The sequence below is a fragment of the Pseudomonas gingeri genome (assembly GCF_013386165.1).
Lineage (GTDB): Bacteria > Pseudomonadota > Gammaproteobacteria > Pseudomonadales > Pseudomonadaceae > Aquipseudomonas > Aquipseudomonas gingeri_C.
This window is the reverse complement of record NZ_JACAOS010000012.1, coordinates 223092-280074: the sequence shown is the minus strand read 5'-3', so window position 1 is coordinate 280074 and position 56983 is coordinate 223092. Positions and strand designations below refer to the sequence as shown.

The 56983-nt window shown below is 58.7% G+C and carries 54 protein-coding genes and 6 pseudogenes (1 of these 60 running past the window's edge); 31 read left to right on the top strand and 29 right to left on the bottom strand.

Going from position 1 to position 56983, the window contains the following annotated elements:
- Positions 1 to 789: 789 nt before the first annotated feature.
- The 5 genes and pseudogenes from HX866_RS12015 to HX866_RS34775 all read left to right on the top strand — a co-directional run.
- Positions 790 to 1173, top strand: coding sequence for a type II toxin-antitoxin system RelE/ParE family toxin (locus HX866_RS12015; protein WP_177139759.1), 384 nt, complete (start codon positions 790 to 792; stop codon positions 1171 to 1173).
- Positions 1154 to 1459: a helix-turn-helix domain-containing protein gene (locus HX866_RS12010; RefSeq protein ID WP_177139757.1), complete on the top strand. Its 306-nt coding sequence runs from the start codon at positions 1154 to 1156 to the stop codon at positions 1457 to 1459. The genes HX866_RS12015 and HX866_RS12010 overlap by 20 nt, the downstream gene beginning before the upstream one ends.
- Positions 1460 to 1496: 37 nt before the next feature.
- Positions 1497 to 1727, top strand: a complete 231-nt coding sequence (locus HX866_RS12005) for a ribbon-helix-helix domain-containing protein (protein WP_177093743.1) — start codon at positions 1497 to 1499, stop codon at positions 1725 to 1727.
- Positions 1724 to 2053 (top strand): annotated as a pseudogene (locus HX866_RS34315) (type II toxin-antitoxin system RelE/ParE family toxin). Before HX866_RS12005 ends, HX866_RS34315 begins: the two are co-directional and overlap by 4 nt.
- Positions 2054 to 2275: 222 nt before the next feature.
- A pseudogene (locus tag HX866_RS34775) lies at positions 2276 to 2389 on the top strand (IS481 family transposase); the annotation flags it as partial.
- Here the strand turns inward: HX866_RS34775 and HX866_RS12000 are convergent.
- Entirely contained in the window at positions 2386 to 3900 is a 1515-nt protein-coding gene (locus HX866_RS12000) for a hypothetical protein (protein ID WP_177139755.1), read from the bottom strand. The pseudogene HX866_RS34775 and the gene HX866_RS12000 sit on opposite strands and share 4 nt — an antisense overlap.
- 183 nt (positions 3901 to 4083) lie before the next feature.
- On the opposite strand from HX866_RS12000, the gene HX866_RS11995 reads away from it, so the two are divergent.
- The 8 genes from HX866_RS11995 to HX866_RS11960 all read left to right on the top strand — a co-directional run bounded on the left by HX866_RS11995 (position 4084) and on the right by HX866_RS11960 (position 13801).
- A complete protein-coding gene (locus HX866_RS11995; protein ID WP_177139753.1) occupies positions 4084 to 7323 on the top strand; it encodes a DEAD/DEAH box helicase in 3240 nt (1079 codons plus the stop codon).
- 84 nt (positions 7324 to 7407) lie between these two features.
- Positions 7408 to 7842: a DUF6678 family protein gene (locus HX866_RS11990; protein ID WP_177124604.1), complete on the top strand. Its 435-nt coding sequence runs from the start codon at positions 7408 to 7410 to the stop codon at positions 7840 to 7842.
- 160 nt (positions 7843 to 8002) lie between these two features.
- Positions 8003 to 8575 (top strand): fimbrial protein, encoded by a 573-nt coding sequence (locus HX866_RS11985; protein ID WP_177124603.1) that lies wholly within the window; start codon positions 8003 to 8005, stop codon positions 8573 to 8575.
- Positions 8576 to 8641: 66 nt separating this feature from the next.
- Positions 8642 to 9340 (top strand): fimbrial biogenesis chaperone, encoded by a 699-nt coding sequence (locus tag HX866_RS11980; protein ID WP_177093677.1) that lies wholly within the window; start codon positions 8642 to 8644, stop codon positions 9338 to 9340.
- 41 nt (positions 9341 to 9381) lie between these two features.
- Positions 9382 to 11958 (top strand): fimbria/pilus outer membrane usher protein, encoded by a 2577-nt coding sequence (locus HX866_RS11975; protein WP_177139751.1) that lies wholly within the window; start codon positions 9382 to 9384, stop codon positions 11956 to 11958.
- A 4-nt stretch (positions 11959 to 11962) separates the two neighbouring features.
- Entirely contained in the window at positions 11963 to 12841 is an 879-nt protein-coding gene (locus HX866_RS11970) for a fimbrial protein (RefSeq protein ID WP_218179676.1), read from the top strand.
- A 7-nt stretch (positions 12842 to 12848) separates the two neighbouring features.
- Positions 12849 to 13316, top strand: a complete 468-nt coding sequence (locus HX866_RS11965) for a fimbrial protein (RefSeq protein WP_177124600.1) — start codon at positions 12849 to 12851, stop codon at positions 13314 to 13316.
- Positions 13313 to 13801 (top strand): fimbrial protein, encoded by a 489-nt coding sequence (locus tag HX866_RS11960; protein ID WP_177139749.1) that lies wholly within the window; start codon positions 13313 to 13315, stop codon positions 13799 to 13801. Before HX866_RS11965 ends, HX866_RS11960 begins: the two co-directional genes overlap by 4 nt.
- Here HX866_RS11960 and HX866_RS11955 read toward each other — a convergent pair whose 3' ends face one another.
- The 5 genes from HX866_RS11955 to HX866_RS11935 all read right to left on the bottom strand — a co-directional run bounded on the left by HX866_RS11955 (position 13802) and on the right by HX866_RS11935 (position 22574).
- Positions 13802 to 14449, bottom strand: a complete 648-nt coding sequence (locus HX866_RS11955) for a response regulator (RefSeq protein WP_177093741.1) — start codon at positions 14447 to 14449, stop codon at positions 13802 to 13804.
- Between the two features lie 32 nt (positions 14450 to 14481).
- Positions 14482 to 17382, bottom strand: coding sequence for an ATP-binding protein (locus tag HX866_RS11950; RefSeq protein WP_177093673.1), 2901 nt, complete (start codon positions 17380 to 17382; stop codon positions 14482 to 14484).
- A 124-nt stretch (positions 17383 to 17506) separates the two neighbouring features.
- Positions 17507 to 18703: an EAL domain-containing response regulator gene (locus HX866_RS11945; RefSeq protein WP_177139747.1), complete on the bottom strand. Its 1197-nt coding sequence runs from the start codon at positions 18701 to 18703 to the stop codon at positions 17507 to 17509.
- The gene (locus HX866_RS11940) at positions 18700 to 21507 is read right to left on the bottom strand and encodes an ATP-binding protein (protein WP_177139745.1); all 2808 of its coding nucleotides are present in this window, start codon (positions 21505 to 21507) and stop codon (positions 18700 to 18702) included. The genes HX866_RS11945 and HX866_RS11940 overlap by 4 nt, the downstream gene beginning before the upstream one ends.
- A 149-nt stretch (positions 21508 to 21656) precedes the next feature.
- A complete protein-coding gene (locus tag HX866_RS11935) occupies positions 21657 to 22574 on the bottom strand; it encodes a LysR family transcriptional regulator (protein WP_177139743.1) in 918 nt (305 codons plus the stop codon).
- 137 nt (positions 22575 to 22711) lie between these two features.
- Here HX866_RS11935 and HX866_RS11930 point away from each other — a divergent pair, with 137 nt between their 5' ends.
- Positions 22712 to 23722, top strand: coding sequence for a zinc-binding alcohol dehydrogenase family protein (locus HX866_RS11930; RefSeq protein WP_177139741.1), 1011 nt, complete (start codon positions 22712 to 22714; stop codon positions 23720 to 23722).
- Positions 23723 to 23758: 36 nt separating this feature from the next.
- Positions 23759 to 24184, top strand: a complete 426-nt coding sequence (locus tag HX866_RS11925; RefSeq protein ID WP_177124594.1) for a GlcG/HbpS family heme-binding protein — start codon at positions 23759 to 23761, stop codon at positions 24182 to 24184.
- 88 nt (positions 24185 to 24272) lie between these two features.
- Here HX866_RS11925 and HX866_RS11920 read toward each other — a convergent pair whose 3' ends face one another.
- Positions 24273 to 25166, bottom strand: coding sequence for an AraC family transcriptional regulator (locus HX866_RS11920; protein WP_177139739.1), 894 nt, complete (start codon positions 25164 to 25166; stop codon positions 24273 to 24275).
- 138 nt (positions 25167 to 25304) lie between these two features.
- Here HX866_RS11920 and HX866_RS11915 point away from each other — a divergent pair, with 138 nt between their 5' ends.
- Complete coding sequence (locus HX866_RS11915) at positions 25305 to 26048, top strand: SDR family NAD(P)-dependent oxidoreductase (RefSeq protein ID WP_177093666.1); 744 nt, start codon at positions 25305 to 25307, stop codon at positions 26046 to 26048.
- Positions 26049 to 26203: 155 nt separating this feature from the next.
- Here the strand turns inward: HX866_RS11915 and HX866_RS11910 are convergent, their stop codons facing one another.
- The 3 genes from HX866_RS11910 to HX866_RS34770 form a co-directional block, all read right to left on the bottom strand.
- On the bottom strand, positions 26204 to 26755 hold the full coding sequence (locus HX866_RS11910; protein WP_177139737.1) for a DinB family protein: 552 nt from the start codon (positions 26753 to 26755) through the stop codon (positions 26204 to 26206).
- Positions 26756 to 26853: 98 nt separating this feature from the next.
- Positions 26854 to 27051: a hypothetical protein gene (locus HX866_RS11905; RefSeq protein WP_177139735.1), complete on the bottom strand. Its 198-nt coding sequence runs from the start codon at positions 27049 to 27051 to the stop codon at positions 26854 to 26856.
- 129 nt (positions 27052 to 27180) lie between these two features.
- Complete coding sequence (locus HX866_RS34770; protein WP_177139733.1) at positions 27181 to 27336, bottom strand: hypothetical protein; 156 nt, start codon at positions 27334 to 27336, stop codon at positions 27181 to 27183.
- A 278-nt stretch (positions 27337 to 27614) separates the two neighbouring features.
- Between HX866_RS34770 and HX866_RS11895 the strand changes: the two genes are divergently transcribed.
- Positions 27615 to 28580, top strand: coding sequence for a DUF3298 domain-containing protein (locus HX866_RS11895; protein ID WP_177139731.1), 966 nt, complete (start codon positions 27615 to 27617; stop codon positions 28578 to 28580).
- Between the two features lie 217 nt (positions 28581 to 28797).
- On the opposite strand, the gene mobH is transcribed toward HX866_RS11895, so the two are convergent.
- The gene (gene mobH, locus HX866_RS11890) at positions 28798 to 30738 is read right to left on the bottom strand and encodes a MobH family relaxase (protein ID WP_177139729.1); all 1941 of its coding nucleotides are present in this window, start codon (positions 30736 to 30738) and stop codon (positions 28798 to 28800) included.
- A 509-nt stretch (positions 30739 to 31247) separates the two neighbouring features.
- On the opposite strand from mobH, the gene HX866_RS11885 reads away from it, so the two are divergent.
- Both HX866_RS11885 and HX866_RS11880 read left to right on the top strand, forming a co-directional pair.
- On the top strand, positions 31248 to 31790 hold the full coding sequence (locus HX866_RS11885; protein WP_177139721.1) for a DUF3577 domain-containing protein: 543 nt from the start codon (positions 31248 to 31250) through the stop codon (positions 31788 to 31790).
- A 458-nt stretch (positions 31791 to 32248) separates the two neighbouring features.
- Complete coding sequence (locus HX866_RS11880; RefSeq protein ID WP_177124585.1) at positions 32249 to 32734, top strand: DUF1640 domain-containing protein; 486 nt, start codon at positions 32249 to 32251, stop codon at positions 32732 to 32734.
- Between the two features lie 249 nt (positions 32735 to 32983).
- On the opposite strand, the gene HX866_RS11875 is transcribed toward HX866_RS11880, so the two are convergent.
- A complete protein-coding gene (locus HX866_RS11875) occupies positions 32984 to 33328 on the bottom strand; it encodes a hypothetical protein (RefSeq protein ID WP_177139719.1) in 345 nt (114 codons plus the stop codon).
- 71 nt (positions 33329 to 33399) lie between these two features.
- On the opposite strand from HX866_RS11875, the gene HX866_RS11870 reads away from it, so the two are divergent.
- The 4 genes from HX866_RS11870 to HX866_RS11855 all read left to right on the top strand — a co-directional run bounded on the left by HX866_RS11870 (position 33400) and on the right by HX866_RS11855 (position 38281).
- Positions 33400 to 34104 carry a hypothetical protein gene (locus HX866_RS11870; protein ID WP_177139717.1) on the top strand — a complete coding sequence of 235 codons (705 nt, stop codon included), beginning with the start codon at positions 33400 to 33402 and terminating at the stop codon, positions 34102 to 34104.
- Between the two features lie 61 nt (positions 34105 to 34165).
- Entirely contained in the window at positions 34166 to 34396 is a 231-nt protein-coding gene (locus tag HX866_RS11865) for a DUF6124 family protein (protein WP_177139715.1), read from the top strand.
- 241 nt (positions 34397 to 34637) lie between these two features.
- Positions 34638 to 36836 carry a type IV conjugative transfer system coupling protein TraD gene (gene traD / locus HX866_RS11860; RefSeq protein WP_177139713.1) on the top strand — a complete coding sequence of 733 codons (2199 nt, stop codon included), beginning with the start codon at positions 34638 to 34640 and terminating at the stop codon, positions 36834 to 36836.
- Between the two features lie 410 nt (positions 36837 to 37246).
- Positions 37247 to 38281, top strand: coding sequence for a hypothetical protein (locus HX866_RS11855; protein WP_177139711.1), 1035 nt, complete (start codon positions 37247 to 37249; stop codon positions 38279 to 38281).
- A gap of 47 nt (positions 38282 to 38328) precedes the next feature.
- Here HX866_RS11855 and HX866_RS11850 read toward each other — a convergent pair whose 3' ends face one another.
- Complete coding sequence (locus HX866_RS11850) at positions 38329 to 39528, bottom strand: lysozyme inhibitor LprI family protein (RefSeq protein ID WP_177139709.1); 1200 nt, start codon at positions 39526 to 39528, stop codon at positions 38329 to 38331.
- Positions 39529 to 39736: 208 nt separating this feature from the next.
- On the opposite strand from HX866_RS11850, the gene HX866_RS34310 reads away from it, so the two are divergent.
- Positions 39737 to 39907, top strand: a complete 171-nt coding sequence (locus HX866_RS34310; protein ID WP_256344916.1) for a CrpP family ICE-associated protein — start codon at positions 39737 to 39739, stop codon at positions 39905 to 39907.
- Positions 39908 to 40074: 167 nt separating this feature from the next.
- On the opposite strand, the pseudogene HX866_RS11840 reads toward HX866_RS34310, so the two are convergent.
- Positions 40075 to 40319, bottom strand: a pseudogene (locus HX866_RS11840) (transposase); the annotation flags it as partial.
- 751 nt (positions 40320 to 41070) lie between these two features.
- Entirely contained in the window at positions 41071 to 41580 is a 510-nt protein-coding gene (locus HX866_RS11835; RefSeq protein ID WP_177093657.1) for an SRPBCC domain-containing protein, read from the bottom strand.
- 106 nt (positions 41581 to 41686) lie between these two features.
- On the opposite strand from HX866_RS11835, the gene HX866_RS11830 reads away from it, so the two are divergent.
- Positions 41687 to 42592: a LysR family transcriptional regulator gene (locus tag HX866_RS11830; protein ID WP_256344908.1), complete on the top strand. Its 906-nt coding sequence runs from the start codon at positions 41687 to 41689 to the stop codon at positions 42590 to 42592.
- On the opposite strand, the gene HX866_RS11825 is transcribed toward HX866_RS11830, so the two are convergent.
- From HX866_RS11825 to HX866_RS11810, 4 genes are read right to left on the bottom strand one after another with little or no spacing between them, the layout of a single operon-like run.
- On the bottom strand, positions 42571 to 43275 hold the full coding sequence (locus tag HX866_RS11825; protein WP_177093655.1) for a type 1 glutamine amidotransferase domain-containing protein: 705 nt from the start codon (positions 43273 to 43275) through the stop codon (positions 42571 to 42573). The genes HX866_RS11830 and HX866_RS11825 overlap by 22 nt on opposite strands.
- Positions 43276 to 43287: 12 nt before the next feature.
- Positions 43288 to 44388, bottom strand: a complete 1101-nt coding sequence (locus HX866_RS11820; RefSeq protein WP_177139705.1) for an NADH:flavin oxidoreductase/NADH oxidase — start codon at positions 44386 to 44388, stop codon at positions 43288 to 43290.
- Positions 44381 to 45385, bottom strand: coding sequence for an alcohol dehydrogenase catalytic domain-containing protein (locus tag HX866_RS11815; RefSeq protein ID WP_177093653.1), 1005 nt, complete (start codon positions 45383 to 45385; stop codon positions 44381 to 44383). Before HX866_RS11815 ends, HX866_RS11820 begins: the two co-directional genes overlap by 8 nt.
- A complete protein-coding gene (locus tag HX866_RS11810; protein ID WP_177093652.1) occupies positions 45382 to 45882 on the bottom strand; it encodes a lactoylglutathione lyase family protein in 501 nt (166 codons plus the stop codon). The genes HX866_RS11815 and HX866_RS11810 overlap by 4 nt, the downstream gene beginning before the upstream one ends.
- Positions 45883 to 45974: 92 nt before the next feature.
- Between HX866_RS11810 and HX866_RS11805 the strand changes: the two genes are divergently transcribed.
- Positions 45975 to 46853 (top strand): LysR family transcriptional regulator, encoded by an 879-nt coding sequence (locus HX866_RS11805; protein WP_177124573.1) that lies wholly within the window; start codon positions 45975 to 45977, stop codon positions 46851 to 46853.
- Positions 46854 to 47315: 462 nt separating this feature from the next.
- Here the strand turns inward: HX866_RS11805 and HX866_RS11800 are convergent, their stop codons facing one another.
- Positions 47316 to 48698 carry a flavin-containing monooxygenase gene (locus HX866_RS11800; protein ID WP_177139703.1) on the bottom strand — a complete coding sequence of 461 codons (1383 nt, stop codon included), beginning with the start codon at positions 48696 to 48698 and terminating at the stop codon, positions 47316 to 47318.
- Positions 48699 to 48712: 14 nt separating this feature from the next.
- Positions 48713 to 49171, bottom strand: coding sequence for a tautomerase (locus HX866_RS11795; protein ID WP_177139701.1), 459 nt, complete (start codon positions 49169 to 49171; stop codon positions 48713 to 48715).
- Between the two features lie 95 nt (positions 49172 to 49266).
- Between HX866_RS11795 and HX866_RS11790 the strand changes: the two genes are divergently transcribed.
- From HX866_RS11790 to HX866_RS11775, 4 genes are all read left to right on the top strand, one after another.
- Complete coding sequence (locus HX866_RS11790; RefSeq protein WP_177139699.1) at positions 49267 to 50250, top strand: GlxA family transcriptional regulator; 984 nt, start codon at positions 49267 to 49269, stop codon at positions 50248 to 50250.
- Positions 50251 to 50949: 699 nt separating this feature from the next.
- Positions 50950 to 51213 carry a hypothetical protein gene (locus tag HX866_RS11785; RefSeq protein ID WP_177093647.1) on the top strand — a complete coding sequence of 88 codons (264 nt, stop codon included), beginning with the start codon at positions 50950 to 50952 and terminating at the stop codon, positions 51211 to 51213.
- Between the two features lie 96 nt (positions 51214 to 51309).
- Complete coding sequence (locus tag HX866_RS11780; RefSeq protein WP_256344907.1) at positions 51310 to 51939, top strand: hypothetical protein; 630 nt, start codon at positions 51310 to 51312, stop codon at positions 51937 to 51939.
- Positions 51940 to 52478: 539 nt separating this feature from the next.
- Positions 52479 to 52622, top strand: a complete 144-nt coding sequence (locus tag HX866_RS11775) for a hypothetical protein (protein WP_177093646.1) — start codon at positions 52479 to 52481, stop codon at positions 52620 to 52622.
- A gap of 11 nt (positions 52623 to 52633) precedes the next feature.
- Here the strand turns inward: HX866_RS11775 and HX866_RS11770 are convergent, their stop codons facing one another.
- Both HX866_RS11770 and HX866_RS11765 read right to left on the bottom strand, forming a co-directional pair.
- A complete protein-coding gene (locus HX866_RS11770; RefSeq protein ID WP_177093645.1) occupies positions 52634 to 52828 on the bottom strand; it encodes a DUF7740 domain-containing protein in 195 nt (64 codons plus the stop codon).
- 195 nt (positions 52829 to 53023) lie between these two features.
- Complete coding sequence (locus tag HX866_RS11765) at positions 53024 to 53308, bottom strand: hypothetical protein (RefSeq protein ID WP_177105157.1); 285 nt, start codon at positions 53306 to 53308, stop codon at positions 53024 to 53026.
- On the opposite strand from HX866_RS11765, the pseudogene HX866_RS11760 reads away from it, so the two are divergent.
- A pseudogene (locus HX866_RS11760) lies at positions 53309 to 53545 on the top strand (DUF2254 family protein); the annotation flags it as partial.
- 28 nt (positions 53546 to 53573) lie between these two features.
- Here the strand turns inward: HX866_RS11760 and HX866_RS34765 are convergent.
- The 6 genes and pseudogenes from HX866_RS34765 to HX866_RS11730 form a co-directional block, all read right to left on the bottom strand.
- Positions 53574 to 53714, bottom strand: a pseudogene (locus HX866_RS34765) (prepilin peptidase); the annotation flags it as partial.
- 1230 nt (positions 53715 to 54944) lie between these two features.
- The gene (locus tag HX866_RS11750) at positions 54945 to 55304 is read right to left on the bottom strand and encodes a hypothetical protein (protein WP_177105158.1); all 360 of its coding nucleotides are present in this window, start codon (positions 55302 to 55304) and stop codon (positions 54945 to 54947) included.
- 186 nt (positions 55305 to 55490) lie between these two features.
- Complete coding sequence (locus tag HX866_RS11745; protein WP_177105159.1) at positions 55491 to 55667, bottom strand: hypothetical protein; 177 nt, start codon at positions 55665 to 55667, stop codon at positions 55491 to 55493.
- Positions 55668 to 55918: 251 nt separating this feature from the next.
- Entirely contained in the window at positions 55919 to 56245 is a 327-nt protein-coding gene (locus HX866_RS11740; RefSeq protein WP_177139698.1) for a hypothetical protein, read from the bottom strand.
- 27 nt (positions 56246 to 56272) lie between these two features.
- On the bottom strand, positions 56273 to 56539 hold the full coding sequence (locus HX866_RS11735; protein WP_177105161.1) for a hypothetical protein: 267 nt from the start codon (positions 56537 to 56539) through the stop codon (positions 56273 to 56275).
- 229 nt (positions 56540 to 56768) lie between these two features.
- Positions 56769 to 56983: pseudogene (locus HX866_RS11730) on the bottom strand (transposase) (its annotated part continues 40 nt past the right edge of the window); the annotation flags it as partial.

Genomic DNA, 56983 nt, shown 5'->3' with positions numbered 1-56983 from the left:
TGACTGATGGGTGCGCCGTCAAGACGGCGTGATGCCGATATCTCGGCAAAGGCATCCGCCGCATCGCTATCGAACCCTAGCAACCGACCAGCAAAGTCGATATTGAAGATGTCCAAAGCCACACCCCACAGCCGGTCACGCCGCTGCCCTTCTGGCATAAGGCGCAAGCCCTTCAAAGTGATCTGTGAGGCCTGGACTCAAAATCCAGACCGTTTCACAATTAATCCGCACCATCTCATTCCGGGACCGAACAGCTAGGAAACGGTCATGAGTTCGCCATGGAAGTTTTGGCCGCCATCAGAGCGCAGCGCGAGAACATCTTCGTGACGATGGAGGGAAGTCAACCTAGCATTTTGACGACCCGCTATCGGGGCCTTTTAAGATCCGCCTCATGATTCGGGCCCGGCCAGGGGCAGGCCAAGCCCCAGTCAACCGTACCTCGGGGTAATGCTTACTGCGGGAGCAGGCGGCCATAAAGATGTTGAGACTACCAGTCTGTGCTTGATCAAGGCGGTTGCGCCGCGCTTTGAAAGTGGAACTTTCCTATGGATCCCAAAAAATCTGGACCACATCAAAATCCGGAAAAGACCACGGACAAAGGGGAAAGCATGATGTTTGATCGCCTCTGAATACCCAATAACCTATCGAATCTGCTTACCCCCCACTTTTTGAAGCCTTTCCGGAATGTTTCGAAGGACTGCTCCTTTTAGCGAAGGTCTCCCGTCCGGTCAAAGGACCTGAACTGGAAATCCATACCCGTTACGGGTATATTTTATAGGTCGAGTCGATATGAACGTTCTCAAGCGCAAAGACTTTTCGCGCTGGCAAGCGGGCGAGAAACTACCCGACGCCAGCTTGTGCAAAGCCGCCAGGGAGATGGAGGCCGGCCTGATTGATGCAGATCTGGGCGGCTTCCTTTACAAGAAACGGGTAGCCCGCCCAGGCGGCGGCAAAAGCGGTGGCTACCGTACGTTCTTGTCGGCCAGGATCGGCAGTCGTTATGTATTCCTGCATGGGTTCTCGAAAAGCGATATCGCGAATATCACGCAGGATGAGAGAAAGGCTCTGCAATATGTTGGCAAGGTGTTTCTGGAGCTATCTCCCGAAGACTTGGTGAAGGCATTGCAGACAGGAGTATTACTGGAGGTGTGTTGTGACGAGCAAGATCATTGAGTCCCTGCGCGGCGACCTCGCCGCCTTGCATGATGCTGGCGTAATCGACAAGGTGACGATGCGCGAGTTCGACGCGATCTGCCCACCTCCCGTACGGGAGTTCAGTGCTACCGATATCAAGTGCCTGCGTGAGGCATTGCGGTTCAGCCAGCCCGTATTCGCGCTTCACCTGCACACCACGGCATCGACCGTGCGCAAGTGGGAACAGGGCGACACACGCCCTGGCGGGCCTGCTCTCAAACTGCTCAATGTCATTGCTGACAAAGGATTGCAGGCGATCCTCTGATCCATAAGGGCAAACTTTGTCAAAAACCGACAAAACCATAAGTCCCATGAATATCTCCCTACCCAATGCTCTCAAGACCTTTATTGATGATCAGGTCAGCCAGAGGGGCTATAGCACCAGTAGCGAATATGTCCGGGAGCTGATTCGCAAGGATCAGGATCGACAGAACCTCCGCGGCCTGTTGCTCGCGGGTGCTGAATCGGCACCCGGCACACCTGTCGACGGTGACTACTTCAAGTCTCTGCGTGCCAGGGTACTGAAGGAATGAAGGCAAAGTCCGTCATTCCGAGGGCGTTAGCCAACCAGGATGTAGAAACTGCGATCAGCTACTACTTGCATCACAGGCAGAACAGGCGGCTTTAGGGTTCATCGATGACCTGGAAGCCGCTTATGCGCATATTTCCCGGCACCCCGCGTCACGCCTCCCCCGCTACGCCCATGAGTTCAATTTACGAGGGTTTCTTTTATTGGCCCCTGAGTCGTTATCCCCATCTGGTGTTCTACGTTGAACGCGAAGACCACATTGACGTGCGGCGCATCCTACATGGAATGCGGGACATTCCAGCTTGGCTGACTGAAAGTCCCACACTTTAATCGAGATGCGGGCGAAGAAAGGGGAAAGCATGAAGCCTTTCCAGAATGTTTCGAACGGTTGTTTTGAGCGCCGCATCAGCCAATCGTCATCCAGCCCGGCGTCAACAGACCGAACTATTTAGCTGCGTAGCTTTTGCAAAGGTCCTTGTTTTTGCGCCAGGTTATCCAAGCCTTTCCGTACCAAATCCATATCGTCCTGACTGACAACGGCGCTACCAACCGCTTCGGGGGTTGCGATGGTGTACTCCCTTTAAAGTGATCTGCGAGGCCTGGGCTCAAAATCCAGACCGCTTCACAATTAATCCGCACCCTCTCATTCTGGGACCGAACACCTAAGCCAACGCCGTTTCCACACTGCTAACGATCATTGTCACATCGCTGGCCTTGTATCCCCGGGCCACCCCGCTCTTGTCCAACGTACCTTCGGCATGCGCCGCCTTGTTGAACGTGCCGTTTCCCATCATCCGCGCCCGGCGGGTCGACAGCTCCGACACGGCGATACGCTGGTAAAGCGCGTTGTCGTTGCTGCCACCCGTCCACTTGGTGGTACGCGCAATCTGCTGGTTGCCAGCGTTCTCGATGAAGCGCGTGCGCATACCCAACAGTGCCGCCGCGTCCATCGCCCCGCTACGCATGCCCAGGTGCACCAGCTTGCAGCCCCAGGCATCCTGGGTCATGCGCAGGAAAATCGCATACTCGGCCGCACGGCTCGGCCCGATGATCTTGCGGTTGGGCCCACCGTCTTCCTGTTTCCAATACTCGCCCCACACCTGCAACTTGGCCCGCGCCACCGCACCGTCCTTCGTGTCCAGCGCAGTCAGGTGCTCAGTCAGCTTGGTGTTCAGGTCTCGATCATTGCGCGGCTTGCCGACCACGATCACATTCAGGTCCTTTTTCAGCAGCGCGTGGCACACCTGTCCCAGCCCGGTCCAGCTGTCGTCCAGCTCGGCATGCGCACCACCGTCCTTGCCGCTGAAGCGGGTCCAGACGATCACGTACTTCTGCGTCTTGGCGATGTTCTTGGCGCTCAGGAACTTGTCGACCCGGTAGCGCCAGTAGCTGTTGCCGTTGGGGTCGATGTTGTCCCACTTGGCCACGTTGCCACGGCCGTCGCCACTCATGATCGACGCCGCCACATCGGTGGTCGCCCCGCCCACCGGGCACAGCTTGGTGCCGCCGATGGTGGGCATGCCGCCCAGGAAGGTCAACGCGGGAAGGGCGATGGCGGGCGGTACCTTACTGACCCGTGCATCGACCACACCACTGCAAGCGAGGCACGCGGCCTTGGTATCGGCCACCTTGACCAGCAGCAAGCGCGCCGCAGTCAGCCCACAGGACGTGCCATAAAAACCGACTAGGCGCTTGGCTGCGTTTTCTTCGGCATCGCTGTACAGCAGGATCAACCGGGAGGTCGGTTCGAGCTTCAGGGCCGCCCCCACCGCGAACTGATCGCCGGCCATGTACGCCCCCTGGTAGTAGTAAGTGCAACACTGGGTCACGAAGGTCGCCGGGGTATTGGTCTGGGCAGTGGTGAACAGCGTGGCGCCGTCGGTTTGGGCTTTGGTGAGCATCGCTTCGTAGCTTTGCCTCGCCAGTGCGTGCAAGCAGCGGTTAATGCTCTTGCGCACGGGCTGCGCTGGGGCCACACCCAGCGCCCACTCCATGTCCACATCGGTGTCGGGCTCGACCATCGCTGCCACGGCAGCATCCAGGGTGGCGAAGCGCAGCGTGGCTTCAGTGCCTAAAAATCGTTTGACCACGGCTTCATGAGGCTTCAGCACTTTATGCGCCGCAAGCAGAGTCCAAGCGGTGACAACGCCTGGTGGCGCGGCGATCGCAAACGGCATACCGGTCTTCCTGAACGTGATGGGGAGGGTGGAGAGAACGTTAGACGTGGCCAGTTGCTATAGCAAGCCGTCGGGTGAAATGGCGTCTGACTAGTTGTTCTGCCCTCGGCACCATGAAGCGATGCACCATGCCTGATATTCTCCCCGATCAGGAATCCAAGCCCAGCGCTTTCAAGGACGTAGATGAATCCTCAAAATATCGTGCGTTACTGGCACGCCGTCGAGCTGCTGCAACCCCAGGCAGTCCCCAAGCTGAAGAAGCGCGACAGCGACTATCAACCCTTTTTCCAAGATATCCCCGCCTCAGCCCAGATCCTGCCATGGATGCCAGCCAACCCACTGAGCCGGCAGCGCCTGCCGAACAAACGCGTATGGAGTCACACGCTCTACGCACACCATTACAACAACCGGGATGTCTCTCGCCAGTTAGAGGCGCTCTATGGCGCCGACCAAGGCTACAAGGAACCACAACATCGGCTTTCAGCCTTGTATGCGCTCAAATTCAACGACCAAGGCATGATGCTGGTCGATAGCCTGGTTCTCTCCAGCGAGGCGTGGTTCGTGGGCTGTGCCATCAACCAAAAGGATTGGACACGCGGTTTCGACGAGACCCAGGATTTCCTCCGTGGACAGGCCAAAACCCTGCTCGGTGGCGTGGTCCAAGCTGCCGACCTGGCGCGCCTGACCCACTACATCCGTCAGGCCCTGGGACTCGAAGAGTTTTTCGGGGACCAGCCGCGCGAACATCGCTTCCGCTCCGCGCCAATCAACCCGAATAAACCCGAACCGGAGGACGATCCGCTCAACAGCTTCCTGCTCAGCGATTTGGCCGACATGGCCGATGCTTTGGGCCGTGGCGAAACCAGTGAGCCGCTGGCCCGCTACCTGAGTCATCACGATTCCAGCCAGCGCCTGCACCTCGACCAATCGAACGCAGATCTGGCACTGATCGATCGCCTCGCGCCCTCGCGCTACGCTGCCGGCTGCTGGCCTGCCGAACGGCATCTGGGGCTGGTGCACTCTCAGCAACTGGCAGTCAACAGCTTGCTGAACAACCTCGGCAACGATACCGGCGTGATGGGCGTCAATGGCCCCCCGGGCACCGGGAAGACCACTCTCCTGCGCGACCTGATCGCCGCCGTGGTGACACAGCGCGCTGACGTACTGGCTTCGCTGAGCAGGGCGTCGGAGGCCTTCATTCAGGATGGGCGCGAATCCGCCAACGATGGCGGGCGCGAGCGCCTTGCCTATCAACTCGACCCACGCCTGTTCGGCTTCGAGATGGTGGTAGCCTCCTCCAACAATGGAGCCGTGGAAAACGTAACGCTCGAGCTTCCCCAGCAGGATAAGGTTGACCCATCCTGGCTGCCCGATGCCGAGTACTTCAGCGAACTGGGCGAGCTCACCAGCGGCAAGCCAGCCTGGGCAATGATCTCCGCGGCATTAGGCAGCAAAGCCAAACGTACCCAGTTCGTCGATCGCTTCTTCTATGGCAAGCGTGCGCCCAAAGCGACGAAGATCAAAGACGAATCCTCATCCTCCCAACCAGAGGCCCTCGACAACGGCGACTTGGATGAAGAGCTATACGACGGCGATCCAACGCCCGACGCGTCTGTAGCGAACAGCACGGACGACAAGCCAGCCCCCAAGGGCATGCGCGAATGGCTGATCGAGCAAGCGCCGCAAATGAAGTTGCTCTCGTCCACCGAAAAAACCAGCCTCTGGCGCGCCGCCGTCAAGCAATACCAGGACGCCAAGAACGCCGAACAGGCACTACGTGCTCAAGTCAGCGACATTCTGGAACGGGTTCAGGCAGTGATCAGCGCCAAGACCCGAGTCCATCAGAAGGAACAAGAGCGCCAAGTCCACCTGACCCAACGCAGCCGTCTCGATGATGAACAAGCTACGCTGGAAACACGGCAACTCACGCCTGCCCGCGAGCAACTGCAACGAGAACTTCAGGCCCTTGAAGCACACCTGGCAAAAAAGCCGGGGTTTCTCGCCAACCTATTCAGCCTCTGGGGTGCTCATCGCACGTGGACAGCCCGGCAACGTCTGCTCGATAGCGCCCACGCCTTGGCCAGGGACGCCTTCGACAGTATCCAACGCCAAGTGCAACGGCTCATCGGACAGCTCACCGAAATCAATCGACAATTGGTTACGGACGAACAAGAGATCAACGAAGCCGTGCGCCACGCCACCCTGCAGATCGACAAGGCTCGCAGCATTGCCCAGCTTGGCCAGGCCAAGCACCTGCAGGTCTGGCTCGAACAAGGCCGGATCGGCAGAGGTAGCGAGATCGAGCTGCTCGAACCCTGGATCGTCGAAGGCTGGCGCCAGGCCCGGGCGAAGGTGTTCATCGAAGCGCTCAAGCTGCACCGCGCCTTCTTCCAGATCGAAGCCTCGCGCTTGCGCGCCAACCTGGAGTTCATCACCAGCACGCTGACCGGCAGTCGTTATCGCGGCGTGTCCCAGGCCGTGGTGCGTTCGGCATGGGCCTCACTGTTCATGGTAGTGCCGGTGCTCAGCAGCACCTTCGCCTCGTTCGCCCGCTCCTTCGGTAGCCTTGGCTGCGGCGAGATTGGCTGGCTGTTGGTGGACGAAGCTGGCCAGGCTACCCCGCAGGCGGCTGTGGGTGCCTTGTGGCGTGCTCGCCGGGCTGTGCTGGTCGGTGATCCGCTGCAATTGGAGCCAATCGTCACCGTATCCGATGCCGTGCTCGAACACATGCGTACCCGCTATCAAATCGACGCTCACTGGCTGCCCAATCGCCAGTCCGCTCAGACCCTGGCCGACCAGGCCACCGCCTGGGGCCGCATGGCGGGCCCTAAAGACCAGAAATGCTGGGTCGGCCTGCCGCTGGTGGTGCACCGTCGTTGCGACAAGCCGATGTTCGAGCTGGCTAATCGCATCGCCTACGACGGCGCCATGGTCTATGGCACCATCGCACCCTCACTCGCTAAAGAAACTCCGGCCCGTCTGCTCACCGGCTGGGTGCATGCGAGTGGCCGCTCTTCCGGCAATTGGGTCGACAATGAAGGCAAGGCGCTAGAACATCTGTTGGCCTTGCTGGATGGCGACGGTGTGCCGCCGGATAGCATCGCAGTGATCACGCCCTTCCAGGACGTGCGAAACCAGCTCAAGGATCGATTACACGGCAAGATCGTGCGTGGCACCATTCATACCATGCAGGGCAAGGAAGCTGCCGTGATCATTCTCGTCCTGGGTGGGAGCAGCGAAAACGGTGGTGCTCGCGAATGGGCAGTGTCCAAGCCCAACCTGCTCAACGTCGCGGCCACCCGGGCCAAGCGCCGCTTGTATGTGATTGGCGATCGCAATGACTGGAAACAGCGGAAACTCTTCTGTGACGTTATGGAGCTGCTGCCGGCTCATTCCCAGATGACCGCCGACAACCTTGCATGACAAACGGCTGCCGTCGGCGAAGCCTCCTGCGCACACAATTATTTCCCACACCTGAGACGTGTGGGGAAATCGATAGGACTTAATGTGAGTGAACTACCGAGGGCCGGTACGGGCCATGATGATGCAACACGGAAGAAAATCCATGCTGCCGTAGCTGCGAGAAACTTGGCAAGCGCATCGAACAATACCAAGTGGAATGAGCTGATCAACCATTTCCGCCAGCTTCAAGGTTGGCGCCCGTCTTACCGATACAAGTCCGTCACAGGATATGTCTCAGAGTGGGATGTCGAGTGGTTTTACCATCTGCCGTTTCCATTCGCGTCCGTCGAATGGTTCGACATCGGCTTGTCAGAAGCAGCACCCTCAAAAGGAAGACTGCTTGCAAGTACAACCATTGACCATACAAACGAAATATCGCAGGTCGTTACACAGATTGGATTCGAGTTTGACGTGCGCGCTGACGTTCTGAGAGTTTGGGGATACACCCCAAAATCATATGAAGACTTTCCGCTAGTGTGACAGACTGGAAATCATGACAAGGGTTCGATTCCCTTCATTCGTTTTGGGCAGGGTCTTTTAAGATCCGTCTCATGTGCCTCTCAAACGCCGCAATGCACCATGGATTGGCTTACCCAAGGGGGGTGAGCAGACAACCATCCATTTCTTAAAGGGCATTGCAATGCTGAATAAACTAAGCCAAATCACCCTCGCATGCGGCGCTTGCTGGCTGCTGGCCGGTACCGCACAGGCGGCGGACGGGCAGATCGAATTCACCGGTTCCGTCACCGACAACGCGTGCACCATCACCACCGGTGACATCAACAAGTCCGTGACCCTGGACCCGGTGCGCATCGCTGACTTCGCGCCAACCGTGGGTGCCACCGCCAAAGCGAAAGCATTCTCCATCAGCCTGGACAACTGCAGCTTCGCGACCAAGAAAAACGCCGCGATCACCTTCAGCGGCCAGCAAGACGCCAGCGACCCCACCCTGCTGGGCCTGACCGGTGAAAGCCAGGTACGTGGCATCGCGATCCAGATCGCCGACGCCCGGACCGGCAACAGGCTGCCACTGAACACCGCGACCGCCGACTACGACCTGCGTGCACAGTCCAACACCTTCGACTTCACCGCCGCCTACGTGCGCACCGCCGCCGACGTGACCACGGGCGAAGGTGACGATGCCGTGACGAAGCTCGGCATCGGTACCGGTCAGGTCCACGCCCTCGCCAGCTTCGACGTTACCTACAAGTAACGGTTCGTCAACACCGTGGGCCCGACGCCGCCGCGCCGGCCCATGGACTTTCAAAGGTCCCTCATCATGCGTTTGAAACTGTATTTTTTGCTCGCCCTGTTACCGCTCTGGCCTGTCGCCGCAGCGAACGCCGCCGTCACCGTCGGCGCCACGCGCCTGATCTACGACGGTGCGTCCAACGAAGCCAACCTCACGGTGAGCAACCGCAAAGACACCTCACCCTACCTGGTGCAGTCCTGGGTCAGCCGCTTCCGCAGCGGCAGCGACGAAAGCGTCGACAACTTTATCGTCACGCCACCGCTGTTCCGGCTCGATGCCAACAAGGAAAACATCCTGCGCATCATCTTCACCGGCGGCGCGGAGGTGCCCCAGGACCGCGAAAGCCTGTTCCTGATGAACGTGAAGGCGATCCCGGCCATGGGCGATGACCAGAAAGGCAAGAACGTGCTGCAGATTGCCCTCAAGACCACCATCAAACTGTTCTACCGCCCCGCCGGCCTGAAAGGCCAGCTCAAGGACGCGGTGGCGCAGGTGAACTGGAAGGCCAACGCCGGCAAGCTGACGTTCAACAACACCTCCAAATTCCACGTTGTGGTCAGCGACCTGAAGCTCAACGGCCAGCCGATCAGCCAGGCACCGGATGTCCTGCGACCCGGCCAACAACAGGAACTGCCTATACAAGCCAAGGCCGGCGATGCACTGCAACTGAGCTACATCGATGACTACGGCAGCATCGTGACCGCCCCCGTCGTCCGCCTTCACTGATACCCAAGCGCCAACCCCGGAACACCTTTTCAGGAACGCCCATGCCCCGTTCATCCCCATTCATGCGCTGTTGCGCCATGAAGGCTTTCGGCTGCCCGCTCGCGGCTGCCGTGGCCTTGCATCTGGCCCCCGCACAGGCCGGCTACGAGTTCGATGCGTCGTTCCTCGAGATCGGCGGCGGGCAGAGTTCGGCCGCCGTGAAACAACAGGTCAGCGCCATGAGCGAAGGCCAGTTACCGGGAATCTACCGGGTGGATATGCTGGTCAACCAGCGTTCGGTGGCACAACGTGATGTGCGTTTTATTCGCGTCACCGGCACGGCGGACCGTTCCTCCACCGGCCTTTTCCCCTGCCTGGATGCCGACTTCTTTCGCGGCCAAGGGGTTGCCGACACCGCCCTGCAAAATCGTACCGACGCCGACACCACGTGCCTGGCCTTCGACCAGGGGCTGGCCGGGGTCAGCTACGACTACGATTTCAACCGCCAACTGCTGGCTATCGAAATCCCCCAGGCTTACCTGGGCAGTATCCCGTTTGAAGTACGCCGCAGGCAGTGGAGTGACGGCGAGCAAGTGGCCTTCACCAACTACACCTTTTCCGGGAGCACGGTGGCGTCCGACAGCGACCGCCGCCAGGACCAGTTCGGCAGCCTGCGCAGCGGCGTGAATGCCGGAGCCTGGCGCCTGCGCAATTTCTCCACCTGGCAGAAAGGCACGGGCGACAAGGGCCGTTGGGAGTCGATGGAAACCTACGCCCAGCACGACATGGGCAACCTGATGGCGATTGCCACCGTGGGCGATGCCACCACCGAAGGCGACCTGTTCGACGCCATCCCCTATCGCGGGTTGGGCATCGCCTCGGACCTGGACATGCTGCCCGACCAGGCCCGCGAATTCGCGCCAGTGATTCGCGGCATCGCCAACGGCCGCTCGCGGGTCATCATCCGCCAGCGCGGCTACGTGATCCATGAGCAATGGGTGCCGTCGGGGCCGTTCGCCTTGACCGACCTGTACCCCACCGCCAGCAACGGCGACATTGAAGTCACCGTGGAAGGCCCCGATGGTCAGCGCCAGGTGTTTACCCAGTCGTTCTCGTCAGTGCCTTACATGCTGCGTGAGGGCCAGCAGAGCTACTCGGTGTTCGCCGGCCAGTATCGCCCGGCGCAATCGACCGGGCAGCAGGAAACGCCACGTTTTATCCAGGCGTCCCTGCGGCGCGGCCTGGCCGGCGGCACCACGCTGTTCGGCGGCAGCCTGCTGAGTGAGCAGTACAACGCCGGCCTGCTGGGTTTCGCCCACGACTTCGCCGGCTTTGGCGCGATTTCGCTGGACGTGACCCACGCCCGCAGCGACGCCATGGGCCACGCTAAAACCAGCGCCAGCGGCCAGTCGTTTCGCTTTCGCTACTCCAAAGCCCTGGCGGCCACCGACACCCACTTCAGCCTGATCGGCTACCGCTACTCCACCGGCGGCTACTACTCGTTCAACGAGGCGCTCAATAGCCGCAACAACGAGCAGTCGCTGGAGACGTACCGCAGCGGCCATATGAAAAGCAACTTCACCGCCAACGTGTCCCAGCAACTGGGCGGCTACGGCGGTGTCTATGCCAGCGTGACCAAGAGCGACTATTGGAACAGGACCCAGGCTGACACTTCGATTCAATTGGGTTACAGCGCCAGCTACGCAGATATCTCCTACTCCCTGGGCCTGGGCCTGAACAAAGGCGCTGACAGCAATGACCGCACCCTGTCCCTGAGCATCAGCATGCCCTTGGGCGGTACCCGCAACCAGCGTGTCTCGGTCAACGCCAACCAGAACGCACGGGGCGCGGCCTCGCGCACGGCGACGTTCAGCGGCAATGCGCTGGACGACGACACCCTGGCCTACAGCGCCGGCGTGTCGCAGCAAGTCAACACGAATGAGCGCGTGATGGGCAGCACCTTGGCCGCACGCTATGACGCGCCCAATGCCATCGTGCACGGCGGCTATAACGAGACCGCCGGCAGTCGACAACTGGACATCGGTATCGAGGGTTCGGTGGTCGCCTACGACCGCAACCTGCTGTTCAGCCAGCCTCTGGGCGAAACCAATGTGATCGTGGCCACTCCCGGCGCAGCGGACGTGGGTATCAGCAACAAGCGCGGGGTGCGCACCAATGCCAATGGCTACACGGTGGTGCCGTCTGCCCTGCCTTACCGCAAGAACCGTGTGTCGCTCGACACCCAGTCGCTGCCTGCCGACGTCGACATTGCCCAGTTGGTGCAGGAAGTCACACCCAAGCGCGGTGCCTTTGTGCTGGCGGACTTCGAGACCCGCAAGGGCCAACGCATTCTGTTTCGCATCGTTGATGCACACGGCGACGCCGCGCCATTTGCCGCCAAGGCCGAACTGTTTGCAGCGGATGGACGCTCTTTGGGCAGCACCCTGGTGGCCGACAAAGGGCGTGCCTACCTGAGCGGCGTACCGGCGCAGTCACGCCTGTTGATCAGCGTGGATAGCCAGCCATGGTGCAGCCGCGAATTGAAGCTGGACGAAAAAGAGCCTGCCGAGGGTGGGATCACTCAACTGAACATTCAATGTGAGCGCGCGACCGCTGGGTCGGGCGCCAAGGATTCGTGAACTCATGATCGTGAGAATACTGCTGAGCGCATGGCTTGGCTGCCTGTCGCTTCAAGCCCATGCGTTGGTCGGTGGCAATGTTGACTGCTCGATGCCGGGTTACCCGACCTTTGGTTACCGGTTCACGCCCGGGGAGGCGATCAATGTCGAGTACGCCGGAACCTGTACGATTCGTCGCGCCTTTCCCTATGCTGCCGGGATCAATACGAGCGTCAGCTACGGGACAGGCGCCAACCACGCCACCCTGCGATTCGCGGACCCGGCAAGCTCGACCTATGTGCCCCTGCTCGACCTCGGCCAATTCAGTGGCATTTGCCTGGGAGGCGCGTGCCAGAAATTGCCCATCAACAGCGTGGTGCGCTACCGCTACAACCTGATCGGTACGGCGCCCAGAACCACCGGTACGCGCACTCTGCAGGTGCGGATCGGGGTGACCTCCCTCAACTACCCGACGTATGCCGAGTGGTTCGTGGACATGCCCTTCGTGTACACCGTTTTCGCCCCAGCCTGCACCTTGAGTTCGCCGAGTAGCGTAAGCCTCGGATTCGGCGCCATCAGCAACGCCGACCTGCGCAATCAAATACAATCGACCTCCGTGTCCCTCAGTTGCAAGGCCTCGGCGCAAGCCAACATCACCCTGGCGCCGAGCCAGGCCGTGGTCAGCGCCACTACCGGCGTATCGCGCACCTCGCTGGCGGGCCTGAACATGCAGGCGCTCTGGACGGACAGCGGCAATCCGGTGAACTTCACCAGCCAGCGCTACATGCCGTTGCGCTCAGGCAGCAACAACGTGAACTTGAGTTTCATCCCGCAACTGGAAGCTGGGAAATCCCCCACCGGCGCGTTCCAGAGCCAGTACACCTTGACCATCAATTACCTCTGAGGCTTCGATGAAAACTTCGCTGCTGCTCCTGGCGCTGCTCAGCGCCACCGCCGACGCCGCCGACACGGTGAACATCACCGTCAGCGGCACCCTCACCCGCCCACCGTGCGTGCTGAGCACCGGCACCACCCTCACCGCCGCGTTCGGCGAGGTGCGCACCGACCAGGTGACGACTGCCGCAACGGTGGCGGTGCCGGTACGCATGGTCTGCCCGGCGGGTTCATCGCTGAACGTCAGCTTCACCTCCAACAACGGTACGCAGACCGCGACGGTGGCCAAGACCACGGCCGCCAACCTCGGGGTGTCGTTGCTCTGGGCAGACGATACGGCGGCCAACCTCACGGGCACCACCAAGGCCTACCGCGACCTCAGTGGCGACATCGATATCAGCCTCAAGGCAAAGCTGATCGCCCTGGGCACGCTGACACCGGGCGCGTTCACCTCGTCGATGGTCATGACCATCACTTACCTATGAAAGCGCTCGTCTGGATGCTGCTGGCCGTTGCCGGCACCGCCTTCGCACAATCGGCGCAAGACGCGCAAATCGATGTCAGCGGCCAACTGATCGCCCCACCCTGCAGCGCGCGCTTTCCCAGTACGCAACAGGTGGAACTGGGCAAGGCCAACCTCAACCAGTTGCTCGATGACAGCGTTGCCGTCACCAACGTGCCGCTGATCTTCGATTGCAAAGCCGGTAGCCGCGTCAGCCTGAAGCTTTCGGCAGGCCTGGGCAGCGCCGACAGTCAGACCTTGCTCACCCAGCGCGCGGGCCTGGGGCTGCGTCTGGGTCTGTTGAATAAAAATACGAAGGCTGATTTCAGCCTGGGCGAAACCGGCACCTGGCCGGTGGAGGACGGGCCACTGGAGCTGACCCTGCAAGTCAAGCCCGTGCCCCTGGGTGAACGGCCCGAAGCGGGCAGCTACAGCACAACGCTGTTGCTGCAGATCATCTACCGCTGACTACTGAAACTGCCGGGCCTCGATGCAATAGGTCAGCAGCGCCTGATCACTGTCCACCTCCAGCTTGCGCATGGCCGAGATCTTCTGCGCGCTGACGGTCTTGTTGCTGCGGCTCAATTGCCGCGCAATGTCGCTGACGCTCATCCCCGTCACAAACAAACGCAACACTTCCAGCTCGCGGGGCGACAGGCTCTGGAACCGCTCCTGCACCTGAAACGGGTTAGCCACCACCGAGGTCGCGACAGGCGCCGGCGCCTGGTAGCTGCGCTGGGCACTGATCGCGCTCAAGGCTTTTTCGATTTCGTCGTGCAGGTGGTTTTTCTGGATCACGCCCGCCACGCCCAACTCCTGCAAGCGGGTGAGGATCAGGCTGTTGGAGATCATGGTCAGCACCAGCACCTGGGTCTCGGGGAAGTGGCGCAGGATGTACTCGATCAGCTTCAGGCCATCGCCATAGGTGTCATCACCCGGCATGTTGAAATCGGTGATCAGCACTTGCGGCTGATGGGCGCGCAACTGTTCGACCAACTGGCTGGAACTGACCGCCTCGCCCACCAGGCGATAGCGTGAATCGCGCTGCACGATCTCGCGCACGCCCACCAACACAATCGGGTGGTCATCAGCGATGACGACGTTCATTTCTCGCATCATTTATCTTCCTTGTAGTGGGCAGAGGACGCTCATTCAGTTGAAGACTCTGCCAGCAAGCACTGCGCCACCGCCGTCAACCGGGCGCACAGCACCCGGATCTGCGTGGTGACGTGGGTATCCAGACGGCCGTCGTGCAGCGTGTTCTCCCATTTCTGGCACGCATTGGATAAAGCCCCGGCGCGCACACTGGCCAGCGCGCCATTGAGGCTGTGCAGGCGCTGGCGAACCCGGTTGGAATCCCCGTCGATCAAACCCTGCTCAATGTGCTGCACGTCAACCAGCAAGCTGTCGCCCATCAATTGGCGCATCGCCGGGGACAATTCAATCCAACCTTCCTGATCGCGTTCCGGCGACGGCATCGCCAAGGTTGTCGCGCGGCGACAGTGGGCCATCAAGGCCTGGCGCAGCATGCTCATACTCAGCGGCTTGACCACCCAGGCGTTCATGCCCACCGCCAGGCAGCGCGCGCCCTCCTCGCGCAGGGCGTTGGCGGTGACGCCGATAATCGGTACCTGCACGCCCTGTTCGCGCAAGGCGCGGGCCAGGTCATAGCCATTGAGGCGCGGCATGTTGATGTCGGTGATCACCAGGTCGAACGGCTGCGAGCCCCAGATTTGCAAGGCGTGCTCGCCGTCCCGCGCCACGGTGGCCTGGGCGCCGAGGGCTTCGAGTTGCTCTTGCAGCACGGCCTGGCTGACCGGGTTGTCTTCGGCGACCAACACGCGCACGTTCAAACACGGCGCATCCAGGCACGGCTCCGCCAGCACCGAGCTCACGGCAGACGGTGCGCTGCGCAGAATCGGCAAGGTGATGAACAACGAAAAACTGCTGCCCAGCCCCGGCTCACTGACCACACGCATGGTGCCGCCCATCAATTCACTCAGGCGCGAACAGATCGACAAGCCCAGCCCGGCGCCATTGCCATCCTGCCCGCCGGCCACCTGATAGAAAGGCTTGAACAACTGCTCCAGGGCCTTTTCCGGAATACCCACACCGGTGTCGGTGACCTGCCATTGCAGGGCAACTTCATCCTCAAGCAACTGCTGCACGGTCAGACGCAAGCGCACCCGCCCCGACTCGGTGAACTTGATCGCATTGCCCAGCAGGTTATGCAGGATCTGCCGGATCCGCCCCGCGTCGCCCAGCAGTTGCTGCGGCACTTGCGGATCAATCTCCGCATCGATCTGCAAACCCTTGTTGCGGGCCGTGGCGGTAAACCCCACCACCGACTCCTCCACCAGCTGGCACGGGTTGAACGGCGCCGCTTCCACGGCCATTTGCCCGGACTCGATTTTCGACACGTCCAGCACGTTGCTGATCAGTTGAAACAGCACGGTGGACGAACCCTGGATAATTTCCAGGTAGTGACGCTGGCGCTCGCTCATGTCGGTCAGGGCCATCAGTTCCAGGTTGCCCAGCACACCATAGAGCGGGGTGCGGATTTCATGGCTCATGGTTGCCAGGAACACGGTCTTGGCCTCGTTGGCTTCGTTGGCCTCCTCGCGCGCCTGGTTCAGCAACTGGGCTTCGTCAACATGCCGGGTGATGTCATTGCAACCACAGAGGAACACGTCCTCGCCTTCGTAGCGCGCCGCCACCACCACGACCTGCAAGTAGCGCCCCTCAACCGCCAGGCACATCTCGCCGGGGGTGTCCGGGCCATCGTTGGCTTTCAGCACGTCAAGCAAGGGGGCAGTGCCGCGCAGTTGCAAGGCGCGCTGGTTTTCCAGGAGCAACTGGTGGTCGCTGCGCCGCACCACGCACAGGCCCACCGGGGCGTTGTGCAGCATGATGCGGTTGAACGCCTCGCTCTCGAACAAGCGTTCCTGAGCGCGTTGCGCCGGGCGGACGATGCGGGTCTTGTACCAATGGTTGATCCACCACCCCAGCAGCACGGCCGCCAGAAACGTCAGGCCCAGGCCCAGCAGCGGCCATTTGGCGTAGCGCAGAAAATCCCGATAGCTGATGGCATACAAGCCGGTCCAATGCTCGCCGCCTTCGCTGAGCATCTTGAAGCGCAAGCCCTGGCTGTTGAAGCTCAAGCCCAGGGGCGCCATGTGTTCATCGCCGAGGCTGCCGAGCAACACATCGCCCTGGGGTGAGATCAGGGTGAACTGGTTGTAGACCGACAACTGCAGCACGCGCTCGAACTCGTCAACCTGGGACGTGTCCACCACGGCCGCCAGGGTCAGCAAGCCCTGGGGCTGGCTGGCCGGCAGTACGGCGGCGGGCGCGTCGAGGCCGATCATCGCCACCACGTTGCGGCTGTTTTGATACAGCTGAAACGGCGCGCGCATCCAGCGCACGCGGCTGTCGGTCAGCAACAGGCGTTGGCTCTGCTGCAGTTGCTGCAAACGGCTCACCACTTCGCGGTACTGTTCGCGCAACAGCGGCTGGTGCTGGCGCAAGCCGCCAATGCCGGGCACGGCGAGGCTGGCGACGTCATTGGGAGTGAGCACGAACAGCTGCGGCGAAGCGTAAAACGAGCCGGCCCAGTAGCCGCCATAGTAATCGGTCAGTTGCACGCCAAACGCCAGCGCACGGCGCGTGTCGTCTTCTAAGAACCGAGCATCGTGGGACAAGGTAAACGGCAGCGACAAGGCAAATCCCTTGGCCTGCAACACCACCTGCCCCGCATCGTGTTGCAGTTCCGTCACCGAGGTGGATTGCACGGAAGGCAGCGGCGGCGCATTGCCACGGCTGAAGCCTTTGGCCACGTTGCGCAGGAATGCCTCGTGTTCATGGATGATCTCCACCACGCGGGCGAAGTGGAACTCGATCTTTTCCTGTTCAGCGTCGAGCAACCGCGACACCGCCCAGTAGCAACTGCTGGACAGCAACAAGGCGAACCCCGTCAGCAGCAACAGGGCTTTGTTCAGGCGTTGTGAGCTTTGCGCCAGTTTATCCAGGCGCAGACTTGCATGTTTCATCGTCAGTACCGCAGAAACCTGAGTCAGGACGTGGGGCCTATGCTTGATCCCGGCATTGGCCAATAACGCCCGGCTGACCGGGCGACCCTTCCTTCGGGCTTCTTGACTGTGTGACCCCTGCCGCTCAGAGAAGTGATGGCGCCGGGCCATCCTCTATTAACAATGCATTGAATTTCTCCGCCGCCACGGCCTGGGAGATCAGAAAGCCCTGCACCTGATCGCAGCGAATACGCCGCAACACCGCAAGCTCGGCCTGGGTTTCCGCGCCTTCAGCGAGGGTAGTCAGCCCGAGTTTGCGGCCCAGTTCGACAATGCTCTGCAAGGCCGACGCCAGGCTCTCGTTCTGTGCACAACCATGCACCAGCGAGCGGTCGATCTTGAGCTCATTGAACGGCGTCGACACCAGGTTGAAATAGGAACTGAACCCCTTGCCGAAATCGTCCTGCGCCAGCCCGAAGCCCATCATGCGTAAGCGACATGCTCCAGCGTAGTAGTTACTGGGCAACCGCGTCGTGGAGCTTTCCATCAACTCGAAAGTGATTTGCCGGGGCTCGGCGTCGCGGCTCTGTACCTGGGCAAGCAGGCGGTCGACCAGGTCGCATTGGTCGAGCAGATGGGTGGGCAGGTTGATCGACACCGGCAACCGGTAACCCAACTGCGCCCATTGGGCCTGGGCGGTCAGGGTCTGGGCGAGGATGCAGGTCAACAGTTGGGTTTCCAGGCCCAGCCGCTCGATTTCACCGAGGAACTCAGCCGGCATTAACAGGCCCTCCTGCGGGTGGACCCAGCGCGCCAGGGCTTCGGCGCCGACGATGCGGCCGTCTTGCAGGGACTTTTTCGGCTGGAACCAGGCCTGGATTTCACCATTGGCCAAGGCCCCCGCGAGGTTATCTCCATGGCTGCCGCGCTGGCGGCAACACGGCGTGCGCGCCTGTTCGGCCAGTTTGTCGAGGCAATCGCGCAAGGTACGCACCTGCGGCTCACACACCGGCTTGGTAATCAGCCCGGCGACCGTCAGGCCCAGGTTCCCCGCCACCTGCCCGGCTCCCACCAGCATGCGCCGCGACGCCACGCTCATCAGCGCCAAGGCGGGCGGTGCCTGAAGCCGCGCCAGTTGCTGGATCAACTGCACGCCGTCCATTTCCGGCATCATGAGGTCGCTGAGCAGCAGGTCATAACGTTGGCGGGCCAGGCGCTGCAAGGCGCTCGCGCCATCCCAGACCACGTCGACGTCAAAGCCGCCGATGGCCTGGAAGACGTTGATCAGGTACTCATGCTGAAAGGGATGGTCCTCCACGATGAGTACGCGATAGGCGCTCAAGGCTCCCTCCTCTGGCAGCGATGCAAGCACTGATAGAGGGCCCGCAGGGTGAACGGTTTAACCAGGCAATGATCCATGCCCGCGTTCAGGCAACGCTCGGCTTCGTCGAGCATCGCATTGGCGGTGGCGCCGATGATCGGCAGCGAGCAGCCCAGGCGGCGCAGTTGCTCGGTGAGTTCGTAGCCGTTCATGCGCGGCATGTTGACGTCGGTGAGGACCATGTCGAACGCCGTATCGCCCCACAGCGACAGCGCTTCAATCCCGTCGCCGGCCAGCACCACGCTGCAGCCGAGCTCTTCCAACTGGTCGCGCAAGATCAGCTGGTTGATCAGGTTGTCTTCGGCCACCAGCAAGCGCAGGTTGAGGCTGAACTCGGTGGGTTTCTCGCTGATCCTCGGCGACAGCAACGCTTCGCTGCCCTGGGCGCGACTGACCGCACGGTTGAGCGCCTGCAAGTTATTCAGGCCGATCTGCCACGGATAAGCGCCCTGTTCATCGACAGCGGCCATCACCCGCGGCCCGGACCAATGCAACCACTGGCCGGGCTCGGTCGGGCCGGGATACAACTCGACCAGCACCGCGCCGGGATCGGCCTCGGCGGACTCCGGCGCACCGAGTTGCGCCCGCGCACCCCAGCGGCGCAACCAGCCACCGACACTTTCCGCCAGCTCACGCACCGGCGACACCACGTACACGCGTTCGCCCAGCAGCGGTTGCGCCCAGGGCGCCTGGCGGTCGTCGCAGACCTGCTCCAACGGTAACGTGAAGGAAAAACTGCTGCCCAGGCCCGGCTCGCTGACTACGCGCAACGTGCCGTTCATCAAATGCATCAGCCGCTTGCAGATCGACAAGCCCAGGCCGCTGCCGGCGACCACATTGGCATTGCCGCCGACCTGGAAGAACGGCTCGAACAGGTATGGCTGGTCTTGCTCGGCAATGCCCTTGCCGGTGTCGACCACCTGCCACTGCAACAGGGCGCGCTCGTCTTCACGGTCTTCCAGACGCAGGCGCAACACAATCCGCCCGCTCTCGGTGAATTTCAGCGCATTGTTCAGCAGATTATTCAGGATCTGGCGAATACGCGTGGCGTCCCCGCGCACGCGGTCGGGCAACTGCGGGTCTAGGCAGGCAAATAACTGCAAGCCCTTGCCTTGGGCGGCGCCCGCGTAACCCTGGATCACCTCCTGCACCAACTCGATCGGCGAGAAGGTACTGAATTCGAGGGACAGTTGCCCCGCCTCGATTTTCGACACATCCAGCACGTCGCAGATCATTTGCAGCAAATTCGCCGACGAGCCTTCAATGGCATTCAGGTAACCGCGCTGCTGGCCGTTGAGGTCGGTGCGCGCCAGCAATTCCAGGGTACCCAACACCCCATACAGCGGCGTGCGGATTTCATGGCTCATGGTGGCCAGGAACAGGGTCTTGGCCTCATTCGCCGCGTCCGCCAGCGTGCGCGCCTGCTGCAATGCCAACTCCACCTGTTTACGCTCGGTGATATCACTGAAGGCGCAGATCAACACATCTTCACGCTGGTAACGGGTGGGTGCGAAGCTCAGGTACAGGTGGCGACCGTCGGCCAGTTGCAGCTCGTCGCTACTGCCTTGCTCGGACTCATGGAAGGCGCGGCGAATCCAGCCGTGGCGCAGTTGCTGGCGCTCCTGACCGTCGCCCAGCCATTGGCGAGACAAGGGGTTTTCCAGCACCACCTCGCCATCGCTGCGACGCAGTACACACAAGGCCACCGGGGCGATACGAATCACCGCGCTGCTGAACGCCTCACTCTCCACCAGGGCTTCGATGCGATTGGCCGCCGGAATAATCAACCGCTGATCGATGCGCCGCACCAGCCGTACCATCCCCAGGCTCGCCAATACGCACAGCATCAGGCACACCAGGAACGGCAAGGCCAGGCTGGGCAACAGTGAACGCAACTCCAGGCTGTAGACGATCTGCCATTGGGAAAACCCCAGGTGCTTTCGAATAGCCAATCGGTCCGGCAACCAGCCACTGCCCTCCCAGCCGAAACTGGCGGTGGAAGGAGACTGACACAGCACCTGCACGGCCGTCGGTTGATACGGCGAGCTGCTGAAAATCAGCTGGCCTGCACCGTCGAGCAACATGAAGTCGCCGGCTTTTTCATGCTGCAAGGCGTTGATCAGGTCCGGCCCGTCCACCTCCAACCCGAGCCAACCCGAGGTGGGGCTACGGTCGTCGAGGCGGGTGAAGATGTAGAGCGGCGAACCCAGGCGGTTCTGCTCGGTCAGCCACAACTCATCGCTGACCGAAACCTTGCCGGTGTCCACCGCCATCAAGCGCTGCAACACCGACGGCGGCACGCTCTGCGGTGCAACGTCGACGGTAAACAGGCGCTCCACCTCAGGCTCGGCACGCTGTGCCACGTAAATCAGATTGACCTGGTTGGCCTCCAGGTAGTCGAGCATGCGTTTGGTCAGCCACAGGCTCCAGAGATTGCCCACCTCGCCCAGGGTGATGTGCACCTCTTCGGCCGGCACAGTGTTGAGGTTGCCCACCGGCGGCGTGACATGCCGCACGGTCGACAGGCCGAGGCTTTTCAACAGCGTCTGGCGGCTGACAAAAAAACTCTGGGCATCGGAAATCGCCTCATTCATGTAGCTACGCCGCAACGAAATCTCCTCGCTGAACGCCGCGCGCAAGTAACTGTAGGCGCCTGCGTACACGCCGAGCACCAACGCCAGGGCGAATAGGTGCAGCAGCTTGCGCGCAGCCTTGGGCGTCGAAAAGGAAGAGTCGAGAGGTTGCAGGAAATGTGTGAGTTTCATCGCCGAGAGGTTAAGCGTGGCGAGGCGGTAGGTGAATAAGACGGATCTCAAAGAGGTGGGATGTCGGTGAGCCTGTGGTGAAGACACAAGCAAAAAGGGGGCATATTTATTTCCTCTAAAATAAATGCGTCCCCTTCCCTGCATGCCACCTATCCAGGGGGCACACAGCTTGCCGCAAGCCCTTCACAACGCGCCTGCAAAAAGCTACGCAACTGCGTAATCACCGGCGTCAGCCGGGAACGATGTGCACACACAAGATGCAAGGGTGACGGTTCGCAATAACGACTGGGAAGGACTTCAACCAGGCGCCCGGCAAGCAGGTCGGGGATCAGATCCAGCCGCGATTTATAGATCAGTCCTCGCCCGGCAACGGCCCAACGACGAACGGCGTCGGCATCATCACTGATGCGGTCACCGGAGACAGATACGGATCGCTCGCCTTCGGGCAGCATGAAGCGCCATCGCTCATGGATCTGTTCGCTCCACACAAAACGCAGGCAATTGTGCCGACGCAGGTCATCAATGCCCTGCGGCGCGCCAACGCGCTCCAGGTAACTCGGCGAGGCGCACAACGCGCGCCGGTTATTCTCGATCAGCGGTAAGGCGACCAATGATGAGTCCGCCAACGCGCCATAGCGCAACGCAGCGTCCAACGGCTGGCGCAACAAGTCGGCGGCGCGGTCGCTCATCCTCAGATGCAGCGAAAGTTTGGGATGTTGCTGCTGAAATTCGTCCAGCCAGTCCAGCAGCAGATTGCGACCAAAATCGGAAGGCACCGAGAGCCTGAGCGGCCCCGATAACTCGCACTGCTCATGTGCCAATGCGGCGCGGCCTTGGCGTTGCGCCTCCAACAAGGCCCGCGCATGGGGCAAATAACGCTCTCCATCTTCAGAGAGTTGAAGGCTACGCGTGGAGCGCGTGAACAAGCGCGTTTTCAACGTCTTTTCCAATCGCTGTATGGCCACGCTAGCCAGGCCCGGCGAGATGTTCATCTGCCGGGCGGCCTCAGAGAAGCTGACTGACTCCACTGAGCAAACGAAAATTTCAATATCGTCCAATCTGATCATTTTCTTGAAACCACGGAAAGTGTTACCGGAATTTGCCTATTTCTCCACAAATACAGGAAAGACACAATGCCTCACGCCCAGCGCGCAATGACCTCCATTGCGGCGGCGTGCTTTGTCCTTGCTTGGAGAATTTGCCTGTGAAAGCCGTTGGTTTTTATCACAATCACCCCGTTGACCATCCTCAGGCCCTTGAGGATCTCGAACGGCCAACACCGACCCTTGGCGAGCACGACCTGCTGGTCGAGATCAGGGCTATTTCAGTCAACCCGGTAGATACCAAGATCCGCGCGAAGGGCGATATTCCCAACGGGGCCCCACGCATTCTGGGCTGGGATGCGGCGGGCATCGTTCGCGAGATTGGAGCGCGTGTCTCGTTATTCAAACCCGGCGATCGAGTCTGGTACGCGGGCGATATCACACGACCAGGCTGTAACGCCGAGCTACAGGCCGTGGATGAGAGAATCGTCGGCCCAATGCCTGAGTCCTTGGACTTCGCCGACGCAGCGGCATTACCCCTAACGACCATTACCGCCTGGGAATTACTCTTCGATCGCCTGCGGATCCACGATGCCGACCCCACCGAGGCCAGGGTGTTGTTGGTAGTGGGTGCAGCCGGTGGCGTGGGCTCCATTCTGACCCAGCTCGCCCGCCGCTTGACCGGCATTACAGTGATCGGTACGGCTTCAAGGGCACAGACACGCGAATGGGTGCTCGACCATGGCGCTCATCACGTCATTGACCACCATCAACCCTGGGCGCCACAGCTCGCGGCGCTGGGGATTACGGAGGTGGATTATGTTGCCGGGCTCAATGGAAGCGCCGGCTATGTGACGCAAATCGCTGCGGTCATGCGGCCCGAAGGTCAGTTTGCGCTGATCGACGATCCGCAAAATCTGGACATTGGTCCTTTCAAGTCGAAATCCATCTCCATTCATTGGGAGCTGATGTACACCCGTTCGATCTTCACCACACGGACCATCGCTCGACAGCATGCCTTGCTCCGTCGCGTCGCACAGCTGATTGATCGAGGCGATCTGGTGCCGACGCCAACCGTGACGATCGAAGGCACTGATGCCGCTGCCCTGCTCAAGGCCCACGCGCTTGTAGAAGCCGGCGACATGATCGGCAAAGTCGTCCTGGTTCGCTGACCTTTCCCTCAATACCTATTCAGATTCGGGGTTTTCATGACCGTTCAAACCATCACCACCACCCAGCTCAGCCTCGATGCCGTTCACGAGCTTCTCGCCAAAGCGCGCCAAGCCTGCGCCGCTCGCGGCTTCGCGGCGACCATCGCGATTACCGATTCTGGCGGCCACTTGCAGGTATTGGAGCGCGCAGACAACGTCCCCTTTTTGACCGTCGCGGTAGCAACCGACAAGGCGTGGACGGCAGCGTCATTCGGCATGTCCACCTCCCAATGGAATCAATACATGGCTGAACCCACCGTAGCTCCGCTGGCTCACCATCCACGGCTGACGCCGGTAGGTGGCGGTGTGCCGATCATCATCGATGGCCAGATAGCAGGAGGCATAGGGATTTCCGGCGGTTCTTCGGTACAAGATCACGAGGCTGCTGAGGAAGCACTTCGAGCGATGAATTTAATGGAGTAAACGTGTTTCGTGAGTCTTTCTGCATGCTGCATTTAGCGCTTGGAGGTACTCAGGGACGGAACGCACCGTCGATCATGGCTGTCACCCACTAGCGACGGCCAATTCCGGTTTCCCCCAGGATTCTCGCCGTATCTCTGCGGGGCGGCAGACCAAATACCCGAGCGTAGTCTCTGGTGAATTGGGTGGCGCTTTCATAGCCCACTTCAAAGGCAGCGGCCGTGACGCTTTTGGCGCTGGCCACCATCAACGTTCTGGCCTGGAGTAGGCGTATCCGCTTCTGATACTGCAATGGACTCAGCGTGGTGACGGCCTTGAAGTGCCGGTGGAAGGCGGAAACGCTCATCGCCGCTTTCTGCGCAAGGCTTTCCACGGAGAGGGACTCGGTAAAATCCCGACGAATACACTGAATAGCCAGATTCACTCGCGCCATGGCGGTGTCGGGCGCTGCGATTTCGCGGAGCATCCAGCCATGGGGCCCTTGCAGTACACGAAACAGAATCTCGCGCTCATAGGCAGGAGCCAAAGCGGCAATGGCTTCGGGGTTGTCCATCAAGCGCAGCATTCGCACCCAGGCGTCCATCAGCTCTGGCGTGACGGCGGCCACTGAAAAACCGGGGGCGTTGTCGTATCGCCCGGGCGGTTTGGGAAGATCAGCCAGCAATGTCGACAGCACCGTGGGGTCGAGGGTCAGGCTGACGGCCAGGTAGGGTTCCCCTGATTCAGCCGGGTGTACTGTGCCTACCGCTGGCAACTCGATGGACATGACGAAATACGTGGCCGGGTCGTACCGCAGCGTACGGTCGCCGATGGTCATCGTTTTGCTGCCTTGCAGGATCAGGTTGATCATCGGGTCATACACGGCGGCCAGCATGTGCTCGGGAATCTTGCCCTGCACCATGGCCACGCGCGGGATGCCCGTCTCGGTCCGACGATTCTCAGCCCTGGCGGCCAATGACCGGAGTTCATTCAGTTGATTGTTCATAGAGCAGATGCTGAACGCAGCAAGGTTCGCCGTGCAAGCAAAAAGCAGAAACAGGCAAGTATCGAGTAGGAACGGTTGCGTCGTGAGAGAGGCCCCTGGGTACTGTGGTCACTCATTTCACTGACAGAGGAATACGCCATGGGCGTCATCGTCATTACCGGAGGCAGCCGTGGAATCGGTGCCAGCACAGCTGAACACATCGCCCTGCGCGGCACGGGTGTCATTCTCACCTACAACAAGCATCCCGAAGCGGCGGCTCAGGTGGTCGGACGAATCGAACAAGCCGGTGGCAAGGCTGTTGCGCTCAGGCTCGACGTCGCGGATGTGGGCAGTTTCGTGGCTTTTCGTGAGATGGTCGTTTTGGCCTTACAAGAAGTCTGGGGCGTCAACAGCCTTAGCGGGCTGGTCAATAATGCAGGTTATGGCTTGTTCAACCCCTTGCAGTCGGTCAGCGAAGCGCAGTTCGACGGGCTGTGCAATGTTCACCTCAAAGGTCCTTTTTTCCTGACCCAGGCTCTTCTACCACTGCTGGAGGACAACGCCAGTATCGTCAACATCACCAGTGCGACGACCCGTGCGGCCACTGCAGGCGTAGCCCCTTACGCCGCATTCAAAGGCGGACTGGAAGTGCTCACCCGTTACATGGCGAAGGAGTTTGGCGAGCGCCGTATTCGCGCCAATGCCGTATCACCCGGCGCGATTCGCACCGAGTTGGGCGGCGGACTGAATGACGAATTCGAGGCAATGCTGGCCGCGCAAACCGCGCTGGGCCGAGTGGGCGAACCCGAAGATGTGGCGCGCGTCATCGCCATGCTCATGTCCGAGGAAGGTGCGTGGATCAACGCTCAAACCATTGAAGTCGCGGGCGGCTACAACATCTGAACACCGGAGATCTCTGACATTACGGCGCCAGGTATCGCTCCGGTCAGTTTCACGGCTGAAATCTTATACACCTTGGGGTTAGGTGACGAAAACCTCAAAGCCTACCTGGCAATGCACGCTGCCGAGCACCACCCGCCCGCCTAGATATGGGTACTTCAGGGGGCTGGGCGTGATGGAGCGTTCGTCGGAGGGAAGGTAAGCCGATCCTCGTCCAAAGCTCGTAGTGGCAGATCTCCATCCAGGTAAAACTCGTCAAGCTGTGGAGGTGCAACACGGGTGCCGGACAGCATCGCGTGAACTTGTCCCCGGTGATGGATCTGATGCTGGAATAGGTGCAGCAGCAGGCGGTCAACCCGCTCCAGTACTATTCCCTCCGCCCGCACAACCCCTGCTTGGCAACCCAATGAGCTCTCATCCAACCGCTCGCAATAAGCGATCAGTCGGCCGTCTATAGCCGATTGAAGCCGCGCTATCTGCTGAAGCGACAAGTCTAAAGGGAGTTCTTTGCGTTGCCCTTCCAGATCAAGCTCCAGTGCGGCGAGGTAGAACTGATCCACGTCCAATATATGCAACAGCGTTCGTTCGATAGAGGGAAAGAAGCTCGTTCGTGTAGCCACGTATTCTTCGTGGCTTAACGCGAAGCATGCACAAAGCAATCGCCGGTTCGACCACTGGTTGTTTTGTGCCTGCGCCAGGAAGCTGTTCATGGGAATGGCCTAAAGGTTTCCTTGGGTCACGTTTCGGAATTAACTGGGCGCCAGATACAAAAAACCAGCGCTAGGCTTAGAGATCAATAACGAGGCAATTATTTACATTTTGCGACAATCACATCGTCGGATTTGACTGAGCGAATAACGTCCCTCTGTTCGCAAATTGCAATAGAGGCAGCAGCAGAGTAGACCGCTCGTTTTTCCTCCACAGACCCATAACGGAAAAAATCAGACATCGCCGAAGAGCCATGCGTCTTCGTCGAAACCTCTAATATTACTTTTTCGTCACTCATTGAGATGCTCCGTTCAAAACGCTTCCAACTCTTTGTGAGGCTAGGGCTGCTCGGCGAACCCGTCAACTTCGTCGGCTGAAAGGTCGATGCCAATGCCACCGTTTGTCCCATCGTTGTCCTTGATGATATCTACTTGGAGCGCGTGCTCAAATGGGCGCCTGAGTGTGCAGACCGAGGCCTTTGCAGCATAGGACTGCCTGAAAAACTCCGAGCAAAGAATGTTCCTTCCGTCCTTTTTCTCCCCCTGGACACCTCAGTTTTTCCTGCTCCTGGCGACCCAGCCATAAACACGGAAACCGGGTGCTCTTAGCAATTTTCACCCTATCAGGGCGCCCTGCGCGGATAGAATGCCGGTGGCAAGATCGATTGCGCCCTCAATGACCACGAAAAACTCTGTGATGACTCGCCTAGTCATATCTCTGGAAGAGAATTGAGCACTTGATGCAGCATCGACGATGCGATGCCAAAAAGTCTCGTGAGCAGTCTCTCAAGCCTTTTAAAATGGCATGATGAGCACAGGCGCTGCACTCAGTTTCTCCCAAACAGAAGACAAGGACCGTTGAATGATTAAGCGTGCGCTGGTCATGATGTACCTGATACCAACGATTGCGTCCGCCGCGAGTTTCGATTGCGACAAAGCCCATTCACCGTTAGAAAAAGCAGTTTGCGCCGACCCGGCGCTATCAACGCTGGATAGCTCAATTGCAACCTCGTATAACGCCGCGATGCAACGTTTGTCAGTGGACGGGCAGACCATCCTGCGAGACGGGCAACGACAATGGTTGCACTTCGTACGCGATCTCTGCTTTACACCTCAGGACACCGCTAGCGTCGGATTCTGCCTGACCAGGCGCTATACGGATCGTCTCAAGGAACTTTCTACCGCGGCGGTTACGATCGGGCCCTACCTGTTCAGCCGTAGCGACTACTTTTCTGCGGACACTCACGACGAAACCGATCAAACCTACGAAATCCATACCGGCGCGCCACGAATCGATGCACCGCTGTCACCGACGATTGCGTTATGGAATTCGGCAATGGCAGAACAGGCAAAGCGCGCGGTTGAGTCGGGTTGCGACTCCAGGCATGGCGACGAATACTTCGGTGCTGAAGTGACCAGCGCTTCGACGAAGGTGATCAGCGTCAAGACAACAAGCTGGGAATACTGCCACGGCACGGCGCATGGCCATGGCGGAAGTACCGGCATCACGTACATTATTGAACCGAACCTCCATCCTCTTGAAACTTCGGATCTGTTCAACATCGACACCGCTTGGAAGGACTTTTTGACCAACCGAAGCTACGAGGCCATCGAACAGAAAGCTGAAGGCACGCCAATAGAACGCAAGTGGGTCGAGCGCGCAGCAATTGATGTCCGTAGCTGGACGCTTACTCAAGACGGTCTATTGATTACTATTAATCCATATGCCGTGCTGGCCTACGCGTATGGGACGACCGAGGTCATCATTCCGTGGCACGACCTGAAGCCCTTTCTTGCACCGAACGCGCCGATCCTGCCGCAGACCTGACCCCGGTTGAAAATCCTGGAAGACACAAGGATGGCGAACTGCACGCAGGTTCGCAGACCGGTAAGTTGGAACCGGCAGGGCTAAGCCTCCTGCTCACAGCTCGCCATAACGCGAACCCCAAAAAGCCGCTTTACGCGGCGTTATGCGCCTACTTACGACCGGGCTCACACTCGTGCAAACGCTCATGGAACAGACCATTCATCACGACGCTGAGCGTTCACTCCTTCACTTGCAGGTAGGGATTGTCGTAGGGCCTCTCCGTGAAGATCAGCAAGGGATCCTTGAGCAGGTAGCCCTTGATGTCGCGGGCCTTGCGTGAGCTCTGGATCTGGCAGGCCCATAGGCTGCGGCCTGCTTCATCCTTGCGGTGCAACTCCAGCTTCTCGAAACAGCGTTGAACCCAGCGCCAGCCATTGGTGCCGTGCAACTGTGCAGCCCGAGCGGTCTCTGGGTGTTCGTCCGCGTAACGCTGGAAGATTCCCGGGGAGACGAGAAAGGCCGTGCCGACCACGCTGTGTACCTTTGCGGTGGCGTCATTCACGATGATCTTGTTGGTGAGGACGCCTTGACGAAGCCACTTCATGAAGGTCTTTCCCAGCACCTCTGGACTTGCGTCGGGTTGTGCGGTGTGAGCGTTGGATTGAGCTGTTTTCTTCGCCGAAGAAGCAGCTGCGGATCGGGGAGCCATTCCAGGCGGCGATTCGGTCTTGTTGTCGGTGGGCGCCACTGAGGGATCAGGGCGCTCGGTTGGGATCAGCCCCGCGTTGGCACGGGTGGCCTCATGGGTGTCGCGCTCAGGGTGATCCAATGCGAGTGCCCATTGCGATACCTGGTCATCATCGAGGTCCGGGACGTCGGTGATGTAGCGAGGGGGAGCCGCGGGTGCAATGTCCTCCTGCTCGGGCGATTGGGGCCAATCCGGTGGAGCGCCCCAGGACGAGGTCGGCTCAAGCGGTGAATACGCGCTTGCAGGGTGATCGAGGTCACCGGTGTGCTCATCCTCTTCGTTCTTCTCGGCGGTCACTTCCAGGGTGACTGAGCCGGTAAAGGCCGGTGGTCGCTCTGCCTTCTCCCAGATCAATGCGGGGGCGACCTTGAGAAAGGTCAGGGTCTTTTTCCATTTGCCGTTTTGAATCGTGGCGGTCCAGATCGCCTTGCCTTCAGGACTGACCTGAATGATCGCGTTGTCCTGCAGCACGTTGAACAATGTGGGGTTCGATGACGGTATGCCCTCTGCCCCCTGGGACAGCAGGTGGGCACGAAGCTTGTCGGCCGCCGGCTTGCTGACCAGCCACAACGCCTCCTCGGTCAACCAGCCGTCCGAGGCACGTGACTGGTTGAGCTTCAGTTGTTCGCAGACCAGGTAGCGCAGTCCCTCGATCAGCCGTCGTTGCAGGGATGATTTCGGTGCTGCCAGTGCCTTGGTCGGGTTGCCGCCCAGCTCTTGGGCCACTGATGCCTGATCAGCCTGGATAACCAGTTCGCCGAGAATACCTGCCTGCTCATACTGCCCGGCCAGGACATAGGTCAGGGCACTCCAGGGCTCGCGATAGGAGATCAGCCAGTTGAGTGTCGAATGGGGCAGTATCTGGGTGAGGAGCAAGCCTGCCGAAGCGCCGTGGAGCTTGTAGGGACGATCTTTGACGTACTTGAAACGATAAGGTTGGTCGAGGGGCCCCATCCAGGGATGCCACGGCGCGCCATCGGACGTCTGCACCTGAACATCGACGATGATCTTGCCAATGTCGTGCAGCAGCGCGGCATAGGCAATCGTGACGCTCCAGGCCTCAGTCTGAGCAGCTTGTGCTTCGGCACCTGCCCCTATCGGCAGCAGGTGCTGCTGTCGCAGCTTGAGGGCGTAGACCACAATTTCCAGGCCGTGGTCGAGCATGCCGCCGGGATAGGCATGGTGATGGTTTTCCGAGGCGGGCAGTTGCTGGACCAGTTCGGCGTAGCGCTCGATGGGCGCCAGGTAGAGGTCCGTGAACTGCTGGCGTGAAAGCGAGACAAGTTGCCAGATATGCCCCAGGACTTTTTGTCGACGCGGGGTAGAGAGAAGCGCCGTCGCCGACTGAGGCGTGAAGTATTCGGCACCAGGATCGCCTTTGTTCGTGGTGGAGTTTACAGCAGGTTTTTTCAGCAGCCAGCGCCAGAGCATTCAGGTGTCATCCATATCCGTGGGGAAAACAGCCCTTTTCTTTTGGGGGCAGACTGCCTTTTCGGGTAGGCCCTTTTCCCTTCGTTTTGTTTCCCTTGCCCCCTTCCTTTTTCGCCTTTGCTTTATGCCCTTTTGGGACCGACTGCCGCCATGGGAAAACAGGTCTGCGTCCATCTTGTTTTCACTGCCGCGTGGCGGATCGCTGCGAGGTTTTCAAAGTGAGTTGTCCTACAGATTCTGTCGGTGAAACGGACTGGACTGGGGCTGAGAGCTTTTACATGCTTGAGGCGTGTTCTGCTGACGTTGTCGGCGACCTTTCCAGGTAGTCATGATCTAGGAGGCTACAACGCGCCAGTCGCGTGATCGACCCAAGACCGCTGTCGCGTTCAGTAATGCGGTCACTCATCAGCCATGCCGGTGAGCGAACGCATGCTGCACCACCCAACGGGGAAGACACTTCCCCATTGGGGCAAGTGCCTCCCCATTTCCCTGCTGAAAAGGAGAAGCACATGAGCGAGTCCACTGCTGAAGAAAAGAAGTACTTCAATCAACACATCCGTGGTTTTGCCTATTTGAGCAACGCACGTACGATCGATCCCCCCAAAGGGGACGCCTATCAACTGGTCAGAGTATCGGCACTCCACGGTGCTGCTGACGATTGCAGTTACACCGATTACGACTGCCGGGTCATCGGTACCGTTGCCAAGGAACTCATCAAAAAGTGCGCCAAGGCCATCAACTCTGGTGAAACCGTTTTTGTGCGGTTTCTCCTCAGCGGCCTCTGGGTCGTCCCTTACATCTACCAACAGGGCGAGAAACAAGGTCAGCCAGGCGCGAGTCTCCGGGCAAATCTGCTGTCGATGTCCATGATGATGATCAATGGCGATGTGGTGTACACCGCACCGGTCGAGGAAGAGAACGCAGGCTCAGCGCCCTCAGCAGCCGCTGATGATGTCGGGTCCGCTGATCATCCTCATGTTTCTGACGCGCCAGATGTATCAGGGGAGTCAGGACACACCGGACACTCGCCGGACGCGCAAAGCGCGGCCTGATCGTTTACCCACTCAAGGCGCCCTCACTGGCGCCTCTTTTCACCCACGGGGGAAACGTATCCCTCGGGGACGTACGCCTTCGTGATACTGGACGGAGCGCAGTTCCATGGGGCTACCCAATACCTTGCCGTGTATGGCAGAGCCTGGGGACATGTGTCGTGCCGAGGAAGATCGGTTGGCCTACAGCAGTGTAGGCACCGTCTGACTATTCGACCCCGTAGTTTTGGGTCAATGATGAGGTATGGATCGCTGTCGTTGGCAGCACCCACCCAGGTAGCCATGATCTTCAAGGCTACGGTGCGCGTTTAGTGCACTGATCAACCCTAGTTCGCCACGCATTCGGAAGTGCGAACCGTCGTCAAGACGATCGTCGACCGGATGCTTGGCCCCACTGATGACGGGAATCTACCGTCAGGTGGGCTCTCGTTGTCGCAAATGCATTGTGTAGGAGAGACACTGTGAATCTGGCGGTTAATCTATACGAAGCGCTGACAGCCGTGAATGTCAGCCGCGATCACGCCAAAGCTGTTGTTGAAGCTTGGGAGGTTGAATTGAAGACACTGGCGACAAAGTCTGATCTCGCTCAAACCGAGACGCGCCTGAACAAGTCCATCGAAGCTCTGGGTACAGAGCTTCGAGGCGAGATCAAGAGTCAAGGTAACGAATTACGGTCCGAGATGAAGAGTCTAGGTAACGAGCTACGGGGCGAGATGAAGAGCCTAGGTACCGAACTACGGTCCGAGATGAAGATTCTAGGCAGTGCACTTCGATCCGAGACTAAAGATCTGGGTGCAGCACTTCAGCTTTCCTTTCAAAAAGATATCTCAGACCTGAGAAAAACAACCAGCAACCTAGCCTTGATGATCAAAATCATCATGGTGTTGGTCATTCTTCCTTGTATCAAGCTGGCCTATGATTTTCTTGGAAAGCTTCCAGCAAACTGATCAAGGGCTTCGACCTCGGTCAACAGGTTTCTACCTGTAGCCCATTTGCTTTAAAGCGCGGGCATTGTCCACGCGCCGACTGACCTATCATTTTTGCCCATGCGGGGAGCACTCCCCGTCCAGGCGAGGTGTCTCTCCGTTTTGGGTTTTTCCGGAGAGCCCCATGAAATTCAATCCCCCTACTGAGCAGCACGCTCAGCGACTCACACTATCAATCTTTTTCTCTGAAAATGCCTGGAACAAAACGGTTCACATCGTTGGTTGGCGCTGCATCTCGTCGTTGTGCAAGTGACCGGCCAAGCCAATGCACTGCGAATTGAGGTTGCTTTCACCGTACGAGGTGGATGCCGGCATGCAGAAGAAGATTTTGATCATCACAAACGCGGACAGGAGCGTCACCACCCTGCTCTTGCCGTCGGAGTACGATTCACCACCCTGCCCCAGCATGATTGAGGCGCACCAACCGTCTACCCACCTCTTGGGGTGAGTAGACGGTTTTTTAATTTCGGTTGTGGCGGTGCTTTCTCCCCAGGGGATATGTGCCACCAGAGCAGCAATCTGCGATGGATTCAAAGAGCCGCTGACACTCGTCACAACAGCAAAATCCGAAAGCAACCCTTAGACTGCCAACCTTTTGGACGAACGCTCACAAGGATCTGCCTGGCATGAAAAAAATCACTTCTCTGTTGCTGGGCCTTTTGGCCTGCTTGCCGCTGGCTGCGTGGGCAGGCTGGTATGAGGTTCGCAATTACACCGGCACCCTCGGCGACCACCCGGTGCATGTATCGCTCCAGACCTATGTGTCGCTGCAACAGGACAAACTGGGCAAGGTCGACGGCAGTTACTACTACGATAAGCATCTCATTCCAATCGCCCTGCATGGCAAGCAGCAGACTGAAAATCAACTGACGCTCTGCGAGGAGCCTGACAATCAGTGCCCGATTACATTGACGGTGACCGAACAGGGGGCAAGCGGCATCTGGAGTGACGGAAAGCGGGCATTGCCGATCAGCCTGCAACAGGTGGGGCGCCTGGATAACACCGACGACAGCAAGCAGCTGTTCGAAGGCATCGTCGAAATCCCGATGTGGTCCCATACCAAGAATCGAATGTTTCTGGGCGTCTACGGTATTGAGGGCGCCGAAGATCAAAACCAGAGCCCCTACATCACGATGAAGGCCATCAAGGAGATCGAGATCAAGACCGGCCGGCTGGTACGGACCCTGGATGTCGACGACCAAGCCGGTTTGCTGATGACACCGATCTACATGAACGTCGAGGCTGCTGTGCAGAGCAAAGGCCTGAGCTTGATGATTCAGCATAGCGACGGCCATATGGGCTATGACGAGAACCGGGATATCAAGGATTAGCGGGAGATGCTTGCGAGTTTGCATACCCTACAACCTCGGGCCAGACGCCAAATCGAAGCCTATGCGGAGCGTACCGTCATCCGATCAACTGGCCGGGTCGGCAAGCCGGGAGGATGCCCTGGTAAAGGCCTATTCGATTCTGCAATCGGCTTCTGCCACAGCCTATGAACACGCCGACAACCAGACCAGTGAAAACCGCAAAGTCGCGATGGGTGTCGTGCACCTGATCGATCTGGCACTGCTGTGGGTGGACTCGGTGCTGGAGAAGCCGCCGGCTCACGTCAGCGGCTGATCATCGCCGTATTGCAGAACAGGAAGCCGGCTTGCTGTTCTGCTTCCTGTTCGGCAAGTGGGCGCCCTCCAAAAAAATGTGATCGACCCAAACCAGTTTCTTGGCTGCGCCCTCCTCCCTGATTTGCAACCCTGTGCTCCCCCATTTGTGAGGACACAAGGATGATCTGTTTCTCTTCTCGGCTTATCGCCGCGGCCACGGCCTCTGCTGTCACAACGGATAGGTGTGGAGGGCAACGACCATGACCCAGCCCCATACGATTGAGGCCCTGCTGCGCCCTGCCGTTGAGCTCTACACCGTGGCAGTGTGTCTGGTAGGCGCTGGCCTGAGTCTGTTCGCGCCCTGGACAATGGCGTTGACGCCGCCCTTTGGTTGGGTGACAGCGGCGTTCTTTCTGGTATTCGGCGGAATACGACTGCACCAGGCGCTGGTGGTGTTGCGTTACCGCCGCAATATCCGTCGTCTACCGCGCTATGTGATGGCCAGCAAGCACATTCCCGTGAGCAACCAACAGCTGTTTATCGGCATCGGCTTCAAGTGGGAGCAACGGCACACCCAGCGCTTGATGCAGACCTACCAGCCCGAGTGCCGTCAGTACGTGGAGCCTACGCCCGCATTTCAGACTGCTCGACGGCTGGAGAGGCGTCTTGAGCATGCTCCCTTTCCCCTGAGCCTGATCCCCAAGGCAACCGCGTGGGACAGTCCCTTCAACCCGGTGCGGCCATTGCCGCCAGTGGGAGGCTCTCCTCGCCTGCACGGTGTTGAGCCCAACGAAGTGCACGTGTCGCTATCGCTGGGTGAGCGTGTGGGCCACAGCCTGATCCTGGGCACGACCCGGGTCGGTAAAACCCGGCTGGCCGAGCTGTTCATCACCCAGGACATCCGCCGCAAGAAACAGGTCGGCGGGCGACCTGAGTTCGAGCCGGTGTTTGTCTTCGACCCCAAGGGTGATGCCGACCTGCTCAAGCGCATGTACGTCGAAGCCAAACGTGCCGGACGTGAGGATGAGTTCTATGTCTTTCATCTGGGCTGGCCGGACTATTCCGCGCGCTACAACGCCGTGGGGCGCTTCGGGCGCATCTCGGAAGTGGCCAGCCGGATCGCCGGCCAGCTTTCCGGCGAAGGCAGCAGTGCGGCCTTTCGGGAGTTCGCCTGGCGCTTCGTCAACATCATTGCCCGGGCCCTGGTGGCGCTGGGCATTCGTCCGGACTACCTGAAGATCCAGCAGCACGTGATCAACATCGATGCGCTGTTCATCGAGTACAGCGGTCATTACTTTACCCAGCATGACCCCAAGGCCTGGGAGGTGATCGTGACCCTCGAGGGTGACCTCGATGAGAAGAACATCCCCTACAACATGCGCGGACGCCAGACGCGCGTGATCGCCATCGACCAGTACCTCTCCCAGACCCGAGTGGCCGACCCGGTGATGGATGGACTGCGTTCGGCAGTGCGTTACGACAAGACCTACTTCGACAAGATCGTCGCCTCGCTCCTGCCGCTACTGGAGAAACTGACCACCGGGCGCATGGCCGAGTTGATCTCCCCCGACTACACCGACCTCAAGGACCCCAGGCCGATCTTTGACTGGGTGCAGGCCATTCGTAAGCGGGCGATCGTGTATGTGGGTCTGGATGCGTTGTCCGATCCTGAGGTTGCAGCGGCCGTGGGCAACTCGATGTTCTCCGACCTGGTGTCGGTAGCCGGCCATATCTACAAATTCGGCATCGATGACGGGCTGCCGGGCACCGTCCAGGATCAGAAAATCCCGATCAACGTCCATGCCGACGAGTTCAACGAGTTAATGGGCGATGAGTTCATCCCCATGATCAACAAGGGCGGCGGCGCCGGCATCCAGGTCAGTGCCTACACCCAGACACTCAGCGATATCGAAGCCAAGATCGGCAACCGTCCCAAGGCCGGCCAGGTGGTCGGCAACTTCAACAACCTGTTCATGCTGCGGGTGCGCGAGACCGCCACCGCGGAACTGCTGACCCGGCAGCTACCCAAGGTCGATGTGTACGCCACCACCTTGGTCAGTGGCGCCACCGACAGTTCGGACCCGTCCGGCAATACCGACTTCACCAGTAACACCCAGGACCGGATCAGCTCTACCCGTGTTCCGCTGATTGAGCCGGCCCATATCGTGAGCCTGCCCAAAGGGCAGGCGTTTGTGCTGATGGAGGGTGCGAACCTCTGGAAAGTGCGTATGCCCCTGCCTGCACCCGATCCCGATGAGGTGATGCCCAAGGACCTGCAGACCCTGGCCAGCAACATGCGCAGAAGCTACGTCGACGGCGGTGGTGAATGGTGGACGGCCAGCGGGACGCGGGTACTGGATGAGCCAGTCCCTTCGCACGTGCTCGAACCCCGCCCCGACTTTGATCTGGAAGCCTGGTCGCCGGTCGTTGAGCACGATCGCAAGGATGGCGGCGAATGAGTCAGTTAACCCGAATGAGTTGTGCTGTAGGCACTTTCGAACGCTGAGCCCGGACCTACGAACCCTTTCAGAGGGGCTATCACCGTCGCTCAGAGAAGGGCTGATGGGTGTCCATGACGGGCATGCGCTGTTTGATCTGTGGCAGAACATCGGATTGATGCCCCGTTAGACACCCCCACGCCACGTGGACATTGAAGACCCGGCGGCAGGTACACGGCGGGTCGGGTCCAAGCACTGAACGACATCGATTCACTGATCAACTCACCTCATGCAGCAGGGGTGTTCTCATGCCGGTGCGGCGCCAGATCGACTGAAGATGACGGGGCCGCCGTGGCTTGACTCGCATGAGCGCGCTCCCTAAGATCGCCGCCAAGAAGCCCTCCCATCAGACAACCGGAAGTCTGATACCCATGCGAAAATCCCTGCTGCTGCTCCCCCTCATCACCCTCTCATCCTTCGCCCACGCGGACCTTGCCGGCGTCTGGAAAGGCACCCTGGGTCAATCACCCATCACGGCGTGTTTCAACCCGCAACCAGGCAATGGTGCCAGCTACTACTACCAACGTTTCCTGACGCCCATTCAATTGACTCAGAAGCAGGCTGGCGAACCCTGGATCGAAGAAGGCAAAACCGGACTCTGGCAGTTGGAAGCGCCACAGGGTGATACGTTGACCGGGACGTGGAGCAAGAGCCAGGGCAGTCAGCCAATCCCCTTGCACCTTGAGCGCATCGGCACCCCCTCGAATGCCGGCGGCTGTGCCAGCGATGCCTATAACGCCGCACTCGAAGCCGTGCCGCCCACCGCCAAGGTCGAGAAAAAAACCTTCCAGGAGCACCCCTATCAGGTGAAGACCCAAGGTGCGCAAGTCACCTTGACGCTCGAAGGCGATGCACCGGCCATTGCCAAGGTCAATAAAGACTTGGCACGCCTGGCGATCGGCCCGGAAGGACAAAAGGACTTTTACCAGGAGCGGCGCAACGCCCTGGATCAAAACGGCGGGACCGCCACCAGTGAAATCCTTGTCGAGCCGGTGTATTGGTCGTCGCAATGGATCACCGTCCGATTCTACAGCTGGACCGCCGGTGACGGCCGTAACGGCATCAGTTGGGGCCTGCACACCTGGAACCTGCAAACCGGTGAAAGCGTTGATCCGTGGTCCTGGGTAGGCGGACGCTACGAGTGGCACGACCCCTACTCCGGCAATATCACGTTGCCCGCCACGTTCAGCACCTGGCTGGCAAAGCAGACCACCCCTGACGAAGGCTGCGAGGGGGTGACCCGTTACTCCAACTTCGACCTGACCTTCGATACCCAAGGCATGAAGCTCTCGACACCCGCCACGGGTGACGGTTGCGACTATGAACTGAGCTTCACTTGGGAACAGTTGCAGCCGGTGCTGACCGCCAAAGGCAACGCGGCACTGCCCAGTTTGAAAACGCCCTGAAGGTCCCGCCACACAACAGCAAGAGCGGTTGAGAAAACAGCGAGGGCTTACTCGCCCCCGCTGTTTTCGCTGATGAAGTCCAGGCGCTGGCTGATCCACTGCCGCACGATCTCCCGCGCGGCCTGTTGTGCCTCAGTGGCCGATAAACCACGTTCGCGTTGCAACCAGGTGCGGGTCACCTGTCGGGCGGGCTCGACCGCCGCCATGGCCTGCTGACGCTGTTTTTTCGGCCAGGCCTTGTCATCGGTCCAGTGGCTCACGACCTGCTCGGGATCACCGGCCTGCGCGACCGGTGCCTTGAGAAAATCCCGGGGAGACATCGTCGCCCGCAACGCCATCAGATGCCAGTCGGCATAGCTGGCAAAGCGGATAGTGCCGGCATTTCCGCTGGCCTTGGACAGCGCCTCGTTAAAACTGCTGCTCAGTTGCTTCCAGGGACTTTGTTCAAACAGGTTGCCCTGGGGCTCGCAGATCGGTGCGAAGGTGTCGCGGGTAGAACCGTACAGCGAGCCAAAGGCCTCGTAGGCGACCTCACCCTGGCGCGAGAAAACAAAGCAGTGCACATAGGCCCGCTGATCGGCGAAGAACGCATACTCTGCCCGCTCGATCATCATGCGCAGCAGCGTCAATTCGACCCGGTCGCGGCTCACCGACGGATCGTTTTCCATATCGTTGAACACCGAGCGCGGGAAATCATCGTCAGCCAAAGCCTTGAGTACCTGCTGGCGACTCGCGTCGGCTTCCTCTTGAGTCACCCCACTGGCCGGCTCGAAACGGTGCAGGTAAACCCGCCAGGCCGCGGCCAACTCACTCTTCGGATAACGTCTGAGCCCCTCTGCCGCGTCGGCCGGGTGGTAGGGAATGCTGGCGATCACCGCGTCCAGGGCTGCGGTGTCCGGCTGGGTCAGCTTGCCCACCTCCACCACCCGCTGGCTCAGCAGCGGTTGCAGGCAGCCGGCCAGTTTGTCCGGCTCGGCGGCGCAGGCGTTGCGGGTGTGCAGCCAGGTACGCTGACCGCTGCGCAAGGCGTCGCGTTGATCCGGTGCCAGCTTGGCCATTGCCCGGCTGTAGTGCGCGCCAAGGGTGCTGTCCAGCTCGCTCAATTCCGGGTGGGTGCAGATAGCCTGCTCCAGCGCTGTCGAGGCTTTCTGACAATCGAAGGACGCCGCCCCTGCAGGCAGACCGACGCTCAACATCAATCCGGCCAGCAACATTATCGAACGCAGGGGCAGTACGGGGCGGGCCATGGTGTTCCTTGGGTGAGTTCCTTTCAGGGTGCAGAGTGTGCCAAGACCGCTGACTCCACGTCTATTGGTTGTGGTGTTCGTAGCGGCGCGACGTCGACTCATGAGCGTGAATACCACACCCTTGCAACATGAGGGATGCTATCGTGGGATCGACCTGCTGCCACGAGAGACTGTGCCGGTGAATCAAACAGCAAGCGCTGCGAAACCCTTGGACAGGCATCGATTCAACAACCCCCACGCGGCCATCAGGGCGGCGGGTGCGGAGGCGGCTCGTAAGGGGCTGAGGGTCTTTCACTGCCCCTACCGGCATCCGGCAATGCAATCGTCGTGGTTGAAAGGCTTTGCCCAGGAGCAGCAATTGGGTTTGGACTTTCTCTAGATTACGGCCACAGGTGTGCATCGTCCCGCTCCCCATGTCGCGCAGACGCACCCGTCATTGATGTGTTCGCCCGAGACGGTTTAGGTCAAGACCGTCTCGGGCGAACAACGCCTGAATATACCCCCGCACGAGCCAGCCACTACGGTTGAACGAAGCCACTCGCTAGTTTCTCGTTCCAAGCGCCGGCTCGACTGAATGCGGTTGAAATAACCATAAAGGTAGATCTTCAACAGGATCGCAGGGTGATAAGCAGGCCGACCTGTGTGAGCGGAACAGCACCATCAAAACCCAAGCTGACCAGCTGAACTTCATCGACAAGGACCTCAACCACTCGGACCGGATTGGTATCGCTGACGTAGTCGTCGAGGCTTTGGGGAAGCAAAGTGCTTTGACTTCGATGTTCACCTTGAATAAAGCGCTCCGCGAGGCGATCCTCCTATGGAGCTCAAGTGCCGCGTTGCAGCTGGCGTGCTGCTACTGACATTTAACGGATGCTGCCGTGAAGATAGTGAAATCTACCCGTTTTGACGATGTCGACCACGATTTAGGGTATGAGTACCGTGGCCACCATTACAGCGTGCAGAACGAAGGGAATGTGTTTCTGATAAGAACTTACGATAACGAGCCTGGGCGTGCGACGGTCATACGTCCGACTACGATGCATGCCAGCGGTCACCTTAGACAGCTTGTCGCTTTCTTGCAGACGGAGCTAGGGAGCTCCAGGATCTCGCTTTATAAGGGGGATTTGGGGAGCTACGCCGAGATCGACCTTGAGACCTTGGCGTTCCTGCCGGTTTGAATTCGGCGGCAATCGCACGGTTGGTATTCTCTACACACTCTGGGCCGGCAACCGCCCTCCACAGAGGGACGCTTTGGGTCGAGAGCCGTCTGTCGCGACCGGCGACACCCGACCGATTCTGTTGAAAAAGTCGGTTTTCTCAAACTGCCGAAAAAACGACCGGTGAAAGCGCCATTTAGCGCGCTGCTACGTGAAATATCAGTCCGGATGCCTCTGCGAAAATTCTGGATTTCAATCTCAGGCGCTTACTTTTTTGCCGGGAAGGCTAAAGGCGACTTTTTCAACGCAATCGACCCATAGCGGACGTTCGCTGCCCTATGGCGATAGCCATACCTCGGACAAGCAGAGCGATGATTGCCTCTGTTTATCGCTTGGCCTGAAAGGCAGCACTGACCAAGCCATCAAGCCAGTCTTGGTGACCATTGATCATCGGGTTGGGCTTGGACTTGGCCAGTTCTATCGCAGGCTTACCCTTCTGGGTTTCCTGCGTCAGAATGCGAACTCGGCCAGCGCTGAGATCCTCGATCAGCCAGGCGTGATGGACATCAAGGCGGCTGTCACCTTCCCCCGCCCAACCGTGCCATGCAATACGGCCGGGCTGCCCGTTTGCGGGGGGGACAAATTCATTGCACTGCGCCTCGACCGGGAATCCGAACGTCTCGAAATAGAAGCGCGTGCCGTCGGCAAGCTCTGGGCCTTTGTCATCGTAGAAACGGATATTTGCAGAGTTGGAATAGTAGGTTGGCCAGTGAGGTGCAACGCTCAGCAGCGGCCAGACTTCGGCAGCATTAAGGTCAGCAACAATCACTTCGTTGGAAACGAAGTTTTCGGTGAAACCTGGGATGAAGCCTTCTGGCCAGTGGATGTGGTTCATGTTTCAGCGCTCGATGTAATGGACTTAGGCCATGGTGAGTGCTAGGTTGAAATAACTCCAATCGCAATATTTTATTCTGTACATCATGAATTCTGATATCAGACACTTGGATTTCAACCTGCTTAAAACGCTGGACGCCTTGCTCGACGAACGCAGTGTCACGCGTGCAGCGGAGCGCCTGTCGCTGACCCAACCGGCGGTCAGCGGCATGCTGACGCGTCTTCGGGAAAGCTTCGATGATCCGCTATTTGTAAGGGCTCAACGAGGTATCGTGCCGACACTTCGTGCTCAGGAACTGGCGGTCCCAATCAAGCAACTGCTCAGTGACATTGAGGGCATACTTCAGCCGTCGGCGTTCAATCCGGCCACTGCACGCATGACGGTCCGGCTGGCCTCTACGGATTACGCATTGCGCTCTGTGGTCGTGCCGTTCTTGAGCGAACTGAGACAGCACGCCCCGAATATCCGCGTGGCGGTTCAGCCCATCGATAGCCAAGCACTTCAAGTTCAGCTAGACCATGGAGACGTTGACCTCGCACTGATTACTCCAGACAGCGCTGCGGTCGGAATACACACCACACTGCTGTTCGACGAAACCTATGTTTGCATGATGCGAGCGGATCACCCTGATGCCGCTAAGCCCAGAATGACGCTGGATCGTTTTTGCGCGCTCGATCATGTGCTGGTGTCGTCTTCTGGCGGGGCCTTTAAAGGGGTTACTGATGATGCGCTTGCGCGGATCGGCAGATCGCGCAGAGTTACGATTTCGGTCACCAGCTTTCTGGTGGTTCCCGAAATATTGAGGGTCAGCGACCTGATCGCGGTTGTGCCGCGCAGATTGGCGCTGCGTACGGATGGCTTGGTCCTGATTGAACCGCCCGTGGAGATACCGGGCTTCAGCAAGACGTTGGCATGGCATGAGCGAACGCACCGCGACCCTGGGCAGCGATGGGTGCGCTCACTTTTAATCGAAACCTGCCAAACGCTGGATCAGGCGATTGATAAAACCTGACTGTTGATCGCCTCAACAGTTAGTTGAGCAGTTTTCTCGCTAGACATCGGGTTTTGCCCGGTGACAAGCCGCCCGTCGCGTATGGCGAATGGTTCGAACTTCGGTACGCCTTCGTACAAACCGCCCAGCTCGCGAACACGATCTTCCAGCAGGAACGGCATCGCAGCAGTCAGACCTGCGGCCTCTTCCTCTTCATTGCTGAACGCGCTGATCTTGCGGCCCGATACTAGCGGCCTCCCCTGTTCATCTACGGCGCTTAGTAGTCCTGCGGGGCCATGGCAGACGGCGGCAACGACCTTGCCATCTCGCCATGTCTTGCTGAGCAGAGCAGCCAGTTCGGTGTTGGCGGGTAAGTCCCACATGGTGCCGTGCCCACCGGGTAGAAATACGGCAGCAAAATTCATGTCAGCGACGTCATTAAGCGTCTGCGAAACTTGCAATAGCATCATGGCCTTCGGGTCGTTGAGGAAGCGCTCGACGCTAGGAACCTTTTCTTCCCTGGAATGCGGATCAAGAGGGATCTGCCCACCCTTGGGTGAGGCCAGAAGCACCTCGAATCCGGCATCGATGAAGGAGTAATACGGCGTAGTCAGTTCTTCGAACCACACGCCGGTGGGACGTTCGGTGTCGCCCATAGTCGCCTGTGAGGTCAGCACCATCAAAATACGTTTTGAAATGTTCATATTTCTATCCTTCTACTGTGGACCAGCTGGTTCGTAGCGTTGCAGCCAATGGGCGTATGGCGCTGGAAGCACCCAGGCGGCCTTGTCGATACCCAATTCCTTGGCGGCGTGATACGTCCAATGCGGGTTGGCCAGGTGTGCACGCCCCACCATGACCAAGTCCACCTGCTCAGCCTCCAGCACCTCTTCGCACAACATAGGCAGATCGACGCCCCATGCGGTGGCGACAGGTAAACCCGTCTCAGTGCGGACACGATGAGCAATCGGAGCAAGGAAGGCCGGTCCCCACGGGATCTTCGCCTCAGGCGTGGTGAAGTTCATGCTCACGTTAAGCATGTCCAGGCCTGCACCACGCATGGCCTTGATCAGCTCAATAGAGGCCAGAAGGGTTTGCTCATCGTTTCCATCGAACTCAATGACGCCGAAGCGTGCAGTCAGTGGTAAATGCTCCGGCCAGACGGCACGCACCGCCTCAAGGGTTTCGAGCAAGAAGCGACCGCGCTGATCACCGCCATAATGATCGGTGCGTTCGTTGGCGTAAGGGGAGAAGAAACTCTGCGCCAGGTAGCCATGCGCAAAGTGCAGTTCCAGCCACTCGAACCCGGCTTCCAGTGCGCGCCTCGCAGTCGCTACAAAATCAGCGCGCACGCGCTTGATGTCGTCCTCGGTCATTTCCTTCGGAACCTGCGGCAGGTTGGCACCGAAGGCAGTCGCTGACGGAGATAAGGTCTCCCAACTGCGAGGGTCTTTACGATCAATGTGATCGTCGCCTTCCCAAGGTTTGTTTGCACTGGCTTTGCGTCCGGCGTGGCCGATCTGAATGCCCGGCACTGCGCCGCCAGACTTAATGGCTGCGGCGACCTGGGCCATACCGGTGATGTGCTCATCGCCCCACAGGCCGGTGCACCCAGGAGTGATACGCCCTTCCGGTGATACTGCTGTCGCCTCGACAATTACCAAACCAGCACCACCACGTCCCAGACTGGTGTAGTGCGCTACATGCCAGTCATTGATAAAACCATCATGCGCGCTGTATTGGCACATCGGAGGTACGGCGATGCGGTTGCGCAGCGTTACAGACTTGAGAGTGAACGGAGTAAAAAGCTTAGACATTGTCTACCTCGTTTATAAGGGAGTCCGGCAGCAGCACGATCGCTTTGCCGCTAAAAATGCGTTGTTGCAACCCGAAGAGATGTGCCGCCAAGTCATCGAATGGAGCTGGCGCTAACGTATCTGGCCGCCATTCTCCGCTGCCAACGTCGTTCAGCAGGCATTCACCGGCAGCAACTAACTCTCGCCAAGTACGTGTATCGCCGAAAGCATGGGACGCACCGAGCGCAACTTCGTGCATGGATAAGGTTCGGGTGAACGGTTCCCACACCGGTGTTTGAAGGCGGTCCTGCACACAGACGAGGTGGCCGTTGGCTCGCAGCGCAGGTGCCAGCCAGCGAGCATGGTCAGCGCTGACGGTGTCGATGACGGCATCGTAGGTCGCCTCGTTGTCCCACGCGTCCGTCAACGGTCCACCGAGGCAGTTGGATGCCCCTAACGTTTGCAGTCGGTCTGTATGACGGAGGTGGCTGAGGGTGTCTACATGAAGCCCACGGCGGGTTGCCAGTTGAACCAGATGGTGGGCGACAGATCCGCCTGCTCCACCGACCAAAAGTGTCTGGCAGCTCGCAGGTAGCTTCTCAACAGCCAACCATGCTGTGAGGGCCGGGCACGGAACACTCGCAGCATCCTGAAACGTGACGGACGCAGGAATCCGTAGGACTGTGTGTGCTCGCACTGCTGTGTATTCAGCAAAACTGCCATATCTCGCGAGGTTCTGGTGATAAGCCACGCGCTGACCAATCCATGTGCGGGGAACGCCATCACCGACAGCAACAACAACCCCGGCGCCGTCGACGCCGGGGATATGACCATGCTTCCAATCGACCAGATCGCCGCCGAGTACTTTCCAGTCGACCGGGTTCAATCCGATCACTGCATTGCGTACAAGCAGATCCCCTGGTTCGATTATGGGGAGGGGTAATTCGCGCAACTGAAGGGCGGCAGGATCAGCAGAACCTTGCCAGGTCCAAGCGCGATGTTGCGAAGGCAACATCATGATTGATAAGCGCCCGCTGAGTAGGTCAGCTCATAGCTGTGGCTATAAACTTCCAGGATGTTGCCGAAAGGGTCCTCCATGTAGACCATCCGGTAAGGCTTTTCGCCTGGGAAGTATTCGCGAACCGGCATGCGCTGTTTTCCTCCCGCTGCAACGATTTTGGCGGCGAGACCTTCGACATCCGGATCCTGGACGCAAAAGTGAAAGATGCCGGTTTTCCAGTACTCGAAGTTGTTGGACGGTCGCTCAGCGTTGCGAAACTCAAAGATTTCTACGCCGACACGATCCCCAGTCGACAAATGTGCAATTCGAAAGGATTTCCATCCGGCACCGAACACGTCGGTACACATCACGCCGATAGCACTTTCATCTTCAGTGATGGTGGTGGCAGGCATGATCAGATACCAACCCATGACCTCGGTGTAGAACTTCACAGCTCCATCCAGATCAGTGACGGATAGGCCGATGTGAGAAAAACTGCGTGGGTAGACAGGCATTGTGCGGGCCTCAATCAGAAGATGAGATACGTTAGCCCTCATCCACTATAATAAGAACCATGCTTCTGTTATCACTTTGATAAGAGTTCCTAATGGTAAACCCACAATGGCTGGCATCCTTCATCGCGGTGGCCGAACTAGGCAATTTCACCCGCAGCGCAGAGCGGCTGGGCGTTACTCAAGCTGCAATCAGCCAGCACGTGAAACACCTGGAAAACCAGTTTGGGCCACTGCTGATTCGCCGACCTCGCAAAGTCGAACTCACCCCTGCCGGAACCGCATTGCTGGAATATGGTGCACAAATGGAACGCGCCAATCGGGTATTTCAGGCGCAGCTTGCCGGTTCAGAAGAGCAGCAAGGCGAGATAAGCCTGATCACTCCCGGAAGCATCGGGTTGGTGCTATACCCATTGCTGCTGGATTACCAACAGGCAAATCCAGGCATCGTTATCCGTCACCGTTTTGCGCCCGACAGTGAGGTACTTGAGGGTGTACTCAACAACCGATTTGAATGGGGCTTGGTGACATTCAAACCCGACGATACGCGCCTCAATGTGCGCCATTTCACCGAAGAGCCGCTGGAATTAATTCTTCCCGCTGGCGTCGAGTATGTTGGTTGGGAAACCTTGCAAACACTTGGGTTCATTGATCACCCGGATGGTCAGGCAATGGCAACAAGGTTGCTGAGCCGTCGCTATCCTGGACAAAGTGGCGTAAGGACGTTACGTACAAGTGGCTTCAGTAATCAGGTTGGATTGATCTTGGAGCCCGTCGCGCGAGGGCTGGGATTCACTGTACTTCCGCGATTTGCCCGCCAGGCATTTGCTGATCAATCGGCTGTGCAGGTCGTAGAGTGCGGTGATCCCATTGTGGATTGTCTGAGACTCATTCACCGAGCCGAGTGGCCGCTATCTGCCCGTGCGCAACGCATTTTGCTGTATCTGGAGAAAACCTTCGGACCTGTCTCCTGAATCGCTACGGCTGTTTCGACTGATAAATGACCTCTGATAAGTTCTGACACTCACGAAACGGAAGGTCGACTTACGCGGTGCACGATGTTTGGGGGTGTTCCTGCCTCGGTATGGAAAACGATCTGCTTCCGATTTCTGCCGGTGCCGAAGGGCTGCAATGGGTCGATTGCGTTGAAAAAGTCGCCTTTAGCCTTCCCGGCAAAAAAGTAAGCGCCTGAGATTGAAATCCAGAATTTTCGCAGAGGCATCCGGACTGAGATTTCACGTAGCAGCGCGCTAAATGACGCTTTCACCGGTCGTTTTTTCGGCAGTTTGAGAAAACCGACTTTTTCAACAGAATCGGTCGGGTGTCGCCGGTCGCGACAGACGGCTCTCGACCCTGAGCGGACTTTCGTCAACGACAAGCCCAGGTTAAAAGCAGCTTGCTCCACAATCACTATTGCAACAATTTGTGAGCAACTGTCACACCTGTACTTCCTGAGCGTTGGCGTATGTCGCATGGGTCAGTTCGGGCCAGCCGAAGCGCTCGCAGAGCAGGCTCGTGTGCGCCTGATAACTTGTTAAATCGACGTAGTTGCTGTGTCGGTCGGAATCGACATAGCGTTTGCCTGCGCGTGGGTCAAAGTCGTCTTTCAGTTTCCAGGTTTCAAACGCCGTCGCCGTCTCAGGTCGGTTTAGTCGATCATGCAGGTGATGTGCGAGCAGATGTGCCATCTGGTCGATCAGGGGATAGATACCCGCTGCAACCTCAGCGAAACCAATCGTGAACAGCTCATCTTCGCGCAGGTTGAATACGTTCAGGTACTGCGCCGTGCGTTGCCCTTTGAAGTCGAACAGCGCGTCGTCCAAGTAAGGGGCCTTTACCTGGTAGCCCGTGGCCGCCAGGATCAGATCAACCTCCATTTCCGAGCCGTCTGTGAATACAACTCGACGCCCATCCAGCTGTTTGATATCGGGCCGGACCTCGATATCGCCGTGGGCAAGGTAGTGCAGCAACTGAGTGCTCAACAGCGGATGCGCCTGGCCAAATTCGTGGTCCGGTTTCGGCATGCCGAAGCGCGTCGGGTCCCCGGCGATGGCCGCAACACATGCCCGCAGGTCGATCGAACGAAGCGCCTCCGGCAACACCTCAGGACGCCGGGAGAACACGTCGATCGGCCAACCATGAACGTGTTTGGGCAGGAAGTGGTAGCCCCGCCGAACACTCACAGCCGCAGACAGCGCATTGCGCGCCGCGTCGCAGGCAATGTCCGCTCCAGAATTGCCCAGGCCGACGATGAGCACCCGTTTGCCACTGAACTCTTGCGCACTGCGATAGGTGATCGAGTGGCGAATTTCCCCCTCGAACGAACCAGGCCAAGCGGGTAGCGAGGGCAACCACGTGACTCCGCTGGCGCAAATTACACCTCGGTGGATGGCCGTACGCCCGCCCTGTAGGTGAACCCGCCAGCCCGAATCTGCGCGCTCGATTCGACTGACTGACGCATTAAAGACAATGTTGCGACGCAGGTTGTATGCATCCGCGAACCGACGTAAATAGGCCAGGATGTGCGGGTGATGTGGGTAGTCGACCAGGGAGCCAGGCATCGGAAAACCGATAAAACCGGACGTCCATTTCGACGAGATGAAATGTGCCGACTCGTACATCGGTGTGCCTGGATTCTCGATGTCCCAGATGCCACCGACATCCGTGTATTTCTCGTAGACAACGTGGGGAATCCCAAGGCGTGTCAGCGCCCGCGAGGTTGCCAGGCCTGAAGGGCCCGCCCCGATCACACAATAGGAATCAGCTTCTTGTGAATCGCCGCTCGAGATGTGGCCGCTCCCCGTAATGGGTTCGACCATGGGTATCGACGCCATCATGCAGACTCGAGCAAATGTTGCAGATGGGTGAAACCCGCCGCCTTGGCGAATTGCGGCAGGTGCCAGATCGCTCCATTCCCCCCCCAGGCACCGTCGGCCACCTCGTGCAGTACGACGGACGTGGCCAGCTGCCGCTTCTCGTCAGGCGGGAGCGACTCCTCGAATGCTGCGTGCATCAGCTGTACGTAGTGGGACCGCGCCTCATCATCTAGCACGCCCGCCGGAACGTACACCATGGCCACACAGGGAATGAGCTGGCTCATCATGTCGACGCCTCCGCAGGTCCAACCACCGGCGTCGACTTCGTCGATCACCACCCAGCAGAGAAAGCGCTTGTTTGGATCCGCGGGAATCTGCTCCGCCGCTGCAGCGGCCTCGTTGATCTTCTTGACCAGTGCCGTGCGATGGTCGCCGAGGAACGAGCCTTTGGGAATTTTCACCAGGATGTTGGGCATATCGAATTCCTTCTGATTGGGTGCGCTTGTATTACAGCGCGCAAGAATCGACTATAGGAGTGTCCGTTTAGACATTTTTAGGGCTTATTACGACAATGCTCGATTTCACCATTCTGGTTCTGGAAGGTGCCTATCCCACCAGCGTGGCAGTCACGCTTGACGTGCTTGCCGCGGCTGCGACGCTCGCACCTCGCCTTGGCGTCGCGCCTCCGCGGTGGAAGCTCTACTCGATAGACGGTGCAATGACCCCTCTGCAATTGGGCGTCTGCGTCAGCACCACGAGGCTTCCCAGTCCGTTGCAGACCGATCAGTCGGTCTGGATCGTCCCAGGGCTGGGCCTGGATGAAGCGGCGGCGATCCAGCAGCGGCTCGCCCTTGACGACGCGCACCGTGCAGTCGATGCCTTACAAAAACATGCTCACGCGGGCGGTCAAATAGCCGCGTCATGCTCGGCAGTTTTTCTGTTGCAAGCAGCCGGTCTCCTGGCGGGAAGGCGGGTCACAACGTCATGGTGGCTTGCGCCTGCCCTGAAGCGGATCGAGCCAGGCTGCGTCGTCGATGCAGATCGCATGGTGTGCGCCGATGGACCACTGGTGACCGCCGGTGCTGCCTTTGCGCAGACAGACCTGATGCTGCACCTACTCCGTACGCGTTGTGGGAATGCGCTAGCCGACGCGGTTTCTCGTGTGCTCTTGATTGATGGTCGTCAGGCGCAAGCGCCATTCATTGTTCCAGAGGTGTTTGCCAATGGAGACGACTTGGTCGCTCGCCTAGCTGCACGCATCGAGACTTCGTTGCCTGAGCCACCAAGCGTCGGAGAGCTTGCGCGTGAGTTCTGCATGTCTGAAAAGACACTCTCGCGACATATCCAACGGGCCACCGGCAAGAGCACCCTGGCGCTCGTACAAAGTGTCAAGCTGAGGCGTGCGAGGGCGCTCCTGGAATCGAGCCGCATGACCGTGGAGCAAATAGCCGCGGCAGTGGGTTATCAAGACGCCACCGCGCTGCGGCGGATGATGAAAAGGGTCGCGGGTGCCAACCCTAGCAGGTTCAGGCCAACGATCGCGGCCCTCCCCTAGGTCACAAGGGTGCTGTGCTGGTGCCAACACACGACGCTCTATGATCTCTATCCAGAAGATGACAGAGACAGGCATTGGGTCTCCGTTGAAGACAATTCCATGGTTGCCGGAAAACTGGTCACTCTCAAACTTCAATGCTCGCATCCTTGTCGAGTCTGGAAGATTGAGCCCGATGAAATAAATGCCCTTCGCCGATGCCGAGTACGCCAACTAACGTATGTAGACCCGCTGCATGCCTCCCAAGCTCATGACGAGGGTTCGACGCCCTTCGCCTTGTACCCTCATACCCAGGTTGTGAGTGATCAGCTACGCCACAACCAACACTTTCGCATGTGCATTTCGGCAAACCCTGGTCGACCTACAAGCAACGCTCCTACGCCAGTGGCGGCGTCGGATTTGTAGTCTCCCTCCCGTTTTCGCACACGCGCCCCAAGCCGGAAAAAGCTTGTTGCAGATGGGCTTTTGACAGTTACCCGTCAAGGTATTCATTGTGTCGGGGCGTACCGCTGACATTGTCAGCACCCTGCCCTAGTAGCCGGATCTGAAAGCTAGGATGCGCCATTGCGCATGATCCATCCCCCCAAGGTCGCAACGCTTCCAGTAGTGCGATCGATCGACTCCAGTCGATGGAAGCACTGCTGTTCCCCCATACGGGCCTCGCCCGTATGGGCCAGGCCCTCCCTGAAATCTGGAGGTCCGATGAAGTTGGAAACAGCTTTATACAGGGCGTTGGTCTCGGCCGACGTCTCGGAAGAAAACGCTACCGCAGTCATCGATGCATTGGAGGAAGAAATGAGTTCAGCCCTTGCTACCAAGACTGATGTTGCTCTGCTTCGTACTGAGCTGATTGCCGAGGTGAAAACCGCGTGCTCTCAACTCGAAGTCAAGCTAACCATTCGCATGGGCATCATGCTGTCCGCCTTTGCTGGAATCTTAATGGGCAGCATGAAATTCCTGCTCTGATTAACACCTAACGTTCGACCCACCCGCGCGGGGAAATCCTTCCCCCGCCGGGCGAAGTGTTTCTCCGCGTTCGCTTTGTGAAAATGGAGAATCACCATGGGAAAGCCACTGAATGTTCTGCTCCTACCCTTTCCGTTCGTTCGGAATCCCTACACCCCCGACGCGTACCTGCGCCTGGACGAGTTTGAGCGTCAATTCACGGTTGTCTGCACCGGCGTGTTGAGCATGCCGCAAGACGCGCCGCAGGTGGGTTACTACCGGCGCACCGACGAGTACGTGCTCGGGCATGTCGGCCTGATTGAGGACGCCATTGCGCGGTGTGTTTCACGTTTCTACGAGTTGCATGCGTATCCAAACCTGATAGCGGCGGCTTCGTTCGATCCACGAACGGTCGAGGTTTTCTACACCGGACCCAAGGCCTACAAACGGAACCCTACGGTATTTGGCTGCAATGACTGTCAACGAGTGCTTTCGGGCGTTGTCACACCCTCTGAAATCGTGTGGCGACGGCCCTGCGGCACGGCTGATGAAGTGGCTACGGTCGAGAATCGGATAGTGGAACTGTTTGAAAAAGCCAGCGAAGAGGTGTGCGAACAAGCCTACGAGCAAGCCAGGCTTTCCCATCAAAAAGCCAGGGAACTGAAGGGCTTTTTGATCTCACCCAGATGGCGAGCGTTTGCAATAAAGGCGCTCGACAACACAGGCGTCACCTGCTGCACCCACTGATGCTCAACGCGTCATAACGCTTCAACCACCGTCACCGGGAAACCACTCCCGGCCGGGGATGTGGTTTCTCTCGAGAGGAGAAAGACCATGCCCCAACGACCCAAGCAAGCTCGCGCCGATGCGCCGAAATACGCACTGTCCTTCACGCCAAGGGCCTGGGACAACGCCGTGCAAAGGTACAGTCGCTGCGGTGACTCGATGTACAACACTCAGCTGATTGATCTGCTGCACGCCGTATGCAAAGCCCACAACGGGCAACCTGGAATCAGGCAGGTTCACTTCGGGCTCTATCGCCGCTCACGTACCGGGCGTCGCGCAAAGCAACCCTGTCTGGAGCTGACACTCGACCTGGTGGACACAGGTCCAGAGGCACCCCACCTGCAAGTGTCACTGAAGGGAGAACGGGTTGACTCATGACCTGAGCCTTCCCCATGCAACACCTCACTCAAGCCCGACGCTGTCGGGCTTTTCTTTGCCGGCATTTAGGCGGTGGAGGGATAGCGTCAGTTCAACGTTGTGCGTCTTTCGCGGCCGAGGGTATGAGCGGCCCTCAACCACAACAAGAAAGCCTGCAAGACCAGATGGCCAGCGGCGGCCACCACTACGCCCGGGTGAAGCGGTTCATGACATGCCCTGCCCTCGGCGGCGAAATGACCACCAATATCGACGGGATCGGGTTCTGATCGGCGGGTTTTCAGTCTTGGAGATTTTCAGCGAGCAAGGCAACCAGGTCCATGGGGCTGCGACTGTTGATCACGTTGTAGATCAGGTCGCGTTTGCCCCGAGGCAGCTTCTTCACGCAGCTCTTGGCCGAGGCCCGCACAGCCTCATCCGTGCCATGGATACGGGCGGCCAGCAACAGGATAAGGACAGCGTCAGTGAGGTTCATGCGCCAATGGCTCGGACAATCTGGACGAGTGTGTATCGGCGGTGGCGGGGCTTTCTCCAGAGGCAGGGTGGATCAAAGCTCAATCGGCAGACCGAGCGTACCCGGCTCATACGGCCATCAACGCCGCCATACCCGCCCCTCCCTACTCAAGGCGCCTGATCGGCCACGATCCGCACCCAGCCTACCCAACGAACCTCAGGGTGCCTGATCGAGCCAATGCGCTTGACCTGCCAGCATCTGCTCGCCGAGGGTCGTCAGTCGCAGCGACCGTCGCGTCCAGGTATCACCCTGTCCTTCCTGGAGCAGCGGACGCGGCACATCGATCAATGGCCGCAACAAGGCATGGAACATCAGATCGTCTAGGTAACCGGCACGTGTTCGCCAGTACTCATCCTCGGGCAGTACCGGCACCGGCCCATAGTCGAATAAAACTTCTGCCCCACCTGCGACTCTATCGAAGTATTCACTGAAGGATTGCACATGATCGCCCGTTGGCGCTGGATCACGAATCAACTCACTAAACGGCTGTGGTTCAGAGCCTCCCTATTCTCCCTTCTAGGGGTAGCTACGGCGCTGCTCGCTGTTGTATTCAAAGACTTCATCCCAGAGTCATTACCAGTGCGTATTGGCGCGGATGCAGTGGACAAGATTCTGGGGATCATTGCCTCCAGCATGCTGGCCGTTACGACCTTCTCTTTAAGCACGATGGTCACCGCTTAGCCACCCACGACTCCCCGCAGGGCATGGACAGGGTTGTAAACAGCTCGAAGCTGTTGACGATCAAGCCCAGCCACAGCAGCGGCCAAACCAGCACGTCCGGCAGCAACTGGTGATCGAGGTCAATCAAGCTCAGGGCCAGCAAGCCACCGGCCAACACCAACGCGGCCAAGCCGCTTGGCCCAACACCGTAGTACAGCGCTGCCCAGCTTGAAAACCCTCCCATGACCAATAGCGTAATACTAAATCGAACGTTAATTTGATCAGGCAGTAATGACAGGGACGAACGCGGACGGTGCTCAGTAGGCGATTCTTGCCCCAGCATCTGGGCGGCGTCCAATCGCCATTGTCTTTCCAGGAAAGCAGGAATACTGACAACCAAAGCGCTGACGGGTAATCCGGCCAAAAGACCAACCGTGAAAAGAGCTATCGGTAGTGTGTGGTGCACCTAATTTTTCTAAGCCTTCGTAGCGCTTTGTTTCACGCTCGAATGGACCAGTTGCGCTGCTTTAGACCAAAGTGAGTCAGCCTCCCTTACCCACTCACGTACGTTGTATTGACCGCCCCCAGCCCCGTGAGAAAACTCCCACACAGTGACATGCGGAGAAGTGCCAAATGCTGCTCCAGCGTCAACGGATGGATGTAGGTCGTCGTACGGGGATTCAATACCGTAGCAATGACTCAAAGATGGGTGATCACCAAACGCTTCGATACTTGAGAAAGGCAGAACAGCAACCAAAAGTGTGTAAGTTACATTGTATTCACTATGCCCGCAAGAAAATTCCACTCGAAAATCAGGAGCCCAATTCCCAACTGACGCTGGGTTTGTATGCCAAGTCCAACCAGCAAGGTCAAAGAAGGCCGCCCACTGAGCTTCTAGAGGTGTTTTAAAATCCAAACCGTCGTAAATCGCTGTCATTTTGGAAAACCTCGATTTCGCGGGTGCGTAATTGCGCCCTGGTACTGAGTAATGCCCAGTCAAGTGCCTTGGTGTGCAGCGGACGCTGTCCTACCTATTGTCGGTCACACCAGCCGCGACCAGTAAGTTCGCGTCAGTTAAACTGATCACTGCCTTGGCCGCCCCCAAGCAAAATACGGGGCCGTTTGGGTGTCCACCCTCTATCCTTGCATCCGAAAAGCTTTCAGGGCAGAACGACACTTCGTCGATCTTGATCGATCCCCGCGCTCTTGTAGATCGTTACTGTGCTTACCATAAATACCTCTTTTTCATATCCACTTCGGCTTGCATGGGGGTTTATGTTTAGAGCCGGCCAGCGGCTCACTTTGCTGTATTTCACGTTTCACTCCTTGAACTCAGGCATACGAACCGTATGCATCTACTGTAGCGCGTTGCTGGGCGGCAGATCCGCGCCTTTTTCAGCGATATTTTCGCTGCCCCTCAACGTCCAAGCAGCGGAGCTACAAACGTCAGTACGCCATGATTAGTAGTGATCTGAAGGGTGGTTTTGTATCTATCATTTTCGTCGTGAGGATCACCAACCTCTGAGACGGTGTATCCAGCACGCCTCATTGCCGCAGCGGACTGGCCCTGCCTTCGTCCCTCACGGTCGAAAAGGACAACAGCACCGACTTCAGCGATTTCTCTAATCAGATCGCGGGATGTTTCATCAGTTGTAGATAGAAATTCTTCCCCGGTCAGATTTGGGTTGTCGTCCGGATTAGAAACTGAGTGGTCTTTGAGCTTTTGCACTAGTTTTTTCAGTTCTGGGGTTTGGCTTTTTTCCCAAGGTTCAATCATGATCATCATTCCTTCGATTACGGGCGACTGGGGTGTACCAGGGCGAATTTCCTTTAATTTACGGTCTTAAGCGCAGACCATTGCACGGAAGATCATCGGTAGTTCCTCGGTTTCGCGGACGCGAAATAAGCGTCCTTTCACTGACTTAACCCCGACTGGCGGGGCTTGGGGTGTGGCGGCGATTTCCTAAGCTGGCCGCTGACCCTCTACCAGCTCGAAATAATTTTGTTGAACGTAGCGCACTGCATCCACGATTACAGTACCGTCGTTCAGTTCGATGCGTGCGCGGGAAAGACCCGGCGCCTTCAGAAGTGCAACACCTATTTCTGAAGGCGTGAGAAGCACCGAGTAGAAGGTATGCATGCGCTTCATCACTACTGAATATCTCTGCGGCTCTGTCGTTCGACCCAGCTCGCCAGGATTACCGTAAATTAGAGTCAATTCCACTGACTCTGGGGTCGTTTTCACAATGATTACCTCACGTCGCCTAGACTCGAAAACCAGGCCTTTCTTACTGAGTCGGCCACACGTTTTGACGGCGGGGCTTGGGCGTTCCTGGACGGCAGATCCGCCGCGTTTTCCTTGAAGCCCCGGCGTAACGGGGCTGGGTGACATTAGCTCGCCGCTTGGCAGATGCTGCTGCTTGGCTCAACTACAACCCGACGTTCGGCTTCGGTCAGAGTTTTCACGGTCTTGCCTAGTTGAAGCGCGTTCAACTGCTCGACGTTCATCACGTCATAACGCCACAGACTCGCCGAGCCTTTCTCGCAGAACGTGAAATTGAACGGGTATTTGGTTTCAACAACGCGGGCATCTTTGACGCCTGCATCAGTCAGAGTTTTGTTGGACCACTTCGAAAAGTCCGGCGCGGGAAACCCTACAGCTCCAGCAGCGGCAGAAAAAAGCAGCGTGGCCATCAAGGCTGATTTCAGGATATTCAAGTTTTACTCCCAGATCCGGGCGCGAAATTACGCCTCTCCTACGGGCTTAGCCCAACGTTTGACGGCTGGGCTTGTGGTGTACCTGGGCGGCAGATCCGCCGCGCGTTCCTGGTTTCGCTGTTTAAACTTGACGGCTTCGATCCGGGTTTTTCGTACCAGATGCAGCAGTTGGAACACCTTGGCGTCGGGGTCTGCCTCACCAGCCGAAGTTGTCTCAAGCAGGGCTTGCAGATCTTGCAGTTGGTCCAAGGTGACGGCCAGTTGGTAAAGCGGTTCGGTAATTGGTCGAATCACCAAAGCGGCCCTTATCCTTCGGCACGTCGCGCCAAGGCGCGCGGCATGTAGTCAATAGCCTTTTCGAGCGCAACAACGGCCCAATCCGGACAAGGGGTGGCGCTAGGCTTTTCGGGGTCATTTACCCATGATCGTACGATACGAGCTGCGCATGGCCGTCCGGTGAGGGCCGCAACTAGTTCAGCGCTTTTGGCCTGGGTGATACCGTAGGCATCCAGCAGTTGCAGACAGGGTAGTAGCTGCCTTGGCGCAGTTTGGGAATCTTCAAATCAACCTCCCCGACACGGGTTTGCCACAGGCGGTCGCGGCAACCGTTGCGACTGTTGGTACAATCAGGGTTTTTAACATCGAAGCCAGCGCCGCAAAGGCTTTCAACATCGAAATCCATCATCCGCTGGGCGACGAACTGGATCATTTGCTTGAGCAGATCAGCGTCTACACCTT

Coding starts and splice junctions, on each gene's coding strand:
- HX866_RS11960 (WP_177139749.1), top strand. CDS start 13,313: ATGAAAGCGCTCGTCTGGATGCTGCTGGCCGTTGCCGGCACCGCCTTC.
- HX866_RS11805 (WP_177124573.1), top strand. CDS start 45,975: ATGGTAAACCCACAATGGCTGGCATCCTTCATCGCGGTGGCCGAACTA.
- HX866_RS11825 (WP_177093655.1), bottom strand. CDS start 43,275: ATGAACATTTCAAAACGTATTTTGATGGTGCTGACCTCACAGGCGACT.
- HX866_RS11820 (WP_177139705.1), bottom strand. CDS start 44,388: ATGTCTAAGCTTTTTACTCCGTTCACTCTCAAGTCTGTAACGCTGCGC.
- HX866_RS11975 (WP_177139751.1), top strand. CDS start 9,382: ATGCCCCGTTCATCCCCATTCATGCGCTGTTGCGCCATGAAGGCTTTC.
- HX866_RS11770 (WP_177093645.1), bottom strand. CDS start 52,828: ATGAACCTCACTGACGCTGTCCTTATCCTGTTGCTGGCCGCCCGTATC.
- HX866_RS11995 (WP_177139753.1), top strand. CDS start 4,084: ATGAATCCTCAAAATATCGTGCGTTACTGGCACGCCGTCGAGCTGCTG.
- HX866_RS11915 (WP_177093666.1), top strand. CDS start 25,305: ATGGGCGTCATCGTCATTACCGGAGGCAGCCGTGGAATCGGTGCCAGC.
- HX866_RS11790 (WP_177139699.1), top strand. CDS start 49,267: ATGCTCGATTTCACCATTCTGGTTCTGGAAGGTGCCTATCCCACCAGC.
- HX866_RS11895 (WP_177139731.1), top strand. CDS start 27,615: ATGATTAAGCGTGCGCTGGTCATGATGTACCTGATACCAACGATTGCG.
- HX866_RS11800 (WP_177139703.1), bottom strand. CDS start 48,698: ATGGTCGAACCCATTACGGGGAGCGGCCACATCTCGAGCGGCGATTCA.
- HX866_RS11785 (WP_177093647.1), top strand. CDS start 50,950: ATGAAGTTGGAAACAGCTTTATACAGGGCGTTGGTCTCGGCCGACGTC.
- HX866_RS11950 (WP_177093673.1), bottom strand. CDS start 17,382: ATGAAACATGCAAGTCTGCGCCTGGATAAACTGGCGCAAAGCTCACAA.
- HX866_RS11810 (WP_177093652.1), bottom strand. CDS start 45,882: ATGCCTGTCTACCCACGCAGTTTTTCTCACATCGGCCTATCCGTCACT.
- HX866_RS11970 (WP_218179676.1), top strand. CDS start 11,963: ATGATCGTGAGAATACTGCTGAGCGCATGGCTTGGCTGCCTGTCGCTT.
- HX866_RS11985 (WP_177124603.1), top strand. CDS start 8,003: ATGCTGAATAAACTAAGCCAAATCACCCTCGCATGCGGCGCTTGCTGG.
- HX866_RS11905 (WP_177139735.1), bottom strand. CDS start 27,051: ATGAGTGACGAAAAAGTAATATTAGAGGTTTCGACGAAGACGCATGGC.
- HX866_RS11925 (WP_177124594.1), top strand. CDS start 23,759: ATGACCGTTCAAACCATCACCACCACCCAGCTCAGCCTCGATGCCGTT.
- HX866_RS11780 (WP_256344907.1), top strand. CDS start 51,310: ATGGGAAAGCCACTGAATGTTCTGCTCCTACCCTTTCCGTTCGTTCGG.
- mobH (WP_177139729.1), bottom strand. CDS start 30,738: ATGCTCTGGCGCTGGCTGCTGAAAAAACCTGCTGTAAACTCCACCACG.
- HX866_RS11850 (WP_177139709.1), bottom strand. CDS start 39,528: ATGGCCCGCCCCGTACTGCCCCTGCGTTCGATAATGTTGCTGGCCGGA.
- HX866_RS11920 (WP_177139739.1), bottom strand. CDS start 25,166: ATGAACAATCAACTGAATGAACTCCGGTCATTGGCCGCCAGGGCTGAG.
- HX866_RS12015 (WP_177139759.1), top strand. CDS start 790: ATGAACGTTCTCAAGCGCAAAGACTTTTCGCGCTGGCAAGCGGGCGAG.
- HX866_RS11775 (WP_177093646.1), top strand. CDS start 52,479: ATGAGCGGCCCTCAACCACAACAAGAAAGCCTGCAAGACCAGATGGCC.
- HX866_RS11870 (WP_177139717.1), top strand. CDS start 33,400: ATGAAAAAAATCACTTCTCTGTTGCTGGGCCTTTTGGCCTGCTTGCCG.
- HX866_RS11855 (WP_177139711.1), top strand. CDS start 37,247: ATGCGAAAATCCCTGCTGCTGCTCCCCCTCATCACCCTCTCATCCTTC.
- HX866_RS11935 (WP_177139743.1), bottom strand. CDS start 22,574: ATGATCAGATTGGACGATATTGAAATTTTCGTTTGCTCAGTGGAGTCA.
- HX866_RS11885 (WP_177139721.1), top strand. CDS start 31,248: ATGAGCGAGTCCACTGCTGAAGAAAAGAAGTACTTCAATCAACACATC.
- HX866_RS11940 (WP_177139745.1), bottom strand. CDS start 21,507: ATGAAACTCACACATTTCCTGCAACCTCTCGACTCTTCCTTTTCGACG.
- HX866_RS12000 (WP_177139755.1), bottom strand. CDS start 3,900: ATGCCGTTTGCGATCGCCGCGCCACCAGGCGTTGTCACCGCTTGGACT.
- HX866_RS11750 (WP_177105158.1), bottom strand. CDS start 55,304: ATGATTGAACCTTGGGAAAAAAGCCAAACCCCAGAACTGAAAAAACTA.
- HX866_RS11745 (WP_177105159.1), bottom strand. CDS start 55,667: ATGCATACCTTCTACTCGGTGCTTCTCACGCCTTCAGAAATAGGTGTT.
- HX866_RS11795 (WP_177139701.1), bottom strand. CDS start 49,171: ATGCCCAACATCCTGGTGAAAATTCCCAAAGGCTCGTTCCTCGGCGAC.
- HX866_RS34770 (WP_177139733.1), bottom strand. CDS start 27,336: ATGGCTGGGTCGCCAGGAGCAGGAAAAACTGAGGTGTCCAGGGGGAGA.
- HX866_RS11815 (WP_177093653.1), bottom strand. CDS start 45,385: ATGATGTTGCCTTCGCAACATCGCGCTTGGACCTGGCAAGGTTCTGCT.
- HX866_RS11865 (WP_177139715.1), top strand. CDS start 34,166: ATGCGGAGCGTACCGTCATCCGATCAACTGGCCGGGTCGGCAAGCCGG.
- HX866_RS11910 (WP_177139737.1), bottom strand. CDS start 26,755: ATGAACAGCTTCCTGGCGCAGGCACAAAACAACCAGTGGTCGAACCGG.
- HX866_RS11955 (WP_177093741.1), bottom strand. CDS start 14,449: ATGCGAGAAATGAACGTCGTCATCGCTGATGACCACCCGATTGTGTTG.
- HX866_RS11835 (WP_177093657.1), bottom strand. CDS start 41,580: ATGAACCACATCCACTGGCCAGAAGGCTTCATCCCAGGTTTCACCGAA.
- HX866_RS11980 (WP_177093677.1), top strand. CDS start 8,642: ATGCGTTTGAAACTGTATTTTTTGCTCGCCCTGTTACCGCTCTGGCCT.
- traD (WP_177139713.1), top strand. CDS start 34,638: ATGACCCAGCCCCATACGATTGAGGCCCTGCTGCGCCCTGCCGTTGAG.
- HX866_RS11965 (WP_177124600.1), top strand. CDS start 12,849: ATGAAAACTTCGCTGCTGCTCCTGGCGCTGCTCAGCGCCACCGCCGAC.